This window comes from Bradyrhizobium sp. Ghvi, from assembly GCF_900115265.1.
Lineage (GTDB): Bacteria > Pseudomonadota > Alphaproteobacteria > Rhizobiales > Xanthobacteraceae > Bradyrhizobium.
This window is the reverse complement of sequence record NZ_FOVU01000004.1, coordinates 462,049-518,567: the sequence shown is the minus strand read 5'-3', so window position 1 is coordinate 518,567 and position 56,519 is coordinate 462,049. Positions and strand designations below refer to the sequence as shown.

The window sequence follows — 56,519 nt, the reverse complement described above, 5'->3', positions numbered from 1 at the left end:
TTCGCTCACCTCCGCGATGACAACGCTCCAGTCGCCGGCGGTCGTTTGGCGAAACAACCGCACGCTCGGGTACCAAAACGAGCGACCCCCGGTTGAGGGCCACCGCCAGTCACAATCGGCATGCAGCAGCACCCACGCTTCGCATCCAAGTGCGCCCGCGAGGTGCGCGACCATGGTATCGACGCAAATGACAAGGTCGAGCTCACGGAGCAGATGACCAAGCGTTGCCACGTCCGGCGTATTAATGTCGCGCGCGCCGATCCCCAAGAGGCTTTCGCGCGTCGCATCCCGCTGGAGCGAGTGGAGAGCTACGCCACGAACAGCGAAGTGCCGCAACAATTCAGGCGGAACTGCCCGCCGCTTGTCCCACTGGCCGACCTCCCAAACCAGACCTACGGCCAGACCTTCGCGATCGACCGAAAAGGGCACGCGCCTCGGCGGCAGCGTCAAATATGGCGCTCGCATCTCGATCTGCTCTCGTCCGACCTTGAGCGCGTGCGGAACCTCCATGATCTCGATATCGACCTCGAACTCCACGTCCGGCGTACCGTCATGGAGTGCCAGCGAGCGATCGACACCTGCCGCACGTTCCGCCAGCGACAACAGCTCGCTTTGACACCAAAGCGTCACGCTGCACGCCACATCGCGCAGGGGCCGCATGAAGCGGAGAAACTGGATCGTATCGCCGAGCCCGTGATAGCAGCGGACCAGCACGTGCTTACCTGCGAGCGGCTCTCCCCGCCAAATCCGCTGAAGATGCCGCGGGCCTGTATGCTTGGGCGAAAGCGACGCCACCACGAGATCGCGGTCATTGATGGCCCAGGCGCGCGCAAAATCGCCCGCGCGCATCGCCTCCACCCACCCGTTCGCCACGTCCAGCAGCCCGACTAGCGCCGGACGAACTTGTGGAAGCGGCTCAGCTTGCCGTCCTTGGTCCGATCCTGATGGAGAAAGGCAATCCCGGCCTCGTCGAACTTCTCGAAGAACTCGTCCCAGCCGATGCGGTCGAGCTCTTCATCGGGCGGATCGAAATCGATGCGCAGGATGCCGGCGTGTCCATCCTCTTCGGTCGCCTTGACCGTGGCCGGCCGCCCACCGCGCTCCTCCACCCATTTACGGATCGCGGCATGGTCGGTGGTCTCTTGCGCTTCGCTGTTCTGCGTCTTGGACGTCATGTGGCACCTCGCTTGTTGACCGGGCCGCAACGACACCATCATCGCCTGGACCGTTTGCGGTGAAACGCGGGCAATCGGGATTTGTTCTTCACGGTGCGTTGTGGCCCAAGCGGACAACCAGCATCATCTTCTTCATCTTCACCCAGGAAGATCTTCGTTCCCTTCATGCAGCCGCGGATTCTATCCCAGGTTAAGCCCGCTGCATTTTGTTGGTCGGAATCGATCCGCGATTGCAGCTTGGTGCCTCCAGTGCAGGAACGAACATACCTTCCGATACGTTCGCCGATCTACTTACACTGATGCCAGGCGTCTTTCCGGAGGTTTCCGTCCATGCATTCCCGTCTTCAGGACAGGCGCCGCGTGCGCGTCGGCATCGTCGGCGTCGGCAACTGCGCGAGTTCCTTCGTTCAAGGGCTCACCTATTACCGGAACGCCAAGTCGAACGAGCCCGTGCCCGGCCTGATGAATGTCGATCTCGGCGGGTACCACATCAGCGATATTCAGATCGCATCGGCCTTTGACGTCAACGCCAGCAAGGTCGGGCGCGATGTCGCCGAGGCCGTCTTTGCCAGGCCGAACAACACGCATCGCTTCGCCGACGTCGATCAGACCGGCGTGATTGTCCAGCGCGGCCCGGTGCTGGACGGCATCGGGCACTATCTCGAAGATGACGTCCCGGTCGCGGACGTCCCCGAGGCCGACGTTTCGGAAGTTCTGGCGATGTCGCGAACCGACGTGCTGGTCTCCTACCTGCCGGTCGGCTCGCAACGCGCAAGCGAATGGTATGCGGCGCGCGCCATCGAAGCCGGCTGCGGCTACGTCAATTGCATTCCCGTCTTCATCGCCTCCAATCCAGAATGGCGGCAGCGGTTCGAGGATGCGGGACTTCCGATCATCGGAGACGACATCAAGAGCCAGGTCGGCGCCACCATCCTGCATCGCGTGCTTGTCAATTTGTTTCGCGACCGCGGCGTACGGCTCGATCGTACCTACCAGCTCAATGTCGGCGGCAACACCGATTTCAAGAACATGCTGGAACGGGAACGATTGACCTCCAAGAAGATCTCCAAGACCCAAGCGGTCACCAGCCAGTTCGACGTCCCGATGGACCCCGACAACATTCACGTCGGGCCGAGCGACCATGTGCCCTGGCTGACCGACCGCAAGCTCGCCTTCATCCGGCTCGAAGGCACGACGTTCGGCGGCGTGCCCCTGAGTGCCGAAGTCAAGCTCGAGGTCTGGGACTCACCGAACTCGGCGGGCGTCGTGATCGACGCGGTCCGCTGCGCCAAGCTTGCGATGGATCGCGGTCGGGGCGGCGCCCTCACCGGTCCCTCCAGCTATTTCATGAAGTCGCCGCCGCAGCAGTTCACCGACGAGGAGGCCGGACGGCGAACGCGTGCCTTTATCGACGACAAGGCCTACACCTGATGGCCGCAATCATCCATCTGGTCCGCCATGGCCATCACGCCCTGCTCGGCCGCACACTTTGCGGGCGGATGAATGGTGTCACGCTCGACGACATCGGCTGCGAGGAGATGGCGCGCTGTGCAGCCAATTTGCGTCCGCGGCCGGATTTGATCCAATCGAGCCCGCAACGGCGATGCATGCAGTCAGCCTGCATCCTGGCCGCGCATTTCGGTTTGCCGGTCGAGATCGTTCCCGCTCTCGACGAACTCGATTATGGCGAATGGACCGGCCGATCCTTCGAGGAGCTCGGCCGGGACCCGCAATGGTCGCGCTGGAACAGGCAACGTGGGAGCGCCCGTCCAACGGGCGGCGAGAGCATGCGGTCGCTCCAGAATCGTATCGTCAACCATCTGGAGCAGCTGCGCAACGATCGTTCTGCGGGCACGACCATCGCCGTCAGCCATGCCGAGCCGATCCGTGCCGCGCTGCTGCATTACGCGCGCATGCGGCTTGACGACTTTCTTGCGATCGAGATCGATCCGTCCAGCGTCAGCACTCTCAGCGCAGACAGAGGCGGATACAAGATAACCGGAATCAACAAGCGGGTGCCGGCGTGAAGATCGTCATTTTCGGCCTGACCATCTCCTCCTCCTGGGGCAACGGCCACGCGACGCTCTGGCGCGGTCTCTGCAAGCATCTGGCGCGTCTCGGCCACACCGTCGTCTTCTACGAGCGCGACGTGCCCTACTACGCCGGCGCCCGCGACTTCCATGAGCTGCCGGGTGGCCAGCTGCGGCTGTTTTCGAATTGGGAGGAGACCCGATCCCTCGCCCGCGACGACGTCCGGGATGCCGATGTCGCGATCGTGACGTCGTACTGTCCCGATGCGATCGCGGCGACCGACCTGATCATGTCCGAAGGGCGCGCCATTCCCGTCTTCTATGATCTGGATACGCCCATCACGCTGTCGCGGCTCCTGGCGGGTGAATCCGTTCCTTACATCGGCCCGCGAGGCCTGCGGGATTTCGCGCTCGTCCTCAGCTTTACCGGCGGACCGCGCGTGACCCACGAATTCCGCGACCGGCTCGGCGCAGCTGACATCCGTCCCCTGTACGGCCACGTCGACAGCGACATTCACCGCCCGGTGCCGCCTCAAGCGCACTATCGCGCAGATCTGTCCTATCTCGGCACCTACTCCCAAGACCGCCAGCGTGGACTCGAAGCTCTGTTTGTCGAACCGGCACGCGCGCGGCAGGACCTGCGCTTTCTGATCGGCGGAGCGCAATATCCCGACGACTTTCCGTGGTCGCCCAACATCTACTTCGTGCGGCATCTGCCGCCGTCGGAGCATGCGCCTTTCTTTGCGTCGTCGCGTCTGACCCTCAACGTCACGCGCAAAGCCATGGCGGAGATGGGCTGGTGCCCCTCCGGTCGCCTGTTCGAGGCAGCGGCCTGCGGCGTACCGCTCCTGAGCGACGACTGGCCGGGCATCGAGGCGTTCTTGACGCCCGGCCGGGAGATCCTGATCGCGCGTGACGCGCAGGACACCTTGGCCGCGCTGGCAATGTCGAGCGCCGAGCTGCAATCCATCGCCAGGTGCGCCTATGAGCGGACGATGGATCAGCACACATCCGACAAACGCGCCCGCGAGTTGGTGTCGCTGCTCGAGCAGGCGGACTCCAGCGGCGCACATCAGCAGCAATCCGAGGAGGCCTGACCATGTGGGGCATTGTTCCGGCCGCGGGCCGCGGCAGCCGCATCCAGCCGCTGGCGTTCTCCAAGGAGCTGTTGCCGGTCGGTAGCCGGCGGGACGACGGTACGGAGCGTCCCTGTGCGGTCTCCGAATATCTCCTGGAGCGCTTGATCCTCGGCGGCGCCGACAAGATCTGCTTCGTGATCTCGCCCGGCAAATCCGACATTCTGGAATATTTCGGCGATCACTACGGCAGCGCCCAGCTCGCCTATGTCGTCCAGCCCGACGCATCCGGCCTGTGCGACGCCGTGTTCCGGGCCGGTACCGTGGTCGGCCATGACGAGGACGTCATCGTCGGTCTGCCCGACACGATCTGGTTTCCCAAAGTCGCGTTGCAGGCTCTGCCCGATGCCGACCTCTCCTTCCTGCTCTTCCCTGTTGAGCGACCGGAATTCTTCGACGCCGTCGTTCTCAATGGCGATAACGTACGGGAGATCCAGGTCAAGCAGCCCAACCCGATCTCGCGGTGGATATGGGGTGCTTTCAAAATGTCAGCGACCGGATTTCGCCAATTACATGAACTCTGGCGCGCACGGGAGCGGCGAGACGAGTATTTTGGCACCCTGGTCAATGCCTACATCGAAGCGGGCGGTCTCGGCATCGGAGTCAAGGCCGGCGAGTCCTATGTGGATGTCGGGACCATCGACGGTTATCGCACCGCGATGGCCCTGCTCGCGGAAACCATCGGCGCCGACAGCAGGCCGAGGTTGCGGACCGGCAGCTCGAACGATGGGGCTCGACCGATCGCCGCAATGGAGAATGGAGCAACTGCATGACCGGAGCGCTGCTCACGCGTGACGAAATTCGCCGGCGCGTCGACGCGCTTGGGCCGTGGTTTCACAATCTCGACCTCAACGGCGTGCCGACCGCGCCCACCCACTTCCTCGGCGACTATCCCAACGTGAAATGGCGCCGCTTCGCCGGGATCATTCCGGATCGCCTCGAAGGCAAGACCGTTCTCGATATCGGCTGCAACGCCGGCTTCTACGCCATGGAGATGAAACGGCGGGGCGCCGAGCGCGTGCTCGGTCTCGACACCGACGAAGAATATCTGGCACAGGCTCGTTTCGCCGCCGAGGTGAACGGCCTCAGGATCGAATTCCGCCAGATGTCGGCCTACGACGTCGGACAACTCCGCGAGAAGTTCGACCTCGTGATCTTCATGGGCGTGCTCTATCATCTGCGTCATCCGCTGCTGGCGCTGGATCTCATTCACGAGCATGTCGCTACGGATCTCCTGCTGTTCCAGTCGATGCAGCGCGGCGCCAGCCATATCGACGCGATCGAGAAGAACTACGATTTCTGGACCACCGACCAGTTTGATTCCGCCGGCTATCCCAAGCTGCACTTTATCGAGCACAAATATGCCGACGATCCCACCAATTGGTGGGTGCCGAACCGGGCCTGCGTCGAGGCCATGTTGCGCAGCGCGGGCTTCGCGATCACCGCCCATCCGGAAGAGGAAGTCTATCTCTGCAAGCGCGCCGGGCGGCCACAAGCCGACGGGCCCGTCTATCCATCCCGGAGCACAAGCTGATGATCGAGGCGGCCAAGATCTGGAACGAACCGAACAACAAGTCGCATTGGGACCTGCTGATCGATCCTGATTGGGCGATGTTCGCAGAGCTGGCGATCGCCGCCGGCAGGGCGATCCGCAGCGCGCGGCCCGCATTGCCGATCGTCCTCGGCGGCATCTCGCCGATCGATCCATCCTTCATGCGCAACATGCAGAACCGCAGCGTGCTCGATCACTTCGATGCGGTCGCCGTGCACGGCTTTCCGCTCGACTGGAATCTGTGGCAGATCGGCGAATGGCCGACGAAGCTCGAAGAGATCAAGGCGGTCACAACCTTGCCCGTGTGGGTGACGGAGGTCGGCGTCTCCTCGTTCGGCGCCGAAGAGGTGCAGGCCTGGGGCCTGTCGCGCACCGCAGAGCTCCTGGTCGGCCGTGCGCCGCGCATCCATTGGTACAGCCTCTACGACCTTCCGTCCGCCTGGGAAGCAACGACACGGCACAAGGAAGCCGAAGGCTCGTCCTATTACAGACATTTCCACATGGGCCTGCTGCGTGAGGACGGCACGCCAAAGGCAGCCGCCGATCGGTTTGGGGCCTATGCGCCTGCCATGGGCCTGTGCCAGTGGTTCCACTTCGAGGATCATCGGCTCGAAGAGGCAGTCCGCTGGATGCGTCGTCTCGGCGCGACCCATCTCAGGACAGGCCTGTCCTGGGCCGACAGCTTCCGTCCCAACGCGCTCGATTGGTTCGACCGCCAGATGGAGGCGCTGGCGGAGTTCCAGGTCACTGTGACGTTCTGCTTCACCCCCGAACATCGGGGCATCGAGCCGCATCACACCAGCCCGCCACTCGACGTCAACGAATTCGCCGATTTCTGTGCATCGATGGTCGAGCGCTACTGCACGAGAACCGGAGTCGTATCCTCCGCCGCGTCTGCCAGGGAGCCAACATGCGTGCCCTGATCCTGGTGATGGACTCCGTCGGCATCGGCGGCGCGCCGGATGCCGCACGTTATGGCGACGATGGCGCCGACACTGTCGGTCACATCGCTGATGCCTGCATGGAAGGCCGCGCCGACAGCGACGCCCGCGAGGGACCGCTCCGGCTTCCCAATCTCGTCACGCTGGGTCTCGGCCAAGCCTGCCAGCTGGCTACCGGCCGCGTACCGCCGGGGCTCGAGGGTTCGGTTGAACGCCGGCAGTTCGGCTGCGCTAGCGAGATCTCGAAGGGCAAAGACACCCCGTCAGGTCATTGGGAGATCGCCGGGGTACCTGTCCCGTTCGACTGGGGCTATTTCCCGCGCACGACGCCGTGCTTTCCCGCCCAGTTGACCAAAGACTTCTGCGAGCAAGCTGGATTGCCCGGTATCCTCGGAGATTGTCACGCCTCCGGCACAGAGATCATCGCCAAGTTCGGCGAACGTCACATGCGAACCGGAATGCCGATCTGCTACACCTCAGCCGACAGCGTGTTCCAGATTGCAGCGCATGAGGAGACCTTCGGGCTCGAACGTTTGTATGAGATCTGCGCGATCGCAAGGCGGCTGGTCGATCCTCTCAACATCGGCCGCATCATTGCCCGTCCATTTGTCGGAACAAGCCCGAAAGACTTCAGGCGCACGGCCCACCGGCGCGACTTTTCCGTGCCGCCTCCCGAGAACACCATCCTGGATCACGCCGCAGGCGCCGGCCGCGATGTCGTGACCATCGGCAAGATCGACGATATCTTTGCCCATCGCGCGACGGGGCGAAACATGCGCGGCGACGGCAACATGGCGCTGTTCGATGCCACGCTCAACGGGCTGGCGAGCCTTGCGGACGGCGGATTTCTGTTCGCCAATTTCATCGACTTCGACACGCTCCATGGCCATCGTCGCGACGTCGCCGGCTACGCCGCGGCACTCGAAGCCTTTGACGGCCGCCTTCCCGAGCTGTTGTCCCGGCTGCGGAGCGACGACCTTCTGATCATCACCGCCGATCACGGCTGCGATCCGACCTGGAGCGGCACTGATCACACCCGCGAGCAGGTGCCCATCCTGGCCTGGTCGGCGCAATCATCTTCCCCGATTGGCCGTCGCGCCGGCTTTGCCGATATCGGCGCAACCGCGGCAACCCATCTGGGCCTGCCCGAACTCATGCATGGCACGCGTTTTTAGCCGGCGGCAGCGCCGCCGATTCACCTGGGTTATTGATCCAGGTTAGAGAAATATTCGTTTGTACATTTTCGAGGAACGAACATTCCTTGCATCGCTTCTGACTCCAAACGTGACCAGCGCGCAGGTCGTCCGACCACCCAATAGGTGCGCTTCACCTCACATCATCGAGCGATCCCGAACGGATCGGTCTCACGTTTGTACGGAGCGGTGAATGACGCGAGTATTGATCACAGGGGGCGCGGGCTTCATCGGCTCTCATGCGACGGATGTGTTGCTTGCCGCCGGCTACGAGGTCCGTCTGCTCGACAATCTCTCGCCGCAGGTCCACGGCGGCAACCGCCAGCGTCCGTCCTACCTCGCCGATGAGGCCGAACTCGTCGTCGGCGACGTCACCGACAGCGTTGCCGTCGAGCATGCCCTGCGTGGCGCCGACATGGTCCTGCATCTCGCTTCCGCCGTCGGCGTCGGCCAGAGCATGTATGATATCGAGCCTTACGTGCGGACCAATGAGCTGGGCACCGCCGTTCTGCTCCAGGCGCTATCGAGGCGTCCCGTCGAACGGTTGGTCGTCGCCTCCTCGATGAGCGTCTACGGCGAAGGACTCTATCGGCGGCCCGATCAAAGCGTCGTTGCCTGCGACGAAAGGTCGATCGAACAGCTCCGCCGAGGGGAATGGGAATTGTGCGACACGGCCGGCCATCCGCTCAAGCCCGTCCCCACGCCGGAGACCAAGCCGCCTTCCCTGAGCTCGGTCTACGCGCTGAACAAATTTGCGCAGGAACGCATGTGCCTGATCACGGGCAAGGCATACGGCATTCCCACCGTGGCTCTGCGCTTCTTCAACGTGTTTGGTCCGCGCCAGGCCCTGTCAAATCCGTACACCGGCGTGCTCGCGATCTTTGCCGCGCGGCTGCTCAACGGACGACCGCCGCTCGTGTTCGAGGACGGCGAGCAACGTCGCGACTTCGTCCATGTGCATGACGTCGCCCGCGCTTGCCGCATTGCGCTGGAAGCAGAGCATGCGCAGGACGTCTTCAACATCGGCTCGGGTCAAAGCCGGAGCATCCTGTCTGTGGCCGAGGACCTTGCCGAGGTCATGGGACGGCGCGACATCACGCCCGAGATCACGCGAAAATATCGCACCGGCGATATCAGGCACTGCTTTGCGGATATCGGCAAATCGCGCGACCTGCTCGGCTTCGAGCCCCATATGACTTTCAAGGACGGCCTTGAGGAGCTTGCGGACTATCTCGCGGACCAGATCGCCGATGACCAGGCCGAGCGGGCGACCCAGGAGCTGCTGCAACGAGGATTGGTTGCGTAATGAGTGAGCGAAACAACAAGCCTGTCCTGATCACCGGCGGCTGCGGCTTCATCGGATGCAATCTTGCCGACCGGCTGGCAGGGCGCGGCGAGCGCGTGCTGGTGCTGGACAATTTGGCCCGCGCCGGCGTGCGGGAGAACGCACAATGGTTGAAATCCAGACACGGCGATCTCGTCACCATCACGACAGCCGACATTCGCGAGCCAATTCCGGTCATCGATGCCGTGCGCGAGGCGCGCGCCGTGCTGCATTTGGCGGCTCAGGTCGCCGTCACGGACAGCGTGAGCGATCCGGCCGCCGATTTCGAGATCAACGCCCGCGGCACCCTGAACGTGCTCGAAGCGGTTCGACTGCATAACAGCGCCGCGCCGGTGGTGTTTGCGTCTACCAACAAGGTCTATGGCCGCCTGATCGAGGACAGTGAGATCGCACTCACCGGCCGTCGTTATATGCCTACCAGCGACCTCCTGAGCGGCGGCATCTCCGAGAATGCGCCACTCGACTTCTACAGTCCCTACGGCTGCTCCAAGGGGACCGCGGATCAGTACGTCCATGATTATGCGCGGGTCTACGGTCTCCAGACCGTGGTGATGCGCATGAGTTGCATCTATGGGCCGCGCCAGTTCGGCACCGAGGATCAGGGCTGGATCGCCCATTTCCTGCTGAGCGCGATCCGCGGCAAGCCTCTGACGATCTACGGCGATGGCTATCAGGTCCGCGACGCGCTGCATGTGTCGGATGCAGCATCTGCCTGGCTCGCCGTGCTCGATCGGATCGCCCTCGCGCGCGGACGCGTGTTCAATCTCGGCGGCGGACCGGCCAACGCTATCAGCTTGCGGGAATTGATCGACCGGATTGCCGAACTGACGGGCCGCGAGGTCACCTACGGCTTTGCTGACTGGCGCCCCGGCGATCAGCCCTGGTACGTCACCGACACCCGTGCGCTGTCGACCACCCTCGGATGGGCACCTCAGGTTTCGATCGCCGAGGGTCTTCGCTCGCTGCACGCCTGGCTGGACGACCGTTTCGGAACAGCTCAAGGCAACCACGAGGCTCTCGCATGACGCGTGTCGCCCTGATCAATCCAAATTGGGATTTTGGCGGCAGCATCTATTTCGGCTGCCGATCCCCTCACCTTCCGCTCGAACTCGGAATCTCCGAACATTATCTGAAGGCGGCTGGGCACCCGACGTTGTTGCTCGATGCGCACATGTTCGATTTGTCGTTCCGGGACATCGAGGCCGATTTGCGTGCGTTCGGTCCCGACCTGATCGTCATCACGACGGCCCCGACCTATTTGTTCTGGCGCTGCGCACCGCCGGAGCTGCGCGTTCCGCAGGAGCTGGCGCTCGCGGTGCGGGATCTGGCACCAATCCTGGTCGCCGTCGGTCCGCACGGCTCGACCACGCCGCGCGCGGCCCTCAAGAAGCTCGCCGTCGATATCGTCGTGATGGGCGAATGCGAAGCGTCCCTGCTGCGGCTCGCAAATGGCGAGCGAGACTTTCCGGGCCTGTGCTTTGCGGACGGCACTTCGGTCAGGGTCAATGGCGGGCCGCAGGCCGTCGACTTCAGGGATCAGCCGGCGCTCGATTGGCCGGACGAAATGATCCGGCGACATCGCCACCACCATCACCGTTTCGAGGCGGCGGCGGTAGGCCCCGGCGCGGAGGTCGAGGCGTCGCGCGGATGCCCCTATAACTGCACGTTCTGCGCCAAGGAGAATTTTCGCAACGCCTATCGCAAGCGGCCGCCCTCGGTCATTCTCGATGAGATCGATCGCCTGCGCGAGCAAAGCGTCGAATATGTCTACTTCATCGATGAAATCTTCCTTCCAAACCTCGAGCTGCTCGAAGCGCTGAGCACGCGCGGCCTCAAGTTCGGGGTGCAGACGCGCATCGATCTCTGGAAGCCGGATATGCTCGCGCTGCTCGGCCGCGCCGGGTGCGTCTCGATCGAGGCCGGAATCGAGAGCCTCACCGTCGAGGGACGCGCGGCGCTCGCCAAGAACTGCAGGATGACCACCGACCAGCTCGCCGAGCGCCTGGTCGAAGCCCGCCGCCACGTGCCCTTCGTGCAGGCCAATCTGATCGAGGTACCAGAGGACGACGATCCCGTGGTGCAGCGCTGGCGTCGCAAGATGCAGGATGCCGGCATCTGGGCGAACGATCCGGTCCCGCTGTATCCCTATCCCGGCTCGCCGGATTACCGAAAGCTGTGGGGCGAAGCCGACGATTTCGCCTGGGAGCGCGCGCATCGGCACTATCTCGGGATGTTCGATCAGTTCAGCGATTTGCAGAACGACCGGCCAATTCCGCTCGATGCCCTCGAACATCCGGTGGGGCCATGAACCAATGTTCGGACATCAGGATCCTGATGACGACCGACACTGTCGGCGGTGTGTGGACCTATTCCTGTGCCCTCGCCGCGAGCCTTGCTGCCTCAGGCGCCGAAGTCACCTTGGCGACGCTGGGCCCGCGCGCGCGTGCCGACCAGCACGAGATGCTGCGCGACTCTCGAATCCGTCTAATCGAAACCGACCTCGCTCTTGAATGGCAGGACCCGGAAGGACGTGACTTCGCCAACGCCCGAGGCGTCCTCACCGCGCTCGAAGCGCAACTCCGGCCGGACATCGTCCATCTCAACAGTTTCCGGGAGGCGACCCTGTCGTGGCGCGCGCCGACCGTTCTGGTGGCGCATTCCTGCGTCAACTCGTGGGCACTGGCGTGCCGGGATTCGGCCTGGCTCAGCGAGCCCCGTTGGACGCGCTATACGGAACGGGTAGCCGCGGGGCTCAACAGCACGCAAGCGTGGATTTGCCCCAGCCAGTCTTTTCACGATGACATCGTGGAGATCTATCGCCCCCGCTCACCCGGAGCCGTGATCTGGAACGGGATTGCGGCAAGCGCCTTTCCAAATCGAAAGCGGCAGCTGATCTTCGCGGCGGGGCGGCTCTGGGATCGTGCCAAGAACATCGAGGTATTGGCGGCGGCTGCACCCGGACTGGAATGGCCGGTCCAGATCGCGGGACCTGCTGACGCAGATCCGTCCGCGAGCATCAGTTGGCTCGGGCCATTGCCCCATAACGCCCTGCGCAGACGTCTCCAGCATGCTGCTATCTTTACAAGTCCCGCGCTGTACGAGCCGTTCGGCCTCTCGGTTCTTGAGGCCGCTGCTGCCGGCTGCGCGCTCGTGCTGTCGAATATTGCGACCTTCCGGGAGTTGTGGAGCGGGGCGGCACGGTTCTTTGAGCCTGGTGACAGTCAGGCGCTGCACCGAATACTCGCCGAACTCTGCGCCGATGATTTCGGGAGGACACGCCTGCAGCGCGCCGCCTATGAGCAGTCCCTGAGCTATTCGCTGGCGCGCACGACCAGCGCCTATCTGAAGCTCTACGAAGGGCTGCTCGCCTCCAATCGTCCGTCACCCCAAGCCGGTCAGATCGAGGTGCACGCATGAAATGCGTCCTGTTCTACCACGCATTCACCTCCTGCTGGAACAACGGCAACGCCCATTTCCTGCGCGGCTATGCCCGCGAGTTGCATGCGCTCGGTCACGAGGTCGTCGTGTTCGAGCCGGTCGATGGCTGGAGCCGGTTGAACGCCATCCGCGAGAGCGGCAGTCAGGCGCTGCAAGACATCGGTCGGCTTTTCCCCGGCATCTCAATTCGACGCTACGATGCTTCACTCGATTTCGACGAAGCGCTGGATGGTGCCGATCTCGTCGTCGTGCACGAATGGAATTCGCCAGACGTGATCGAGAAGATCGGATACTCGCGCGCGCACGGAGCTCCATTCACGCTGCTGTTCCACGATACCCATCATCGCGCGATCACTGCGCCGGATGAGCTTGCGCAATTCGACCTCGATGCGTTCGACGGCGTGCTCGCCTTCGGCGAGGTGCTTCGCGAGATCTACATGAAGCTCGGCTGGGCAGATCGTGCCTATACCTGGCACGAGGCCGCCGACATCGCCATGTATCACCCGTTGCCGCACGTCGAACGCACCGACGATCTGGTCTGGATTGGCAATTGGGGCGACGGCGAACGCAGCGCCGAGCTCAATGAGTTCCTCGTCCAGCCCGTCGCCGAACTGGATTTGCGCGCGAACGTCTACGGCGTGCGTTACTCTGATGATGCGCTCCGGACCATCCGGACCGCGGGCATCCGCTATGGTGGATGGCTGCCAGCGCACTGGGCGCCGCTCGCCTTTGCCGGAGCGCGCGCCACCATCCACGTTCCTCGCGGTCCCTATGTACGGTCGCTTCCAGGCATCCCCACCATCCGTGTGTTCGAGGCGCTCGCCTGCGGCATTCCCCTGGTCTCGGCGCCCTGGTCCGACTCGGAAGGCCTGTTTCCGGACGGCGCTTATCTCCAGGTCGCCAACGGCGCAGAGATGACGCGTGCACTCCGTGCAGTTCTCGATGATCGGGAGCTATCCGGCGCCATGACGGCCACCGGGCTGCGGACGATCCGGGAGCGCCACACTTGCCGTCATCGCGCACAACAGCTTGTGGGCATTGTCGAGGCCATTCGTGCCTCCGACACTTCGTCACGGCCCGTGCATTACATCGGAGCTTCCGCATGAAGATCTGCTTCTTCGGATCCAGCCTTGTCTCGTCGTATTGGAACGGCGCCGCCACCTATTACCGCGGCATGCTCAAGCAGATTGCGGCGCTCGGACATGACATCACTTTCTTCGAGCCCGACGCCTTCGAGCGGCAGGCCCATCGCGACATTGCCGATCCCGACTGGGCCAAGGTCGTCGTCTATCCCGCAACAGCCGACGGCTGGCGCAGCTCGCTCGACGCAGCAGCGCGTTCGACCGACATGCTGATCAAGGCCAGCGGCGTCGGTGTGTTCGATCAGGAACTGGAGATCGCGGTTGCGGCCCTGCCCTCGCGAACCATGCGGATCTACTGGGACGTCGACGCCCCCGCTACGCTCGAAGCGATGGCAAACGATCCCGCGCACCATCTGCGGCGTGCGATTCCATCCTACGACATGGTCCTGACCTACGGCGGTGGCGACGGCGTCGTAACGGCTTACCGCGACGTGGGCGCGCGGGATTGCGTGCCTATTTACAACGCGCTCGATCCCGAGACGCATTTTCCGTCCCCGTCCAAACCGGACTTCGCCTGCGATCTCAGCCTGCTGGCAAATCGCCTGCCCGATCGCGAGCAGCGGGTCGAACATTTCTTCCTCGACGCCGCGCGCCAGATGCCGAACCAGACGTTCGTTCTCGGCGGCTCCGGGTGGGAGACGAAAGACACGCCCGGCAACGTCCGCAAGGTCGGGCATGTCGGCACCGGCGAGCACAACGCGTTCTTCGGCTCCGGTCTTGCTACGCTCAACATCAATCGCGACAGCATGGCGCGTTACGGTTTCTCGCCGCCAACGCGGGTATTCGAGGCGATCGGCGCCGGCGCCTGCCTGATCACCGATCAGTGGGACGGCATCGACCATTTCCTCGAGCCGGATCGCGAAGTGCTGGTAGCGGCGAGTGGGGCCGAGGTTGCAGCCCATCTCGACGCGCTCGATCCCGATCGCGCCGCTGCGATCGCCGGCCGGGCCCGCCGGCGCATCCTGGGTCAGCACACCTATCGGCACCGCGCTCGTCAATTCAACGATCTCTTTGTCGGAAGCAGCTCGCGCATCGAGGCAGCAGAATGAACCTCAATATCGTCGTCGTCGGTCTCTCGGTCACATCGTCATGGGGCAATGGTCATGCCACGACCTACCGTGCCCTGATCGAGGCCCTCGCGCGACGAGGCCACCGCATCACGTTCCTTGAACGCGACGTCGCCTGGTATCGCGAGCATCGCGATCTCACGAAGCCGTCGTCCTGGACCGTCGAGCTCTATCAGTCGCCGAATGACGTGCCTCGCCGCTTCGGCAAGCTGATCCGGGACGCCGACCTCGTCATGATCGGGTCTTACGTGCCCGACGGCATCGCCATTTCCGAATGGATCACGAGTCAAGCGCGCGGAATCACCGCGTTCTACGACATCGACACGCCCGTGACGCTGGCGAAGCTCGATCACGGCCTCGACTACCTGTCGGCCGCGATGATCCCGCGCTTCGACCTCTATCTGTCATTTGCCGGCGGTCCGGTGCCCGAGATGATCGAACAGCGGTACGGCAGCCCGATGGCGCGCGTTCTCTATTGCAGTGCCGATACCGAAACTTACGCGCCGCGACGGGCGCAGGCGAAATGGGCCCTTGGCTATCTCGGGACCTATAGCGAAGATCGGCAGCCCGTTCTTGACCAGTTACTGCTATCGCCAGCACGTACGCTGCCGTCGGTGCAATTCGCGGTCGCGGGCGCGCAATATCCATCTGATATCGCCTGGCCCGACAATGTCATGCGGATCGAGCACCTCCCGCCGAAACAGCACCCGGCGTTCTACGCGGAGCAGCGGTTCACCCTGAACGCGACGCGCGCCGACATGCGCGCGCTGGGCTTCTCGCCAAGCGTCCGACTGTTCGAAGCGGCCGCCTGCGGCACGCCGGTGATCTCCGATCGATGGCCGGGCATCGAGACCATTTTCGAGCCGTCGCGGGAAATCCTGCTGGCCTCAAGCCCACGTGACGTCATCGAGATCCTGCGCGACATGCCCGAGGAACGCCGGCGCACTATCGCGGAGAACGCGCGCCGACGTGTTCTCGCCGATCACACCGCGGACCATCGCGCTCTTCAGCTGGAAAGTTATTACGGCGAGGCAACGGCGCGACGCCGCAAATCCACGAGGCTATCCGCCGGGCGTCCGATCCAGGTCGCTGAACTCTAAGAGAGCTTGCCATGACACTCCAGACCCGCATCCCCACATTCCGTCGCTCGCCGACTGTGCTCATCACCGGCGGCGCGGGCTTCATCGGCTCTCATCTCTGCGATTCTCTCCTGCAACGCGGCAACAGGGTGATTTGCCTCGACAATCTGTTCACAGGCAGCGTCGACAATATCAGGCCGCTGCTGAACCATCCGAACTTCCGCTTCATCGAGCACGATGTGCGCGAGCCGATCGAGCTCGGCGGCGAGATCGACCGGATCTACAGCCTCGCATGCCCTGCCTCGCCCCGCCATTATCAAAAGGACCCCATCGGGACGATGAAGACGTGCGTGCTCGGCACCATCAACCTGCTCGAGCTCGCGCGACTGAAAGGCGCGCGGGTTCTGCAGGCCTCCACGAGCGAGGTCTACGGCGATCCGGAAGTGCATCCGCAGCCGGAATCTTATCTTGGCAACGTCAACCCGATCGGGCCGCGCGCCTGCTACGACGAGGGTAAGCGCGCTGCCGAGACGCTGATGTTCGACTATCACCGCACGCATGGCACCGAGATCAAGGTTGCGCGCATCTTCAACACCTATGGCCCGCGCATGCTGGAGAACGACGGCCGCGTCGTCTCCAATTTCATCGTACAGGCGCTCCGCGGCGAGCCGATCACGATCTATGGCGGCGGCACGCAGACGAGAAGTTTCTGTTTCGTTGACGATCTGGTGCGGGGCCTCCAGTTGCTGATGGAAAGCCCCCCATCGGTGACCGGACCCTGCAACCTCGGCAACCCGCATGAGGTCACCATCGAGGCCATCGCCCGCAAGGTCCTGACGTACACGGGTTCGGCTTCTGCGCTCCGCTTCGAGGCACTGCCGAAGGACGATCCAAAGCGCCGCAAGCCGGGCATCGATACCGCCGTGCGACTGCTGGGATGGCGCCCGCGTGTGGCGCTGAACGATGGACTTCAGGCTACGATCGCCTATTTCGCGCTGCAGATCGCGGGCGAGACGCCCTCGTTGGTGCCGACCATTGCGCGGCGCCGGACGGACCGCACGGCACGAAATCAAATGAAGGTTGTCGACCCAAGCCTGTAATGCTCGTTTGCAATGAGGACCGGCGGGACGCCCACGTCAGGATGGTGGCCGCAGCAACCTCTTTCAGCCTTCACTCCACGGGCTCCGTCCCGCCAAGCCGTTGCATCACACAGATCGCATTGTGGCGCATTACGCCGCCTGGCCATGTGTCGCCCCATGCTTTATGCGAAGAGGCACGTTGATCACTGTCAGGTCTTCGTCCCCGAGGCGGAGCAGCCGTGAACGCAGACGGGCCGCCCGATGTGTATGCAGAAGGTGCTGGTACCATCGATCCTTCACCACATCGGGAATCAAGACTGCAATACGCTTGTGCGGATGCCGGGTTTTTATCTCGTTGATCAACTCGACCATGGGGATCTGCAGATTTCGATACTGGGATTGCAGAATGACGAGACGGGGCGGCGACTTCCCTGCTCGGCTCAAAGGCTCTTCCAGTTGGGTCCGCCAGCGCTCCTCCAGCCTCCGCCGCTCTTCTTCCTGATCCGGCCCAGATAGCTTCAGAAGATGGATCGCAGTCACGTTCGGCGAGATGCTCATCGCAAATGTCAGGGCGTTTTCGCTCAGCTTGGTCCAGCTCTCGAATGCGACCACGGCGATCGGTGCGCTCAACGCGCCGATGTCGATGGGCGCTGCAGCGCGAAGCTCATCGAAAAGCTGATCGTAATAGCTACGTATGCCCTTGAGCAAAACCATGACGATCGGAAGCACCAAAATTGTGATCCAGGCCCCTTCAAGAAATTTCGCAGCCACGATCACGATCAGAGCGAGTCCGGTCGTGAGCGCGCCCGCCGTGTTCACGGCAAGATGGGTCTTGTTTTCCCGATTTGAATGTCCGGCTGCTATGGTCCTGCGCCAATGCAGAACCATTCCGGCCTGCGAGATCGTGAACGTCAGGAAAGCACCGATCGCGAAGAGCGGGATCAACCTGTCGGTAATCCCTCCGAATGCAATCAGCAGAACGCCGGACGTTAGGGCCAGATAGAGGATCCCGACATCGAAGACCAGGCGGCGGCCCGCGATGGCGAATGATTTCGGCAGAAAACCATCTTCGGCGACAACCCGGCACAGGCGAGGGAAATCCACGAAACTGGTATTGGCCGAAAAGGCCAGGACGCAGAGCAGCGACCCGATCGTCGTGTAGTAGAGCACGCCTTCGCCCACCACCGCCGCTGAAATCTGGGACAACACGCTGCGATACCCGTCCTGCTCCTGGGACATCGCACCGATCCCGTAGCTACGGGCGAGGAACGCGATCCCAAGCAACAACACGCAGAGAATAACGACGATGGCAGTCAGCGTTCGATGCCCGTATTTCACCGTGGGCTCCCGAAAGGCGGTCATGCCATTGGAGACCGCTTCGACACCCGTCATGGCGGTGCAACCGCTGGCGAACGCGCGCAAGAGAAGCCAGAGGCTCGCCGCCTCCGTAGCCTCCCCTGTTGGTGGCGGCGGCACGACGGCTTGTGGATGACCGCCGGACGAGAGCGCCTGATAGACTCCCAGGCCAAGAACAAGGCCGAAGCTTACGACGAAGAGGTAGGTTGGGAGCGCGAACACGCGACCGGCATCAAGGGTGCCGCGCAGGTTCACTATTGTGAGTATGGCAAGGATCGCCAGACAAAGGGGCACGATGTATGGATGCAGCGCAGGCGCGGCCGATACCAGCGCACCTATGCCCGCTGCGATCCCGACCGAGACATTGAGGACATAATCCACCATCAGCGCGGCGGCCGCCAGGAGACTGGTGTTCGTACCCAGATTGTCTCTCGCGACGATGTATGCACCCCCATTGCTGGGATAGGCGCGGATGGTCTGCCAGTATGAAACGAAAAGAACCGCCAACAGGGCCACGATCGGCACCATGACCCAGCCGAGGTAGGATGACGCGCCTGCTCCGAGAGGGATCAGGATCGAGAGCGCGGCTTCGGGTCCATATGCAGACGAGCCGAGCCCATCCAGTCCCATCGCCGGCAGCCCTTCCAGGGCCCCGATCTTCCGCTCGTTGAACTCGCGATTGGCTAACCGTCTGCCGAAAATAAGGTCGAGTACGCTCACAGAAGGATCCGAAAATGAGAGACGGAAGGACCTTGCATAAATAAAGAGGCTTCTTTCTTCTTTCGCCAATCCCGTCACATCATTTTCCGGATCAGCTTCTTTCTACAGTAGTCACTTCCCTTCCTACCGCTCGCTCATCCGTGAGGTCCGCAGCTTTGCTGTGGTATGACGAAGTCATGCCTGCACTCGCGTCTGCCTCGATGAACGCGTATTTCGTTTGGTGCCTAGGCATTGGACATCGAACGTTCCTCGTTTTGCGCACCGAGCAACTCATGAGATCAGCCGGTTTTGCTTTCAACACGCGCTGCTAACAGCGGTTCCTCGCCTCTTCCCTTCGCGGTGCAAGTCATGGGATGGCCAGAAGGATCGCAAACGCGGCAGCAACAACGGCCCATCTGATTATCCGGATGAGTTCTTAATCGAGGCTTGGCGGCAGCTGACAGACTCAGTTCCCGGGGATGCACATGCTGGTCCGGCTTGTGAGCCGGACTGCCAGCGTCGGGAGAAATAGGCTGCGGCCTCGAAAGCCATCGCGACTCCGGATACGACGCCCAAAATGAAGGATCGCGGCATAGGCGGGGTCGGCGCCCGTATCATCGGAGGATCGGCGTGCATGGACGAACAGGCCGGCCTCCGCCGAAGCCTCGTGCATGACAAGATCGGAGACGCGGCCGGAACGATCACCAAGCACGTCGGTCATGTCATCGATGGTGGCTACTTCGACAATAATGGCACCGTCTCATCTCAAGAAGTTGCAGCCGCAACGATGAATCCTCTTGGAATAGCCAAATTTGAGAACGCGTGCGCGCCGGGCTTCCGAAAGTCGATCTTCCTGGAGATTCTGAATGATACCTCAATGACCGACCTTGATAGCGATAGGGACAATCTCGACAACGATAGTAGCCTTGCCAGCCGAGTGCGCGAGCTTTCAATTCTCGCACCAGAGGTACCATTTCATCCACTGATTGTTGCCGTAAATGGGCTCGAGTCGAGCCGAGCAGCTAGAGCAGTCCATTCGTCGAAAACTTTGGCAAGATACTCCCGATCGCTCTGCGGAAGTCACTACTTCATGATTCCTCTTTGCAGGGGGATCGTGCCCTCACCGGCTTTGGGCTGGATGTTGAGCGAGGACAGCAGAGCCGCTATGGACAGAATGCTCGTCGGTGGCATCGAAACGAGCCTTTATGAGAAGCGCGCGGACAGACTGAATTTCTACGACTGCTACAATCTAGTTCAGAGCAATCTGGTCGAGATTTTTGGTCTTCTGCGCTAGTTTAGTCGACGGGATTCCAGGCTAACAGACGGGCAACGCGGTCGCCGGAAGGCGCGCCATCGTGCACTGGCAAGCCTCGCCTTGAGGCCATACTCACGAAGCGATCGGATGATGTCGGCAGTTCCGACTATTCTGCCGCCCAATTGATGTCGCACCTGATCTGGATCGATCGGAACGTCTTGGAATCGAAGTAGCAGTGTCAGGCAAGCGAGACCTGAATCGATACTCGCTCCATCTCCGAAGCCTTTGCTGCGCTTGGTTATGGCAAGAACCACCCAGCCATTGAGTGGCTTGCAGCGCCACGGGCGAACGGCACGGGAACGGCTAGCCAGAACGGAGTGGTAACATTCCCGGGCAACACCCAGAAAAAACTTAATCATTTCAATTAGAAATGTGGATTTTGGTGCGCTCGGAGGGACTCGAACCCCCACGGTGTTACCCACTGCCACCTCAAGGCAGCGCGTCTACCAGTTCCGCCACGAGCGCTAGGAGATACCGGCCTGAGGTCTAGAGGCTGGCCGGATCAGCGGCCGCCGATCTAACAAATCCATCAGGGGGATACAAGCCTGCAAAGGCCCTGAATTCCACAAGCTTGGCAGGAAAGTCTCACCCGCCCGTATCGGCCCTATCAGGTGGGCCGGCCCTACCGCGTCCCCGGCGTCCGCGGCAGCATCTGCTTGACCTCGACCGCGATTCGGTTGCGGTCGACCAGCACGACGCCGGAGGCCACCGGCAGATTGTTGGCCAGGACCTTGACCTCGTCAGCCTCGGTTGCGTCGAGCTCGATGATGGCGCCGCGGGAAAGACGTAATACCTGATGGATCGGCATGGTGGTCGTCCCGAGCACGACCATGAGATCCACGGTAACTTTATCGAGTGTGGGCACTGTCAGGACCGCCGCAACTGGAGACTTAAGACCTTTGAGACTTAAGACTTGGAACTCAACGCCAAAGGACTTGGCATTTACGCCTGCGATCATCACCACGTTATGGTTAGCCAATGGTTAATTCGCCTCAAAACCTGCGCCAAGAGCTCGATTTGACGTCATTTTCCGCCGCTGGCGGCGAGCCAGTCGAATGGCGGATTTCGGACGCGCCGGTGCCCTATCCGCAAGCCGTGGCCGAAATGGAGGCGCGGGTTGCCGCGATCGCGGCGGGCGAGGTCCCGGAGCTGGTCTGGCTGCTCGAGCATCCCCCGCTCTATACGTCCGGGACGTCAGGCAAGCAGACCGACCTGCTCAATCCACGATTCCCGACCTTCGCGACGGGGCGCGGCGGGCAGCTCACCTATCACGGCCCCGGCCAGCGGGTGGCCTACATCATGCTCGACCTCAAACGCCGTCGGCCTGACGTACGGGCCTATGTCGCGAGTCTTGAGGAGCTGATTCTGAAGACCCTCGCCGCCTTCAACATCCGCGGCGAGCGGCGCGAGGACCGGGTCGGCGTCTGGGTGAAGCGGCCCGATAAAGGACCGGGGCATGAGGACAAGATCGCGGCGATCGGCGTGCGGCTGAAGCGCTGGGTCTCGTTCCACGGCATCGCCATCAATGTCGAGCCGGAGTTGTCGCATTTCGGCGGCATCGTGCCGTGCGGCGTCACCGATGCCCGCTACGGCGTGACCTCGCTGGTCGATCTTGGCCAGCTCGTGACGCTGGCCGACGTCGACGTCGCGCTCCGGCAGGCCTTCGAAGAGCTGTTCGGGCCGACCCGCGCGCTGCTCGCGGAAGCGGCCTCCTGACACTTTTTCTGTTCGAGCCGGCTCGGGCGTGTTCACCGTTCATCGCGGAATCAGCTACGCTTGTTTCAGGCGCCGCCCACGCCTCCCCCCTCCGCCGGGAAAGCAAACCTCATGCCGGGCGACTAAACCATCGGACCGACTGTTCGAGCACTGGGCATAAGGAGGGATTGCGCTTTCTGCTCGCATCAGGAGGTTTGACGATGAAACTGTCTGCACCGATCTATCATCTGAAGCGTAAGGCAAAATGCCTGTCCCGCGACGAGGGCATTCCCCTTCACGACGCGCTCGACCGCATCGCGACGACGGAAGGCTTTTCCGCCTGGAGCATGCTCGCAGCAAAAGCCGCGGCATTGACGCCCGCCAACAAGCTATTTCCGCAGTTCAGGCCCGGCGACCTGGTTCTGATCGGCGCGCGTCCCGGTCAGGGCAAGACCTTGATGAGCCTTGAACTCGCGGTGGAGGCGATGAAATGCGGCCATCGCGCCGCATTCTTCTCGCTCGAATACACCGAGAAAGATGTACTAGACCGGCTGCGGGCGATCGGCGCTGAGCCAGCGCAATTCGACGAGCTGTTCGAGCTCGATTGCTCCGACGCCATCAGCGCCGACTACGTCGTCAAGCAAATGGCAACAGCTCCGCGCGGCACGGTCGTCGTGATCGACTATCTGCAACTGCTCGACCAGAGGCGGGAAAACCCCGATCTCACCGTGCAGGTGCACGCACTGAAATCCTTCGCGCGCGACAAGGGACTGATCGTCGTCTTCATCTCGCAGATCGACCGGTCCTATGATCCAGAGACCAAGCGCTGTCCTGACATCAGCGATGTCAGGCTGCCGAACCCGCTGGACCTGAAGCTGTTCGACAAGACGTGCTTCCTGAGCAACTCCGAAGTCCAGTTCCGGGCCGCCAGCTGACAAACGAGCCGCGGGTGAGATCGCGACCCGCGGCTCAAAGGCCTCACGCCGCCCTCAGCGGCACGTCGAGCTTGCCGGCGATGTAGCGGCGTTCCTGGCTCAGGCCGCCAAAGCCGTAGGCATCGCCCTTGACCTCGTCGACATGCAGGTAGGTCTCGGGGTGCAGCGGGCCCAAAATCTCCGCCATGCGCTTGAACATCTCGGCGAGATAGGCCGCCTTCTCGTCCTTGGTGTTGGTGCCTTCGGTGACGTGGATGTCGATCCAGTAGCTGGCAAGCTTCTGCTCGGCGAGCGACTTGCCGCCCGCGAACCAGTCCCCCGCATCGACCGGCTTCACGATGATGGCGGTGACGTTGGGATCCTTGTGCAGGATCTTTGCCGTCAGCTCGGACACGGCGTTCGCGATGTCGGCCTTCAGCGACGGCGACTGGCGGGAGGTGGTGTAGGACACGGTGATCAGGGGCATGGTCGTTCTCCTCAAGCTGTCCGCGCTGTCGGCGCGGCGTTGGTGAGAAGCTAGACCTTCCGCTGTCATTTTGGTATCTTATCGCTGATGATACCAGTGATAACTAAGATTAATGACAGCTACACTCGACATCGCCACCATCAAGGCCTTCCTGCTGGTCGCCGACCTCCAGAGTTTTACCCGCGCCGCTGAGGCGCTCGGCACGACGCAGGCGGCCGTCAGTCTCAAGCTGCAGCGGCTGGAGGCCGTGCTGGGCAAACGCCTGATCGAGCGCTCGCCGCGTGCAGTCCGGCTCACCGCCGACGGGGCGGCGTTCCTCGATCGCGCCCGCGCGCTGATGGCCGCGCATGACCGTGCGCTGTCGGGCGAGGCACCGGCCGCGCAGTCGCTCTCGCTTGGCATCTCCGATCACGCCGCCGGCCCCGAGCTAGTGCCGCTGCTGGAGCGCCTGCACGCGATGTCGTCGAACCTCACGCTCGCCGTCACCATCGGCTTCTCGCGCGAAATGCAGGACATCTATGATGCGGGCGAGCTCGATGCGGTGATCGTGCGTCAGGAAGGCAGCCGCCGCGGCGGTGAAAAACTGACTGAGGACGAGTTCGGCTGGTTCGCGTCGCGACGCTTCACCCCGCCGAAGGGCGAACCTCTACCACTCGCGACCCTCGCCCCGCCCTGCGGTGTCCGTGCCGTCGCCGTCCGCAAGCTCGACAGGGCGGGCGTCAGCTGGCGCGAACGTTTTGTCGGCGGCGGCGTGACGGCGGTGGTGGCCGCTGCGCTCGCCGGCCTCGCTGTCGCACCGCTGGCGCGGCGGATTGCTCCGCCGGGCCTCATCGACATCGGGCCTGCGCACAAGCTGCCGAAACTCGGCAGCTCGAAAGTGATGCTGCATTCGAAGGTCAGCGATCCCGCCAAGCTCGCGGCGTTGCGGGCGGTGGCCGCGACGTTCCGGAGCTTGGCCACAACCTGAACTCCTCAGAGAATCGCCTCGAATGCACTGCGCAGCGTCTCATGCCGAAAGACGAAGCCGCGGCTCAGCGCCTTGTTCGGCAGCACGCGCTGTCCGCCGAGCAGCAGCTCGTCGGCAAAGCCGCCGCCGATCCAGCGCAACAGACCGCCGGGAATCCGGAACACCGCGGGCCGGTGCAGGCGTCGGCCGAGCTCCTCGGTGAACTTTGCGTTGGTGACGGGGATCGGCGCGGTGGCATTGACCGGCCCGGTCAGATCGGGCGTCGCCATCACATAGGCGATCAGTCTGATCAGGTCGTCGCGCTCGATCCAGGACATCCATTGCCGTCCGGTGCCGAGGGGACCGCCGAGCCCGAACTCGAACGGCGTCAGCATGCGCGTGATGAAGCCGCCTTGCGTGCCGAGCACGAGACCGATGCGCAAGAAGACCACACGGACGCCAAGCTCCTCTGCCGGCCGCGCCGCTTTCTCCCAGGCCGCGCACAGCTCGTGGCTGAAGCAGGCGTGCGACTTGGCGGATTCCGTCAGGACCTGGTCGGCCCACAATCCATACCAGCCGATCGCCGAGCCGCTGATCAGGACCTCCGGCTTGCGGTCAAGCCTTGCGATCAGCTTGATGACCTCGCCGGTCATATCGACGCGCGAGCCGATGATCTTTGCGCGCTTCGCTTCAGTCCACAGGCCGTTGCCGATCGGCTCACCGGCGAGATTAACGATGGCGTCGATCTGCGTGTCGGCTGCGAGCTGATCGAGGCTGGTGATCAGCGTCGCCGGCGGCGGCAACATCTCGGCCTTCGCGGGGTTGCGGATCAGCGCGATGACATGATGCCCTGCCCCGCTGAAGCTCGCTGCGAGGCGGCTGCCGATGAAGCCTGTGGCGCCCGTGATCAGCACGGTTTTGCGGCCAGGCAGCTTCTCGACGAGACCATTGGCAGGAACGCTGCGCGTGCGGCCAAGCCGGCGCATCGCGGCAAAATCCCTGATGCCGCAGAGTGCCGCGCCGACGGCGCAAGCGGTCGCGGCGATGCTGAGCAGGCCCTCATACACGACCGCTACCCCAAAGGGCTGCATCGCCCAGGCGATCAGCACGGGCAATAGCAGCACCAGGATGGCGCCGTAGTTGATCGCGAGCAGCGTGTGATTGATCCGTTCGCTCGGCGGCAACTTTCGGCTCAGATCCTCCTCGACGAAGTCCATCAGCGTGATGACGATCTCGGCGATCAGCACGGCGACGATCAGCAGCGCCAGCACGCCATAGACCAAAAGCCAACCGAGCAGCAGGAACAGCAGCGCATAGAGCATATTGCGGATGCCGTGCAGCTTCAGCTCGAAACGCTGCGACGGACGCCAGGCCAGGCGTTCGGTGAATTCGTGGTGATAGAAGGTGTCGAACACACCCATCACGATCTGGATGGCGATGAGCGTCCACAACAGCGGCGTCATGATACGGCCTCCCTGAACAATGCAGACTGGTGGATCAGCGCGCCGTAGCGCGGATGAACGACATCGAGGGTGAAGCGGAACGCACCCTCACCGAGATCGCTGTGCGTCACGGTGAGATCGCCCGGCGTGAGCCATTGCGGCAGCGGAATCCACAAGCGTCCGAGCTGCAGGCCGTATCCGGCGCTGCGGAAGGTCAGCGTCTGGCCTTCCACCGCGATGCGCAGCGCCATCGAGATGCCGAAGCCGACATATTCCTCGAGCCCGGTCGGGCCGGCGAAACGCTTGGCGGAATGGATCACCTGCGGAAAGCCGCGCTTGCGCGCACAGATCCGGGTCCAGGTCTGACCGCCGGTCGCGCCGTCCTCGGTGACCGTCACGATCATCGGCACGCCCGTGTCGCGCCCCGTGGGGAGCGGCCCGCCGATCAGGCGCGCGGCCTGCGCCAAGCACCAGCCGATGTCGCTGAAGGCGACCTCCTCGACCACACCGACATAGACCACGCTGTCGCCGTCGGCGACGCGCTTGGAGAAGCGCCGCCAGGTCGCGAGCGGCAGCCGGCCCCAATCCTGGTCCGACAGCAGCGCGCGGAAGCGGCGATCGTCGAGCAGTTTGATGTGAGCGGAGGTTGGTGCGTTCGAGCCTGATATTCTCGCCGACGTCATCGCAACCTCCACAAGCTTATTTGGCTTTGCCCAGCGGCAGCAGGTTGGCGATCTTCTCGCCAAGGCGCATCAAGGCGACCAGCCGCGGCCGCGGCACTTTCAGCATCTGCATGAACCAGTGGTCGGCGAGCTCGGTGAAGTCGAGCATCTCCTTCAAGCGTTTGCTCGCGACCGGATTGATGGTCGGATCCTCGGTGGCGTCGGATACGCAGGCCCTGAGCGCCGCGATCGCCGGATCGAGCTCCCGCTCCTTGCGCCGTGCCGCGATGCGGGCTGCGACCTCCCAGATGTCGGTCTCGGCCTCGTAATGATCGCGACGGTCGCCGAGGATCGGCACCCTCCGGATCAGGTTCCAGGCGAGCAGCTCCTTCAGCGAGTTGGAGACGTTGGAGCGCGCCATGCCAAGCGTCTCGGCGATATCTTCGGCCGTCATCGGTGTCTCGGCGAGATAGAGCAGCCCGTGGATTTGGCTGACTGAGCGGTTGACGCCCCACTGATCCCCCATGTCGCCCCAGTGCAGGATGAAGCGTTCGACGGCGGCCGGGAGTTTCTTCTTTCCGGTTATTTCTGTCATGACAGAAATATCTGTCCGATGTGAGCGCATGTCAAGTGCTCGTCGGCGCCTTGCGCCTTGCATACCCATCCGCTCCATTTGCCCAAAAAGGTCTCAGAGGAACGGGAACCAAACCCATTCTGCAGCGTTTGCTCCGGTCGAGGTGGGGTCGGGAATGATCAGAAAGTCCAGTCAACAGAGAGACTTGTTCGAAAGCGAACGGAGTTTCCGGCTGTTGGTGGAGGGGGTCGCGGACTACGCCCTCTACATGCTCGATCCCACCGGCATCATCACCAGCTGGAACATCGGCGGGGAACGGATCAAAGGCTATTCGCCCCAGGAGATCCTCGGCCAGCACTTCTCGCGCTTTTACACCGAGACTGACCGCGCCAACGGCAAGCCTGCCCGCGCGCTCGGCATCGCGCGGGACCAGGGCCGCTATGAGGAGGAAGGCTGGCGTGTCCGCAAGGACGGCACCTTCTTCTGGGCCAGCGTCGTGATCGACCCGATCTACGAGGACGGCACTCTCGTCGGATTCGCCAAGATCACCCGCGACATTACCGAGCGCCGCAACACTCAGCTCAAGCTCGAGGCGATGCAGAGACAGCTTGCAGAGTCGCAGAAGTTCGATGCGCTCGGCCAGCTCACTGGCGGCGTCGCGCACGACTTCAATAATTTGCTGATGATCATCAGCGGCAGCCTTCACATTCTCAAGAAAGGCGCCATCGACGATCCCAGGCTCGAGCGCGCGATCTCAGCGGTCGAGACTGCGACGAAACGCGGCGCGGCGCTGACCAACCAGCTCCTCACCTTCGCCCGCCGCCAGAGCGTCAACCCGCAGTCGATCGACTTCGCCAGCCGTCTCGAGGCGATCCGCGACGTGCTCTACGCCGGCGTCGGCAGCGCGGTGCGTCTTGCCTTCGACGTCAACCGCGAGATCTGGCCGGTCAAGGCCGACGTTTCCGAGCTCGAGACGGCGCTGCTCAACCTTGTCATCAATGCGCGCGATGCGATGCCGGACGGGGGCACGGTGACAATCAGCGCACACAACGTCGTGGAGGACGAGCCACCGCATGCCGGCGAATTCGTCGCGATCGGCGTCGCCGATACCGGGCTCGGCATTCCCTCGGACGTGCTCGACAAGATCTTCGAGCCGTTCTTCACCACGAAGCCGATCGGGAAAGGCACCGGCCTCGGCCTCTCCCAGGTGCACGGCTTTGCCCACCAGGCCGGCGGCACCGTGAAGGTGACCAGCGAGCTCGGCAAGGGCACGACCTTCACCATCCTGCTGCCGCGGGAGACCGCGACTGCACCGCGTGAAACGCCTGGGGCTGCGCTGCTGCGAGGCAGCGGCACAGTGCTGTTGGTCGAAGACAATCCCGACGTTGCCCTGGTCAGCACCGGCCTTCTAGAGCAGCTCGGCTACAACGTACATCGCGTCGCCGATGCCGAAGCCGCCTTGCATGAGGTCGAGAAGAATAGCATCGACTTCGTCTTCTCCGACATCGTGATGCCTGGAAAGATGGATGGGCTCACCCTCGCCCATCGTCTCCGCCAGCTTCGCCCCGGCCTGCCAATCCTGCTCGCCACCGGTTACAGCGACGTCGCAGCTGGCGTGCGCGGCGATTTCCCGATCCTGCGCAAGCCGTACGAAATCCACGAGCTGAGCGAAGCGATTTCGAAACTGCCAAGGTACCTCTCCCGAAGGGAGAGGTAAACACTGCGAGAGCCGATCATTCCCCTCACACCGTCGGCAGTACCGAGAACGCTTCCCCTGCCCTGCGCAGGTTCAGCTCATCCGCACTTGCCGTCTCACTCGTCACGCTATCCACGCGCGAGGACGGCGGACCATGCCGGCAGAGCGCGACCATGTCGGCGACATGCTTGGGCGCGCCGGCGAACAGCGCCTCCACGCTGCCGTCGCGGCGGTTGCGGACCCAGCCTTCGAGGCCGCTCGCGGTCGCCTGGTATTCAACCCAGGCGCGATAGCCGACGCCCTGGACTTGCCCTCGGATCATGACCTGGAGGATCGCCCGGCTCATGGCTTGAGCCCGAGAAGAGCCGCACTGCGCGCCTTGACTTCGGCGTCCCGCGTGATGCGACTGGTCAGCTCCGCCGACGCCAATCCCTTCAGCGCTTTGGGCGACCTGCCCTCGCGCAGCGCTTTCTGGACATCGTAGACCGCCTGCGTCGCCGCCGCGATCGGCGCATGGCCCTGAAGCGCGATCCGTACGCGCAGGCCCTGTAGATAATCGATGTCATTCAGTTCGTCGGGCGCACCGCCGAGCACAATCGGCAGACGCGTGGCGGACGAGATCGCCTCGATTTCGGCGCGCGACTTGATGCCGGTGAAGAACAGCGCATCGACACCGGTCGCTTCATAAGCCTTGGCGCGGCGGATCGCGTCATCGATCGAGGTGATGGAGGCAGCGCCGGTGCGGCCCATGATGACGAGCGAGGGATCGCCGCGGCCGTCGAGCGCGGCCTTCATCTTGCCGACGCCCTCCTCCAGCGAGATCAGCTGCGCCTTCGCCTCGCCGAAAGCTGCGGGAAGCAGCGTGTCCTCGATGGTCAGGCCGGCAGCGCCCGCGGTCTCCAACTCCTGCACCGTACGGCGCACGTTGAGGGCATTGCCGTAGCCGTGGTCGGCATCGACCAGCACCGGCAAACCCGCGGCGCGCGACATCCGCCGCATCTGCTCGGCAAGCTCCGTCAGGGTGATCAGGGTGACGTCGGGATCGCCAAGCACCGCAAGCGATGCGACCGAGCCGCCGAACATGCCGAGCGGAAAGCCGAGATCCTCGGCAATACGGATCGAAATCGCGTCATAGACCGACCCGGGATGGACGCAAGCCGAACCCGAGAGGATGAAGCGCAGTTTCTCGCGACGGGAACGAAAGGCCATGATGCTGTCTCGGTCGAGTTATGGAGGCCGCGCGAGCCCCACTCACACGTTTACGCAAACTCCAGAATCAGCGCGTCCACCGCGAGCGTCGCGCCGGCGCTGGCGTGGATCTTCTTCACGGTACCGTCCCGCTCGGCGCGAAGCACGTTCTGCATCTTCATGGCTTCGACCACGGCCAGCGTCTCGCCGGCCTTGACCTCCTGACCTTCGGTTACCGCGATCGAGACGATGAGGCCGGGCATCGGACATAGCAGCTTTTTGCCGGTATCGGACGCCGCGGCGACCGGCATCAGGCGTGCGGACGTCGCTTCCGTTTCGGTCCAGACATAGACCGGCACCTCGACGCCTTGATGTGCGAGACGGATGCCGTTGGCGATCGGGCGCGCCTGCACCGCGACGAAGTGGCCGTCGATGGTGCCCTGCCAGACCGGATCGCCCGGCTTCCATGCGGACTGCAGCAGATGCGCGTTGCCGGCGTTGCCGTCGGAATCGAGGAAGCGGATCGCGATCGCCTCGCCCTCGCGTCCGACCTCGAGCTGGATCTCCTGGCGATCGAGCCAGACGGCGCGACGGCGCTCGCGCTGCACGATCCGGCCGCCCATCTGCCCGGAGATCTGCCGCTTGCGTTCGCCGAGCACATGATCGATGGCGGCGCCGACTGCGGCGATGCGACGCGCAACCTCGCCTTCGGGCACGCGCACCGCAAAGCCCTTGGGAAATTCCTCGGCGATGAAGCCGGTCGACAGGCGCCCCTCGCGCCAGCGTGGATGATGCATCAGCGCCGAGAGGAACGGGATGTTGTGCCTGATGCCGTCGACATAGAACGAATCGAGCGCAGTCGCCTGCGCCTCGATCGCGGCTGCGCGCGACGGCGCGTGCGTGACGAGCTTTGCGATCATCGGATCGTAATGGATCGAGATCTCGCCGCCCTCCTGCACGCCGGTGTCGTTGCGGATCGTGATGCCGTCCTGGCTCGCTTCCGCCGGCGGACGATATTTCACCAGACGCCCGATCGACGGCAGGAAATTGCGGAACGGATCTTCCGCATAGAGGCGCGACTCCACGGCCCAGCCGGTGAGCGTGACGTCCTTTTGCGCGATGGCGAGCTTCTCACCGGCGGCGACGCGGATCATCTGCTCGACGAGATCGACTCCGGTGACGAGCTCGGTGACGGGATGCTCGACCTGGAGGCGCGTGTTCATCTCCAGGAAGTAGAAGCTCTTGTCCTGTCCGGCGACGAACTCGACGGTGCCGGCGGAATCATAGTTCACGGCCTTGGCCAGCGCGACCGCCTGCTCGCCCATCTTGCGGCGGGTGGCCTCGTCAAGCAGCGGCGACGGCGCCTCCTCGATGACCTTCTGGTTGCGACGCTGGATCGAGCATTCGCGCTCGCCGAGATAGATCACGTTGCCATGCTTGTCGCCCAGCACCTGGATCTCGATGTGGCGGGGATCGACGATGAATTTTTCAATGAAGACGCGGTCGTCGCCGAACGAGGCCTTGGCCTCGGCCTTGGCGAGGTTGAAGCCCTCGGCGACTTCAGACTTGGAATGCGCGATACGCATGCCCTTGCCACCACCGCCGGCAGAGGCCTTGATCATCACGGGATAGCCGATCTCGTCGGCGATCCTCACCGCGTGCTTGTCGTCCTCGATCACGCCGAGATAGCCCGGCACGGTCGAGACCTTGGCTTTCGCGGCCGCCTTCTTGGATTCGATCTTGTCGCCCATCGCGGCGATCGCGCCCGGGTTCGGGCCGATGAAGACGATGCCGCCGGCCTCCAGCGCCCGCGGAAATGCTTCGCGTTCGGACAAGAAGCCATAACCGGGATGCACGGCCTCGGCGCCCGTCTTCCGGCAGGCCTCGACGATCTTCTCGATCACCAGATAGCTCTCGGCCGCGGCGGGCGGGCCGATCAGGACGGCCTCGTCGGCCATCTCGACATGGAGGGCGTCGCGGTCGGCCTCGGAATAGACGGCAACCGTCTGAATTCCCATCTTGCGGGCGGTCTTGATGACCCGGCAGGCGATTTCGCCGCGATTGGCGATCAGGATGCGTTTGAACATGATTTTCTTGAGCTTCGTCCCTTGGGCGGGACCCCTCCCGGGCCGTTGGCGGGCCGACCGGACGGGGCCGTATCCCGTCGTGGTACAGCAAAATGGGCCGGAGGCAACGGTCTAAATCCGCCCCGCTGGCGTACCAGCGCAAGACCTGAGGGGGCCGATCAAGCGCCTCTGACGGCCTAAGGCTTCCCGGCCTCGGTCTTATCCTTGGCGACGCCCCGGACCAGGCTGTGGATGAAGCCCAGTTTGGCGACCACGGCCGGAGACAGGATGAAGGGATAGAGATCGCGCAGGCCCATGGCGCGGTTGACGCTGTTCATGGCGAAGGTGAAGGGCAGCCATGCGTTGACAAGCGCCTCGACGCCCTTCGCCTCGTAGGGGTTGAAGCGGATCCGCGCCGTCAATTCGCCGTCGCGATCCACCTTGGGGCGCACCTCCATGCCAAACTCGCCGGCCATCTCCAGTGTATCGACGATGTGGAGGTAGTGCGCCCAGGTCTCGGCGAAATCTTCCCAAGGGTGCATGGTGGCGTAGGCCGACACGAAGTTCTGTTGCCAGTCCGGCGGCGCGCCTTCGACATAGTGCCGCTGCAGGGCCTGCCCGTAATCAAGAGTATCGTCGCCGAACACGGCGCGGCATTCCTCCAGTTTCCCCCCATCACGCACCAGCACGTCCCAGAAATAGTGCCCGACCTCGTGGCGGAAATGCCCGAGCAGCGTCCGATACGGCTCGCCCATCTCCAGCCTGCGCCGCTCGCGCTCGATGGTGTCGGTCTCGGTGAGAGCTATCGTGATCCGGCCATTGTCATGGCCGGTCATGATCTTTTGCCCGGTGCTCGGGTCATCGGCGAGGAAATTGAAGATCAAGCCATGCTCGGGATCGTGCTGCCGGGTTTGAAGCGGCAGCTTCCAACGGATCAGGGAATAGAATAGCCGGTGCTTCGCGACCTCCAGCTCGCGCCAGCCCGCGAGCTGCGCGGGATCGGAGAGGTCGGGCACGATGCCGTTGTGGCGGCAAGCGCGGCAAAAGCCCGTGGTATCGCTAACATCGGTCAGCCAGTTGCAGGCGTCGTATTCGGCGTTGCGGCAGAGCATGCGGCTCTCGCTCTTGTCCGCAAGCGTCTTCCAGCCTCCCCCGTCCGGCTCGACCGCCGACATGGTTTCCCTCTCCGGCAGGAACGCGACCCGATGACCGCAACGTTCACAGCCGCGGTTCTCGAAATAGAGAACATTGCCGCAGTCCTGGCAGACAAAGAGCTTCAAGCTTTAGCCTCTTGGGAAAGGGAGCTTTGCGAATTCGGCTGTGGCACCCCGCAACATACGCGCGCTGAGGCTCATCGTTCCACTATCAGGAACAAATACGGGAATCCGGCGTTCGTTCATACCCACCACACGCCTTTCCGCGGGGCGTTTCCCGATCTATTCCCGTTTGAGTCCATTCCGTTTGAAACAATGGCTATCAGGCCTGGTCTGTGTGAATATCGGCCCGGCACGTGCGCCCTCGCATCACAACGGCCGACGCCTTGAACGATCCTTTGCCCGAGACCATCGCCGCCGAACGGCTGCACCAGCACCTCGAAGAGATCGCGCGCGAGCGCGACAATGCCTATCGCGCGCTCCAAGAGCGCGAGGCGGAGCTCGCGCGCATCCAGCGCATCGGCAAGGTCGGAGGGCTCGAGATCGACTTCCGCGACGGCTTCAAGAACCGCCGCTCGCCGGAATATCTGCTGGTACACGGCCTGCCCCCCGAAGCAACGGCCGAAACCTACGAGGATTGGGTCGCCAGAATACACCCCGAGGATCGCCAGCGGACGATCAAGCATCTGTTCGACACTCTCAAGAGTGCGTGCGACGACTATTCCGACGAGTACCGCATCATACGATCGAACGACCGCGAGACTCGCTGGATCCGCGTCGTCGCCAAAATCGAACGTGACAAGAGCGGCCGCGCCCTCCGGCTCGTGGGCGCCGACTTCGACATCACCGACCAGATGCTCGCGCGCGAGACGCTGCGTGAGAGCGAAGAACGTTTTCGGCTGATCGCCGACAGCGCGCCGGTGCCGATCTGGGTGACGAAGCTCGACCGCACGCGCTCCTTCGCCAACCAGGCCTATGTCGACTTCGTCGGCCTGCCCTACGAGCAGGCCATCGCCTTCGACTGGCGCAAGGTGCTGCATCCCGACGACCTGCCGCATGTGTTGCAGCAATCCGTACAGGGCGAAGCTTCGCTCAAACCGTTCGTGCTGGAAGCACGCTACAAGAATGCCTCCGGCGAATGGCGCTGGCTGCGCTCGGAATCGCAGCCGCGCTGGGATCCGACCGGCAAGCATATCGGCTTCATCGGCGTCGCTCACGACATCACCGTCGCCAAGCAGGCCGAGATCGAGCTGCGGAAGCTCAACGAGACGCTCGAAGAGCGCATCGCCGAGCGTACCGCCGAGCTCGAATTCAACGAGGCAAGGCTGCGCGCGATCCTGGAGACCAGTAACCAGTATCAGGGCCTCGTCAACCTCAAGGGCGAGCTGCTCTATGCCAACAAGACCGCCCTCGACGGAATCAAGGCGCGCCCGGAGGACATCGTCGGCAAGCTGCTGTGGGAGACACCCTGGTTCACCGCCACCCACGGCATGAGCGCGACAGTGCGCGAGGCGTTCGACACCGTGCTGAAAGGCGAAGCGGTACGGATGGAGATGCGGCTAAGGCTGCCGATCGGCGAGCGCGATTTCGAGTTCGGCATGCGCCCGGTGCTCGATCGCCACGGCAACATCACCGGCGCGGTGCCTGAGGCCGTCGACATCACCGAGCGTCGCCGCGGCGAGGAAGCGCTGCGGCAATCGCAGAAGATGGAGGCGATCGGCCAGCTCACCGGTGGCGTCGCGCACGATTTCAACAACCTCCTCACCATCATCCGCTCCGCGACCGACTTCCTGCGCCGCCGCGAGCTGCCGGAAGAGCGCCGCCGCCGCTATGTCGACGCCATCTCCGACACGGTCGAGCGCGCTTCGAAGCTGACCGCGCAGCTTCTGGCGTTCGCACGCCGGCAGCCCCTGAAGCCGCAGATCTTCAACGTCGGGAGCCAGGTCGAAAGCGTGGCGCAGCTGGTACGGCCGCTGGTCGGCGCCCGCATCGAGATCGTGGTCGAAATCGACGATGCCGACTGCTTCACCGTCGCTGATATCGCGCAGTTCGAGGCTGCGCTGATCAACCTCGCCATCAATGCCCGCGACGCCATGGACGGCGAAGGCCGCCTCACCATTTCAGTTCGCAAGGTCCGGGGCATCCCGAACCTGCGCGCGCAATCGGCGCGCAGCGGCGACTACGTCGCGATCTCGGTCGCAGATACCGGCTGCGGCATCGCGGCCGAAAACATCGATGCCATCTTCGAGCCGTTCTTCACCACCAAGGAAGTCGGCAAAGGCACCGGCCTCGGGCTCAGCCAGGCCTTCGGCTTCGCCAAGCAGTCGGAAGGCGACATCGCAGTGACGAGCACAGAAGGCCAAGGGGCGACCTTCACCATCTACCTGCCGCAAGCGCACAGTCCGGTGGCCGAGAAGGAAGCCGCAGCGCTCACCGGCGAAGCCACCACCGGGCGCGGCTATCGCGTGCTCGTGGTCGAGGACAATGATGATGTCGGCCAGTTCTCGACCGAGCTTCTGGAAGACCTCGGCTATGTCACCCGCCGCGTCGCCAACGCCAATGCGGCGCTCGCCATCCTCGGCGAGAACGAATTTGCGGTCGACCTCGTGTTCTCCGACGTCATCATGCCCGGTATGAACGGCGTCGAGCTCGCCGGAATCATCCGCGAGCGCTATCCGGGCCTCCCGGTCGTCCTCACCTCCGGCTACAGCAACGTGCTCGCGGAAAACGCCCACCGCGGCTTTGAGCTGATCCAGAAGCCATATTCCGTCGAATCGCTTTCGCGCATCCTGCGCAAGGCAATCACGGAGAGGCTTTCGGTGGCGAGGTGAATGCGAGCCAAGCAAGCCGGTATCGTCCCGGACAAGCGCGCCCCGATCCGGGACGACGGCAGCGCAGTTCGGCTGGCCGTGAAGTTTTGAGGCTGGCGGATCCGTCCGGGGCGCGATAGTCAGGACGGAATTTGGAGATCGAGTTGCCGACCCTGCCGTCTGACGCCATCTGGGCCTGGAGCATCATTGCCGCCGCGACTGCCGGCGTCATCATTCGCCCTTTTCGCCTGCCCGAGGCGATCTGGGCCGTGCTCGGCGCGGCGGCGCTGGTGCTGCTCGGCTTCCTGCCCTGGCAGGATGCGCTTCTCGGCATCGCGAAAGGTGTCGACGTCTATCTCTTCCTGATCGGCATGATGCTGATCGCCGAGCTGGCGCGGCTCGAGGGCCTGTTCGATTATCTGGCCGCATTCGCGGTCGAGCATGCACGCGGTTCGCCCCAACGGCTGTTCCTGCTGATCTATCTCGTCGGCACGCTTGTCACCGTGCTGCTCTCCAACGATGCCACCGCGATCGTGCTGACGCCGGCCGTCTATGCCGCCACCCGCGCGGCCGGTGCAAAACCGCTGCCCTATCTGTTCGTCTGCGCATTCATCGCCAATGCCGCCAGTTTCGTGCTGCCGATCTCCAATCCGGCCAATCTCGTGGTGTTCGGCGAGCACATGCCGCACCTCGGCGCGTGGCTGCGCCAGTTTACGCTACCGTCGCTTGCCTCGATCGGACTCACCTACGTCGCGTTGCGCCTTGCCCTGCACCGCGAGCTGAAGGAAGAAGCGATCGAAAAGCGCGTCCCTCACCCGAAGCTCGGCCGCGGCGGCCGATTGACGGCCTACGGGATCGGCGCCATCGGCATCGTGCTGATCTGGGCTTCCGCGCTCGACAAGCAGCTGGGCTTGCCGACCTTCATCTGCGGCGTGGTGACCGCCGCCATCGTGCTGCTACTCAGCCGGCAATCGCCTTTACCGGTGCTGCGGGGCGTATCATGGAGCGTATTGCCGCTGGTTGGCGGCCTTTTCGTGATGGTGGAAACGTTGATCAAGACCGGCGTGATCGGGCAACTCAGCGCGTTGCTCCATCAGGCGATCGGGCAATCCGTGACGCAGGCTGCCTGGAGCGTCGGCATTGCCACCGCGATCGCCGACAACATCGCCAACAACCTTCCGGTCGGCCTCGTCGCCGGCTCCGTTGCCGCGAGCGATCATCTGCCGGCGTCCGTCGTCAGCGGCATCCTGATCGGCGTCGATCTCGGGCCCAACCTGTCGGTCACAGGCTCGCTTGCGACCATTCTCTGGCTGGTCGCGCTGCGGCGGGAGAAGATCGAGGTCGGCGCCTGGCCGTTTCTCAAGCTCGGCCTCTTGGTGACGCCGCCTGCCCTCATCGCCGCGCTCGCGGCCGCCATCCGGTAATCGCGCGCAGTTTGCGGCGCATCAATGTGGCCGGCAACCCCAGACCTATACTTCCTTTCGTCGCGCCGCCTCATAGGGCGCGGCGAGGAGGTCCATCATGCAGATCCAGTCACGGGCATTGCCACAGAGTGTTTCCCTGCGTCGCTCCATTCAGGGCTTCGCCCCCGCAAGTGACGACTCTCACCCGATGCTCGTCTTTGCGGTCGTGGTGCTGCTGGCGCTATTCGCCATCGTGCAGATCGACCTGCACAGCGCCCAGCTTCAAGCCATCGGCCTGCTCGGCCAGGCATCGACGGGGCTTGATCCCGTGTTCGTGAGCCCATAGCGGTAGAAGCCCGATCGCGGTCCCAAGACCACGACCGGGCAACACGTCAGTCGTTCTCGTAACCGTAGACCTCAGGAAGGATGAAGATTGCGGCGAGCAATCCAATCAGCGGGAAGATCGCGACGAACAGCGTAGCATTGGCCTGCCCGATCGCCGCGAACAGCGACGGGAACAGGAAGATCGCCAGGAACGACGGCAGCTTCACGAACATGTAGGCGAAGCCGCTGGCGGTGCCGCGGTACTTGGGCTTGGCGACCATGGTCGGGATCGTCATGCAGTTCGATGCGTCCCAATAATGCCCCCACAGCATGGCGGCCGCCGCGAACGGCAGCAGCACCTTGTTGTCGGTGTAGAGCGCGAAGGCCGCGACGAGCAGCGACACCAGCACGATCGAGAAGCCTGCGATCGAGATGCCGCGATGGCCGATCTTCGGCGTCAGCAAGGGTCCGACCCAGCCCGACAGCCCGGCGAAGGCAAACAGCGCCATCGTCACCAGATTGTTGCCGAGAATTGACGAGACGCCGACCATCGCGAACAGCACCGGCAGGTAGAACGCGAAGGTCGAGAACTCGCTCGCTTGCATGAAACAGGCGATCCAGCCATAGACCGTCGCGCGCCAGCGGATCGGATCCTTCTTGAGGTCGGCGAGGAACGCGCGGGTGCTCACCTTCGGCATCACCACGTCCTGGTCCGGCAGCATGTCGAGATTGTCGTTGAACATTTCGCGCGCGACCTGTTTGGCCTCGCGGAACCGGCCCTTCTGCACCAGCCACACCGCGGTCTCCGGCACGTCGTGACGCATGATCAGGATGATCAGCGCCGGCAGCGCACCGAGGCCGAGCGTCACGCGCCACAGCGTCTCGTGATGGATGTCGAGCAGCAGGAAGATGACGATGACGCCGATCGTCAGGACCTCGCCGACGGCGAACATGAACTGCCAGCGGTTGCCCATGACCTCGCGCTCGCCCTTGGCCATGGATTCCATGATGTAGGTGTAGCCGGTCGAGATGTCGGATCCGAGCGGTATGCCGAGGAAAAATCGGACTACAACGAGCCAGAAGACGTTGGGCACGAAGGCCTGCGCCAGCGCCAGCACAATGAACATCACCATCGTGACCAGGAACATGACGCGGCGGCCGATCTTGTCCGACAGCCAGCCGCCGAGCAGCGCACCGATCAGCGCGCCGCCCTGCGTGCCCGCTGCGGCAAGGCCGAGCATCAGGGGATCGGGATTGTACTGCTCCTTGATGAAGATCAGGACGAAGGCGATCGAATAGAGGTCCCAGGCCTCGACCAAGATCGAGGCCATCATCAGCCAGCCAACCTTGTTGCCCTTGGGACTGTAATTGGTAATGAGGTAGCGGACCGCGGCTTCGCTCGCGGTCGGTTGTGGCACGGCCATCGTCGACATGTTTGGTCCTCTCTTTAAAAATCATTAAGCGTCGAGCAGCGGCTCGATGCTGCAATCGAGCAGGCGCGGGTCGATTCCCGCCTCCATCCCCGTGAACATCTCGCCCATGTAGTCGATCAGGGCGTCGCTCGCCTTCACGGCATCCTCGACGCGGCGGTTCGCGACCGCGTTGAGAATACCGAGATGATGATTGATCGTTCCTGACAGATCGGCCTGCCCAGGCATGAAGCGGTGGTGGATGTAGCCGATGCGGCGATACAGCGTGTGCAGCGGCCGCAGCGTATGCACCAGGAACGGCTCGCCCGCGGCCTCCAGCACCAGCGCGTCGATCCGGCGGTCGATGCTGTTGAATTCGTCGAGGCTCAGCGTGGCGCGGCGCTCGCGCAGCACCCGCTCGATGTGCAGCGCCTGATTACGATGGGAAAGACTGGCGCGATCCGCCGCGAGGCGAATGACAAAACGTTCCATGTCGCGCCGCAGGCCGAGCAGCATGCGCTCCCGCGCCAGATCGATCGGCGCGATATGCAGGCCGTGGCGCGGCCGGATGATGATGAGCGTGTCGGCGGAGAGCCTGTTAACGGCGTGATGCACCGGCGTGCGCCCGAAGCCCGTGATCTGCTGCAGCTCCAGCATGGTCATGAACTGACCGGGCTTGAGCTCGCAATGAACGAGCAGCTCCTCGATCTTCTGATAGGCCAGTTCGAAGAAGTTGAGACGATTGCGCCGCGAGGGCCTGCCCTCACCGTCCGATCTCACCACCTCGAGCGCGCGCTTGCGGCGTGCCATGTCGTCCTCCCGTCCGCGCCATGCTTTCGTTGCAGGGCGGCGCCTTGTTTGTGGCAGCCTTAAAACATGTTGTGATATATTACAAGCAGGCGTAAGACTGCCGCCGACAGGCCGCGGCTTATTGCGGTGCAAAATGACAACAAGAATGGCGCAGCGCGCCCGGTGACGGAGGACAACAGCCGTGAAGATCACGTCGATCGAGACGCTGCGTACCGAGGAGTTCTCCAACGTCATCTGGGTGCGCGTTCACACCGACGCGGGCGTGATCGGCCTCGGTGAAACCTTCTATGGTGCCGGCGCAGTCGAAGCACAAATCCACGACACCTTTGCCGGCCGCCTGCTCGGCCGTAATCCCCTGCACATCGAAGCCATCCATCGCGACATGCTGAACCTGCCGATGGCGCAGTCCTCGACCGGCGTCGAATATCGCGCGGCGTCAGCCATCGACATCGCGCTGTGGGACCTGTTCGGCAAGGTCTGCAATCAGCCAGTGCACCAGATGCTCGGCGGCCTGTGCCGCGACAAGCAGCGCATCTACAACACCTGCGCCGGTACGCAATATGTCCGGTCCACCAATATCAGCCCGGTCTCGAACTGGAATCTCGGGGCGTCCAAAGGGCCTTACGAAGACCTCGACGGCTTCATGAACCGCGCCGACGCGCTGGCCGAAAGCCTGCTGGAGAGTGGCATCAGCGCGATGAAGATCTGGCCGTTCGATCCCGCGGCCCAGGAAAACAAAGGTCTCTACATCACCGCTGCTCAAATGAAGCAGGCGATCGAGCCGTTCGAGAAAATCCGCAAAGCGGTCGGCGACAAGATGGAGATCATGGTCGAACTCCATTCATTGTGGAATCTGCCGACCGCGAAGCAGATCGCCCGCGCGCTCGAGCCCTACAAGCCGACCTGGTACGAAGACCCGATCCGCATGAATTCGCCGCAGGCGCTGGCCGAATATGCCCGTTCGACCGACGTCTGGGTCTGCGCCAGCGAGACGCTGGGCTCGCGCTTCCCCTACAAGGACATGCTCGACCGCGACGCCATGCACGTAGTGATGGCGGATCTGTGCTGGACCGGCGGCCTCACCGAAGGCCGCAAGATCGCGGCGATGGCCGAGACCTATCACCGGCCCTTCGCACCGCACGATTGCATCGGTCCGATCGGCTTCATCGCGGCCATCCACATGTCGTTCAGCCAGCCCAACACGCTGATCCAGGAATCAGTGCGCGCCTTCTACAAGGGCTGGTACAATGAGCTCGTCACCACGATGCCCGTGATCAGGGACGGTTATGTCTTCCCGATGGAAGGTCCCGGCCTTGGTGTCGATCTTCTCCCCGCCGTATTCGAGCGCTCCGATCTGATCGTGCGCCGCTCCAACGCTTGAGGATTTTCTGAGATGAGCACTGCCCTCTTCGACCTTTCCGGCCGCACCGCGCTCGTGACCGGCTCTTCGCGTGGGCTTGGCCGCGCCATTGCCGAAGGCATGGCCAAGGCCGGCGCCAGGATCATCATCAACGGCGTCGATCCCAAGCGCGTCGAGCAGGCCGTCGCCGAATTTCGTGCCGCCGGCCACCAGGCGGAGGGCGCCGCGTTCAACGTCACCGACGAGCCCGCGATCGTCGCCGCTTTCAACGACTTCGACAAAAAGGGCATCGCCGTCGACATCGTCGTCAACAATGCCGGCATTCAGCATCGCAAGCCGCTGGTTGAGTTCACCACCGACGAATGGCGCAAGGTGATCGAGACCAACCTCACCAGCGCCTTCGTGATCGGCCGCGAAGCCGCCAAGCGCATGATCCCGCGCAAGCACGGCAAGATCATCAATATCGGCTCGCTCGGCAGCGAGCTGGCACGCCCCACCATCGCGCCCTACACCGCCGCCAAGGGTGGCATCAAGAATCTGACGCGCTCGATGGCGGTGGAATGGGCCCAGCACGGCATCCAGGCCAATGCGATCGGCCCCGGCTACATGCTCACCGACATGAACGAGGCGCTGGTCAACAACACCGACTTCAACACCTGGCTGATGGGCCGCATCCCCTCCAAGCGCTGGGGCAAGCCGGACGAGCTGGTGGGCGCCGCGATCTTCCTGGCTTCGGACGCTTCCACCTATGTCAACGGCCAGATCATCTATGTCGATGGCGGCATGATTGCCGCGATGTAATCGCAAACACCAGGGAACGAGACCATGCGCGCCGTCGTCATTCACGCCCCCAAGGATCTGCGGATCGACACTTATCCTGATCCGGCACCTGGCCCGGGCGAGGTCCGCGTCAAGATCGCCAATGGCGGCATCTGCGGCTCGGATCTGCACTACTACCATCACGGCGGTTTCGGCGTGGTCCGCATCCAACAGCCGATGGCGCTGGGACACGAAATCGCGGGCGTGGTCGCGGCCGTCGGTGACGGCGTCACCGCCGTCAAGGCCGGCACGCGCGTCGCCGTCAATCCGAGCAGGCCCTGCGGCCAGTGCCTGCATTGCCAGGAGGGAATGCGCAACCAGTGCCTCGACATGCGCTTTCTCGGCAGCGCGATGCGCTTTCCCCATGTGCAGGGTGGTTTCCGCGAGTACATCACGGTCGATGCCACGCAGGCCGTGCCGATTGCCGACAGGCTGTCGCTGGCGGAAGCCGCGGTCGCCGAGCCGCTCGCGGTTTGCCTGCATGCGGGCAAGCAGGCCGGTCCTCTGCTCGGCAAGCGCGTGCTGATCACCGGCTGCGGACCGATCGGTGCGCTGATGATCCTGGTCTCGCGTTTCGGCGGCGCGTCGGAGATCGTCGTGACTGATGTCGCCGAGACACCGCTCGCGGTCGCCAAGAAGCTCGGCGCAAGCCACGCCATCAATGTCGCGACCAATGCTGCCGCGCTCGATCCCTGGCGCGCAGGCAAGGGCGTCTTCGACACGCTGTTCGAAGCCTCCGGCAACCAGGCCGCACTGCGCGCCGCGCTCGACGTGCTCAGGCCCGGCGCGACGCTGGTGCAGCTCGGCCTCGGCGGCGAGATGACGCTGCCGATCAACTCCATCGTCGCCAAGGAACTGCAGCTCCGCGGCACCTTCCGCTTCGATCCAGAATTCGAGCTGGCGGTGCGGCTGATGGGCGAAGGCCTGATCGACGTCAAACCGTTGATTACGGCGACCATGCCGTTCGAGAACGCAGTCGCCGCGTTCGAATTGGCCAGCGACCGCTCGCAGTCGATGAAGGTGCAGCTGACGTTCTAGGGCTGCGCCAGCGCGGCCATCCCGGCCGACACCGGGAAAATTTCACGACGTTGCACTGCGGCAAGCGTGCCGCTTTGCGCGGCCGGCGTTCTGCCCTTTAATGCGAGGAGCGACATTCCGTTCGCGTCAGGTGCCCGCCGATGTGGAACCGCGAAAGATTCGATCTCAAGGTCCGCCTGACCTTGCGCGTGGCCGCCATATCGGCCACCTGCTTCGCCGCGATATCAGCCTATTTCCTTATCACGACCGACCGCGCGGCGCACACGCGCATCGACGGCATCGCCGCCATCGTGGCGAAGACGCTGGAGCTGCAGCAGGGCAAGGTGCTGTGGACGGCGAGCCCCCGCTCGGACTTTCCCAATCTCGATCCTGTGTCGGCCTATGTGATGACCCCCGGCCTGTGCCTCGCCTTCCGCGGGCCGAGTGGCGAGCTGCTCCAGCGCTTCTGTAGCGGTGCACCTGTCGCGGACGACCCGCCGCCGCAGATCTTCACGGCGTTCTACCGTGGCCTGTTCGACCTAGGCCGCGAGGCCGCGCGGCCCCTGGTCGTGCGCGGAACGAAACTGGGCGACGTCGTGGTCTCGGTCGATCCGGCCGTGCAGACGGCGGAGGCCTGGCACGAGGCCGGTCGTCTGATACTGGCGCTGGCCATCGCCCTGCCGCTGTTGTGCGTCCTGGTCTATGCCGCGCTGGCACGCGCGCTGCGTCCGACACGCATGATCCGCGCGGGCCTCGAACGAATTGCCGCTGGCGACCTCACCACTCGCCTGCCGCCGTTCGATCTCGCCGAGCTCACCGCGGTTCGCGATGTCTTCAACCATCTCGCCGAGAGCCTCGATACCGCGCTGGCCGAGCGCGCTGAGCTGACGCGGAAGCTGATCGCGCTCCAGGACGAGGAGCGCCGCCATCTCGCCCGCGAGCTGCACGACGAATTCGGCCAATCGCTGGCCGCGATCCGCGCACTCGCCTCCTCCGCCCGTCAGACCGCCGCGCAAGATTGCCCCTCCCTGCTCGGCGAATGTGACGGCATCGCGCGGACCGCGACAGGCATGATGGAGACGCTGCGCGGCGCACTTTTCCGACTGCGCCCGCCTGATGTCGAGGAGCTCGGCCTCGTTGCCAGTCTCGAAGGTCTCGTTTCGGGGTGGAACGGACGCCGTCGCGGCGTGACCAGCTTTTCGATCCGCTTCGACGGCACGTTCGAGACCTTGCCGGCCACGATCAGCGCCAACCTCTACCGCATCGTGCAGGAAGCGCTCACCAACGCCGCCAAGCACGCCGACGCCACGAAGGTCAACCTCGAGCTGACGATGCATGGGGACGAGATCGCCCTCGCCGTCGACGATGATGGTCGCTCGCACGATCCCGCCGCGAAGTCCGGCATGGGCCTGCTCGGCATGCGCGAGCGCGTCGCGGCGCTGCGCGGCCGGCTGAGCTTTGAGGCCGGGCCCAACGGCGGCTCTGCCCTCCGCGTGGTCATTCCGCTCGCAGCCGTGGGTCCGCAGGCGCTGGAGCACGCGGCATGACCGCGACCATCTTGCTGGTCGACGACCATTCCGTGGTCCGCGAAGGCTATCGCTCCGTGCTCCAGAAGCAGCCGGGCCTGCGCGTCATCGCCGAAGCCGGCGATGGCGCGGAAGCTTACCGTCTCTACAAATCCGAGCCGCCCGACCTCGTCATCATGGATCTCAGCATGCCCGGCATCGGCGGCGTCGAGGCTGTCAGGCGTATCCGGCAATGGGACAAGGCGGCAAAGATTCTCGTCTTCACCATGCATGAGAATGCCGGTTTCGCCATGCAGGCGATCCGTGCCGGCGCACGAGGCTATGTCACCAAGACCAGCCCGCCCGAGACCCTGGTGCGCGCGGTGATGGACGTGCTCGCCGGCAAGATCGCGATCAGCCCCGACATCGACCACGAGCTGGCGCTGAGCCGGATCAGCGGCGAGAGCTCGGCCGCCGACGTGCTCACGCCGCGCGAATTCGAGGTGCTGCGGCTGCTGCTCGCCGAGAACACGACAGAGGAGATCGCCGAGACCCTGCACGTCAGCCCGAAGACGGTGGCGAATTTGCACTCGCTGATCAAGGACAAGCTCGGCGTCGGCTCCGACATCGAGCTGGTCCGGCTGGCGCTGCGTCAGGGCATCCTGACGCAACCCGATCTCGGCGAGACCTGATCGTGACCAGCGGCGCTCATTCGCGCGCGATCACCTGATCCAGCCACGCGCAGTTCAGCGGCGGCACGCGCGGATCGGCGACGCGAACGCCGCGGGCCGCAGCATCGAGCCGCATGTCGCGCAGGCGCTTGCGCTGCTCTTCGGGCATCGAGAAACGCTCGTGCCCCCACAATGAAGGGCCATCGAACGTCTCGTGCGGCTGCCATGTCTCGGGATCGATCACGCGCCCGCCCCAACCATATTCGATGAAGAAGCCGGAAGGCGTGTTCACGTAGAATGAGGTCATGTGGTCGTTGGTGTGCCGGCCCAGCGTGTAGGCAATTCGGCCATCTTCGAGCTGCGCGAGGTCATAACCCTGCCCGACATCATCGAGGCTGCCGAGCTCGACCATGAAATGATGCATCGCCTTGCGGCCCGAACCCACCATCGCAAAGGAATGGTGGCGGCCGTTGACGTGGAAGAAATAAAGCCCGTAGGGCTTGAGGCCGAAATCGGACACGTGGAAGCCGAGCACGTCGCGATAGAACGGCAACAGCGGCTCCACATCTTCCACATTGAGCACGACATGGCCCATGCCGAGCGCGCCGGTGCGAAATCCCGAGATCGGCCGGCCCGGTTTGAACGGCTCGCTTGCGAGCTCCGGCTTGCAGAAGGCCTCCAGCCGGTTGCCGGCGGGGTCCGCGAAAATGATCAGCTCGGCGACGTGCCGCTCGTCAGCCAGTGCGCGCGAGCCGCGCGTCACCTTCACACCATGCCCCTCCAGCCGGCCGGCGAGCTGGTCAAGCTCGATGGACGAAGGAACTTCCCAACCCATCACCGCAAGGCCGGCATCGCTGCTGCCATTGACGATCAGACGCTGCTTGCGATCGTCCATGCGGAAGGCGCGCATCTTGCCGCCGCGATCGACCTGCTGCATACCGAGCAGCCCGGTCGCCATCTGGCCCCATTGATCGAGCTGCGACGAATTAATCCCGATATAGCCGAGCGCAGTGATTTCCATCGATGTCCTCCCGAGGCCATCTTCGCCCTATCGCGGCGAACTTGATACCGGCGGCGCGCGATCCTACGGTGACATCCCGCAATCGCTTCGCGTTCGCAATGACGATACCCGCGAGGCCAGCGGCCACAAGGGAGGAAATGCGAAGTGTCCAAGGAGCGGACGCGGAACGGGAAGCCGCGGCAGTCGGAAGGCGTCCGCGCCTTCAAGCGCGGGCTGGACGTGCTGCAGGAGGTCAACCGCTCCGGCGGCATCCGCGCCGGCGACGTCGCCCGCGCGCTCGACCTGCCCCGCCCGACCGTCTATCGCCTGCTCGAGACGCTGGAGGAGCTCGGCTATGTCGCCCGCAGCGCCAGCGACGACCGGTTTCGTGTCACCCGGCTCGCCCTGAGCCTTGGCGATGGCTACGATCCCGGCGTGGTGATCTGCCAGGCGGCCGCGCCTTATCTTGCCGAGCTGAGCAAGACCCTGGTCTGGCCGGTCGATCTCTCCACCTACGAGAACGCCGCGATGGTGGTGCAGGAGACCACCCATTCGCGCAGCCCGCTCTCGATCGACCGCGGCATGATCGGCAAGCGTTTGCCGATGCTCCGAACCTCCGCGGGCCGCGCCTATCTCGCCGCCTGCCCCGCGCGCGAGCGCGAGCTGATTGTCAGCCATCTCCGCCGCATCGACGAGGCCGACGACCGCCCTTTCCTCGACCAGGGCCGCCTCGATCGGATGATCGCGGAAACGCAGGCGCGCGGTTATGCGATCCGCAGCGAGGGCGAATTCAATCCAAAGACGGCATCAATTGCCGTTCCGATCGTGCGCAGCGGCGCCGTGTTCGGCTGCATCTCGATCATCTGGATCCGGTCGGCGCTGCGGATCGAGGAAGCAGTGGCAGAGTTCGTCAGGCAGCTTCGGGAGACGGCTGACACCATTCCGGTTGAAGTTTAGGGCCGTCCGCTGGGCGGACACTTCGGCTGACGCCATTGAAGCGATGGCATGGCTTGGGGAAGAGATAGCCCCATGCAAGATAAATCCACCACCGAAGACTGTGACGTCGTGATTGTCGGCCGAGGCCCCGTCGGCGCCACGCTCGCAAATCTGCTCGGCCTGTGCGGCGTGCGGACGCTGGTGCTGGAGCGCGAGGCGCGGAGCTATCATCTGCCGCGCGCGGTGCATTTCGACGACGAATGCATGCGCGTGTTCCAGACCATCGGACTTGCCGATGCGATCCTGCCGCATGTCATCCTCAGCCCCGGCATGCTGTTCCTCGACGCAAGCGGCAAAATGCTGCTGGACTGGTCACGGCCGCAGACGCTGACGCCGATGGGCTGGAATCTCAGCTACCGCTTCCATCAACCCGATCTGGAGGACGTGCTGATCGGTGGTCTTGCGCGCTGGCCGCACGTCACCTTGCGCAGCCGCTGCGACGTGTTCGCGCTGGATCAGGACGAGACCGGCGTGCGCGTCCGCTACGAGGATCTCTCCAACGGCAAGCTCAGCGAGGTCCGCGCCTCCTATGTGATCGGCTGCGATGGCGCACGGTCTCTGGTTCGCCGCTTCATCGGTTCCGGGATGGACGATCTCGGCTTCCACGAGCGCTGGCTGGTGATCGATGTACTGCTCAAGCGCGCGCGTGACGATCTCGGCGACTATAGCCTCCAGCATTGCGATCCGCGCCGGCCAGCGACCTACGTGCGTGGCACCGGGTCGCGGCGGCGCTGGGAGATCACGGTGCTACCAGCGGAGGATTCGAACGAGGTCGCGCAACCGGCAAAGGTCTGGGAGCTGCTGTCGCGCTGGATCGCGCCCGAGGATGCCGAGCTCGAGCGTGCGGCGGTCTACACATTTCATTCCGTGATCGCACAGCAATGGCGCAACGGCCGGCTGCTGCTCGCTGGCGATTCAGCTCATCAGACCCCGCCCTTCCTCGGCCAGGGCATGTGCGCCGGCATCCGCGATGCCGCCAATCTCGCCTGGAAGCTGGCCGCAATCATTGGTGACGGCGCCTCTGCTGACCTGCTCGACACCTATCAGAGCGAGCGCCAACCGCATGTGCGCGAGTTCATCGAACTCGCCATTCGCCTCGGCGGTGTCATCAACACCAAGGCGATCGAAGCCGGCCTTGCCGCCGGGCAGGTACGCGAGAATGCGCCCGTGAAGCTCCAGGTAAAGAAACCCCTGCTTGGACCCGGGCTCGCGCTTCGCGACCTTCCTCTCACCGGACATCTCGCGCCGCAGTTCATGCTGAAGAACGGTAGCCGCGGCGACGACCGGATCGGTTACAGCCATGTACTCCTCGTCGAGAGCCTGCCGCGTCCAGCGCTTCCGAAAGCGGGGATGAAAATCCTGACCAGCGATGACTCCGAAGGCATCGGGCCCTGGCTGCGCGAGCACGGCATCATCGCCGCGTGGGTTCGTCCCGACCGCTACATCCACGGCACCGCCCGCAACGATGCCGAGCTCGACCGGCTCATCGCTGCCATCACGCCTCCAACCCACGTGCCGTCAGCGGCCTGACCGAACACACTCCAAGGACATCTCATGAAGCTGCTCTCTTTCGTCGCCAACGGTCGCGCCTCCTTCGGCGCCGTCAAGGACAATGGCGTCGTTGATCTCGGCAGCCGCATGGCGCCCTGCACCACGCTGCGGCAGTTGCTCGAAGCGGGCCGCGTGGCCGAGGCGGCAAAGCTGGTTGCATCGACCATGCCCGATCATCCGCTCGATGCGATTAGCTTCGCGCCCGTGATCCCTGATCCCGGCAAGATCATCTGCGTCGGTCTCAACTATCGCGACCATGTCGCCGAAACGGGGCGCACCGTCACCGAGAAGCCGGCACTGTTCGTCCGCTTTCCCTGCAGCCAGGTCGGCCATCTCCAGCCGATCGTGAAGCCCAGAGTCAGCGACGATTTCGACTACGAGGGCGAGCTCGCGCTCGTTATCGGCAAGCAAGGCCGCCATATTCCCGCAAACCGCGCGCACGACCACATCGCCGGCTATGCCTGTTACAACGAAGGCAGCATTCGCGATTGGCAGCGCCACACCAGCCAGTTCCTCTCCGGCAAGACTTTTGCGGAGAGCGGCAGCTTTGGCCCGTGGCTGGTGACATCAGATGAGATCCCCGATCCGTCGAAGCTGACCTTGCAGACGCGCCTCAACGGCACGGTCGTGCAGGACACCACGACGGATCTCCTGATCACAGGTATCCCCGACTTGATCGCCTACATCTCGACGATCTGTCCGCTTGTTCCTGGCGACGTCGTCGTCACGGGCACGCCCGGCGGCGTCGGCGCCAAGCGCACACCGCCTCTGTGGATGCGCCCCGGCGACACCGTCGAGGTCGAAATCTCCGGCATCGGAACGCTTCGCAACAAGGTCATCGCGGAGGCGGCCTGACCGCTGCGACCGATCAACCAACGATGAAACCAGGAAACGCCATGGCCATCAGCCGCACCACATCCACCGCCATCGTGCTGACCACGCTGGCGCTTGCAGGCTCCCCTGCCCGCGCCGAGATCAAGGGCGACGCCGTCAGAGTCGGCGTGCTCACCGACATGAATGGCATTTTCGCAACGGCGATGGGGCCGGGTTCGGTCGAAGCGGCGCGGATGGCGGCAGAGGAGTTCGGCGGCAAGATCAACGGCAAGCCGATCGAGATCCTGCAGGCCGACCACCAGAACAAGCCGGATTTAGCGGCTTCTCTCGCGCGAAAATGGTTCAGCGACGGCGTACAGGCGATCGCGGATGGCGGCAGCTCCGGCGCGGCACTCGCGGTGCAAGAGCTGGTGCGCGGCAACGGCAAGATCTTCCTGGTTTCCGGCGCCGGCGCCAACCAGCTCACCGATGAGGCCTGCGCGCCCTCGAGCGTGCAGTGGACGCAGGACGCCTATTCGACCGCGACGGCGGTGGTCTCCGGCGTGATGCAGACCAGCAAGGAGCCGTGGTTCTTCATCACCGGCGACTATGCTTTCGGCCATTCGATCGAGGCGACGGCGCGCGAGCGCATCGCCGCGCTCGGCGGCAAGGTTGCCGGCAGCGTCAAGGCCCAGCTCGGCACGCCCGATTACTCGTCGTTCCTGCTCCAGGCGCAGTCGTCGGGCGCCAATATCCTGGCGATCAACGTTGCCGGCGACAACGCCACCGCGATCAAGCAGGCGGAGGAGTTCGGCCTCGCCGAGCAGGGCATGAAGATCGTGCCGATGTCGTTCCAGAACGTCGACATCGAGGCGGTCGGCCTGAAGGCGACGCGCGGCGATCTCATCGTCACCTCGTTCTTCGAAGACGTCTCGCCGGCCGCGCGAAAGTTCTCCGATGCATTCTATGCGCGCCGCAAGGCGATGCCGTCGCAGATCCAGGCCGGCGTCTACTCCGCCGTTCGCCATTATCTGCAGGCGGTCAAGGACAGCGACTCCGACGACAGCGCGATCGTGATGGCGAAGATGAAGGCGACACCTGTCTCGGACGCCTACACGACGAGCGGCCGCATCCGCGAGGACCAGCGCATGGTGCACGACCTCTATCTGGTGCAGGTCAAGACACCGCAGGAATCCAAGGGCCCGTGGGACTTCGTCAAGCTGATCGCGACCATCCCGCCCGACCAGGCCTTTCGCCCGCTCGACCGCAGCAAGTGCAGCCTGGTCGGTAAATGACAAAGCGTTTTCAAGCGAAGTGGATACCGGTTCGCGTCAAGAAAACGCGTCAAAAGAAGCTCAGGCGAGATAGCGCGTGAGATAGCCTTCCATGGCGTAGAGCGCGCAGAGCGCGAGGCTCGACCAGACGGCGGCGCTGAAATACAGGAACATCCAGGTCAGCTCGCCCTTCCAATGCGCGATGTCGTGGGTCACCACCCATCGCGTCGAGACATCATGCAGGCCTTCGAGGAAGCCGAGCAGCCTGTTGCCTTCTTCATGCCCTGCTCGCCAGCGGCTGAGATACATCGGCACATCGACGGTGACGAGGAAAGCGAGGAAGCAGGCGATGCCGACGATGCCTGACATCAGTGCCCAGCGCACCACGCCCTGGAATTCCGGCATCAACCGGCACAGCGCTATGCCGGCAAGGGAGAAGGTCACGGCCCACAGAGAGTTCTCGATCGCGTTGTAGAGGAAGTTGGTCGTCACCACCGCATACCAGGAGAAGCACTCGGCGATGATGATAACAGGCACGATCACGAGCGCGATATTCACCGCGGTCTCCGCGCCGGTCATCTTGCCCAGCTGATGCAGGATGATCGCCCATTGCGCGGCGAAGCAGACCTCGGCGATGGTCGCAACCGTGCGGCCGACGAACACGCTCGACAGCCAGGTGTCGAACAGGCAGATGCGCTGCACGTCGGCGCGCGGCAGCACCGAGCGGAAGGCGCAGCCGAACACGTAGGCCGCGCAGAGCAGGAACATCAGGCCGATATCCGAGCCGCCGCCGACGCTGCCGGCCACGCTCGGATAGAACTCGCGGTAGAGCATGAACCAGACGAGAATGTTGGCAGCGCTGACCAGCGTCAGGGACCCCCACCACCATGCGAGGGGATTTGACCGTGCCTGCCACTGCAACATGATGAACTCCGCTGTAGTCATCTTGACATCCAACGGTAGTAATTCTGTCATAATTCAGCAGCACGACGCGATAAAAATCTGCGTGACGGCACTGTCATAATTCGCAGACGGCGCCGCAACCGGGCGCCTCCGGTCTGCGCTCACTGCCCTCCAGCGCGGCGGCCGCCGCTCCGGATGAGATCGTCGGACTCGTCCACATGTCGCTGATATTCGGAGATGGCCCGATTGGCCATCCGGATGCGGTGGCTCTGGCCTTCTTCCACCATCATCGTGATGCGTTGCGCCAGGAACACGCAGGCCTCGAATTCATCGCGAATGGCGCCGGTCCGCGCGAGAAAGTCCCAGGCGATCTCGTAGGCCTGCTCCGCGGCGGGGTTGCGATAGTCGCTGAAGATAATGTGCGTCATGATGGCCAAAGCCGGAGCGATCCTATCGTTCCTGTCGGACGTGGGCGCGTCGCCACGCCGTGGGCATGAAGGACCACCGGCGCTTCTGCGCACCGGTGGTCGGTTGCCGCAACCGCCTCCTCCCGATGATCGTTCCTAATTTGACCAGTCCGATTTGCGGCGGGAGTTGCGACCAACCGCACGTGTTCCGGCGTTATCCTGCGATAGCAGAAGCTCAAACAGCTCCTCGGCAGCAGGAACGCAGGGCGGGAGCCGCGGTTCTCCGCATGTCGAGCGCGGCGGACACCGCGCCTCAAGTGCTCCCGGCATGCGCAATGAGATGACGCCACCGTCCAGCGGCAACGTGCGCCGTTAGCGAAGACCGGTCGGCGCTCCCTGCAGGGATGCGCGCGAGGGTGGCGCCGGCGAGATCCTCCTCCCGCCGGCGCCGCCTCCGCGACGAGCTGTCGACGCTCACCTCACCTCTTCATCGCCGTCACATAGGCCGCGAGCTTGTCCAGCGTCTGGTAGCCGTATTCGACGGCGCCGAAGCCGATCATGCCGTCGCGCTGCTCGGTGCTGGATGCGAGCTGCCGCATCATCAGCACGGTCTTGCCGTTGCTCTGCTCGGCAAAAGTGATGGTGAAGCGGAACATGCCGGGGTCCTCGTCCTGGTCGGCGCCATGGTCCATCTCCATCAGGTGCGGCCGCTCGATGCGGCGGAAGCGCATGCGATTCGGATATACCGTGCCGTCGGGGCCGATCATGTTGAAGCGCCAGACGCCGCCGACGCGCACGTCGATCTCGAAGGTCTCGATCTTGAATCCCTTCGGACCGAACCATTGCGGCAGGTGCTTCGGATCGGACCATGCTTCGAAAACCAGATCGCGCGGCGCGTCGATCACGCGCGACATTACTATCTCGCGGTCCATCGACCATTGCGACAGGGCAGCATTTGTCATCACTCAGTACCTTTCCGTTTGCTTGGCTTGTTGGTGGTCTTCTCTGCCGATTTGGACGGTCGCTTGGCAGCGGCCCTCTCCTTCTTGAGCTTCATCACATAAGCCTCGAAGCGGTCGAGCCGCGCCTCCCAGATCGCGCGCTGGTGCTGGAACCAGTCTTCTGCGCTGAGGAGCGCGTCCGGGCTCAGGCGACAGGTGCGCACGCGGCCCGATTTCTCCGATTGCAAGAGCCCGCTCTGCTCCAGCACGTGAATGTGCTTCATGAAGCTCGGCAGAGCCATGTCGAAGGGATCTGCGAGCTCGCCGACCGAGGCCTCGCCGGCGCACAGCCGCATCACGATCGCCCGCCGCGTCGGATCGGCAAGCGCTGCGAAAACCTGGTCGAGCTGGGACAATTGGTTAGCCATGAAGCTAACTATAGAGCGGATCACGATCCGGCGTCAACAATTGTTAGCTTATGAGCTAAGTATTTTTCGGGGACCGTCCGCACGCGCAATCGTGAATTTGACGCCCGCCCATCCCCGCTAGAATGCCACCGGGGGCGCATCGCATGATCAGTCAGAGCCCGTGCCGCCTGTTGTCTTCTCACCGCAAATCACCCGGCGAGCCCTCGCCCGCGCCGCTCTTGTTCCCTTTGCGGCAGCACTTGCCAGGCCGAGACCCGCCTCGGCGGACTCCGACATGATCGCACAGGTTCGCGACATCGTCGCCGCCGAGCTCGCACCTACAGTGACACCGGACCAGCCGGGCGGCCTCGCTGCCGCACTCTATGCCGGTCGCCATGTCGAATTCTTCAGCTACGGTTTTGCGGACAGCGCCACCAAACGGCGGGTGACGCCGGACACCCTGTTCAATCTCGCCTCGTTGAGGAAACCGTTCGAGGCGACGTTGGTGGCACTTGGCGCGCTCCGCGGCGAGCTGCGGCACGACGATCCCCTGCCGAAATATCTGCCGGGGCTGAACGGTGACTATATTCGCAAGGTCACCGTCGGCGAGCTCGCCACGCACACCTCGGGACTGCTGCTGCCGACGGATCACCCGCCCTGGCCGAACGAGTCCTACTCGCAGGCGCAATTCATCGACATGCTCAACGCCTTCGCGCCGCCCGCCGGCGTCGCGCCCGGCAGGCAGCGCATCTACAGTCATGCCGGTTACGTGCTGCTTCAGCTCGTGCTCGAGCGCTGCTATCGCACGCCGATTTCAAGACTGATCAATAGCCGTATTCTCGCGCCACTCGGCATGCATGCCACATCGATTCCGGAACGCGGGCCGGACAGCCGCGCGATCATGGACCAGGCCGTGCTGCGGCGCGTCGCCCAGGGCTATTCCGACCAGGGTCGTGCGATCGGCCCTGTTGGCAACCAGCAGAGCTATTTCGACTTCCCCGGCACCGGCCAGATGTTCTCGTCCGTGCGCGACCTCTCGACATTCGCGGCCGCCTGCGTCGACGGCCGCACAATCGACCCGCAATTGCGCGAGGCGCTGCGGATGACACAACGCGAGAGCTTTCGCACCGACCTGAATTTCGGTCAGGCCACATTTGGACAAGCCATGGCTTGGGAGACCGTTCACCTGCCCGATGTCACCGTCGTCGACAAGCCCGGCGGCCTCAACAACGTCTCCGGCTATATCGGCCTGGTGCCATCGCGCCGGATCGGCATCGTGCTGCTCGCCAATCGCGGCGACTATCCGCATGAGATCGCCCGCTACAAGATCTTGCCGGCGCTGGCGCATCTCATGACGGCCCGCAGCTGAGTTACAGAAAGCCCCGGCCGAGCCTGGGGCTTTCCACGCGAGGATGGCGATCAGTATCGGGCGACGACCGGTCCGCCGAACTTGTAGTTCACGCCGACCCGCACGATGTTCGACTTGATGTCGACCGAGTGGGTGTACACGTTGGAGGGGAATGCGACGGCCGGCACGAACGCGGCCAGATTGGTGCTGGTCGCGCTAGCACGGCCGAGATCAACATAGAGATACTCGGCCTTGAACGACCAGCCGCCGCCGAATGCGTATTCGGTGCCGACGCCGGCCGTCCAGCCGACGCGGGTATCGCGAATTGCCGCGGATTCCGTCGCCGCTGCGAACGTATCCGTGAAATTGAAATTGCCCTTCACCTCGGCAATTGCCGCACCGCCGGTGGCATAGAGCAGCCAGGTCGGAGCCGCCAGGAATCCGATGCGACCGCGGATGGTGGCGAGCCAATCGGCCGAGGCCGATGACGACACCGTAAAGCTGGTCGGCGCGCAACAGGGATAGAGCGCCGAACCGGTCGCGCTGCCCTTGAAGCCGAAATAGTTGATGTCGCCTTCGAGGCCGAACACTGCCTGGTTGACCTGCCAGTTGTAGCCGGCGGTGAATCCACCTGTCAGGCTGGAGCTGTTGACGTGCTGGGCACCGACCGCGGCGATCGCCGGAACGCTGCTGGCCGCGAAGTAGCCGGTCGGACTGAACACGGTCGATGTCGTCGGGTTCGCACTGCCCCATTGCCCGCCGATATTTCCGCCGACGTAAAAGCCTGTCCAGTTATAGGCCGCCGCCATCATCGGCGCCTTGGTGTAATGCGCCGCGAGGTCGGCTGCCTGCACCGACGCGGTGCCCAAAACGACCATTGCGGCCGCCAGCAACAACTTTCTCATTCTGGTCTCCTTTGCCCCAAGCGTTCGAGCCGCGCGTTTCCGAACGCGCCGACGGCCAAGTGGTATTCGGCACGAACCAGCCATAGGCGACACACCGCTCGGCGTCTTGGGTTGCGGCGAAGTTCGCAGGGACTGTGACGCAATGTGCGGCCCCCGTCGTGCGAACGAATGACTGGTGTGACCAATGGGCAACGCAGCATGCCGGATCAGCGACGCGCCATGCAGGATCGTGTCGCATCACAACAAGGCAATGAGACAACGAGAACGCGTCGCAGATCGCGACGCCTCAGACCGAGCGCGTCAGCCCGCCGTCGACGCGGATGTTCTGGCCGGTGATGTAGGCCGCGCCGTCGGATGCCAGGAACGAGATCGTCGCGGCGATCTCCTCGACCTTGCCATAGCGCTTCAGCGGCACGCTATCGCGCCGCGCGTCCGTCTGCGGCAGGCTGTCGATCCAGCCCGGCAGCACATTGTT

Annotated in this window: 54 protein-coding genes and 1 tRNA gene (2 of these 55 only partly in view); 33 read left to right on the top strand and 22 right to left on the bottom strand. The window is 63.7% G+C overall.

Going from position 1 to position 56,519, the window contains the following annotated elements:
• A protein-coding gene (locus BM374_RS17995) for a glycosyltransferase family protein (RefSeq protein ID WP_244552621.1) crosses the window boundary here: on the bottom strand, nt 1-795 show its 5' portion. Its footprint begins 42 nt before the window's first position; 795 of the gene's 837 nt are visible here — the first part of the coding sequence; the start codon lies at nt 793-795; its stop codon lies beyond the left edge, outside the window.
• 92 nt (nt 796-887) lie between these two features.
• Nucleotides 888-1,175 (bottom strand): hypothetical protein, encoded by a 288-nt coding sequence (locus BM374_RS17990; protein ID WP_092294426.1) that lies wholly within the window; start codon nt 1,173-1,175, stop codon nt 888-890.
• 330 nt (nt 1,176-1,505) lie between these two features.
• On the opposite strand from BM374_RS17990, the gene BM374_RS17985 reads away from it, so the two are divergent.
• From BM374_RS17985 to BM374_RS17915, 15 genes are all read left to right on the top strand, one after another.
• The gene (locus BM374_RS17985; protein ID WP_092294424.1) at nt 1,506-2,606 is read left to right on the top strand and encodes an inositol-3-phosphate synthase; all 1,101 of its coding nucleotides are present in this window, start codon (nt 1,506-1,508) and stop codon (nt 2,604-2,606) included.
• Nucleotides 2,606-3,202: a histidine phosphatase family protein gene (locus BM374_RS17980; protein WP_092294422.1), complete on the top strand. Its 597-nt coding sequence runs from the start codon at nt 2,606-2,608 to the stop codon at nt 3,200-3,202. Before BM374_RS17985 ends, BM374_RS17980 begins: the two co-directional genes overlap by 1 nt.
• Nucleotides 3,199-4,302, top strand: a complete 1,104-nt coding sequence (locus BM374_RS17975) for a CgeB family protein (protein ID WP_092294420.1) — start codon at nt 3,199-3,201, stop codon at nt 4,300-4,302. Before BM374_RS17980 ends, BM374_RS17975 begins: the two co-directional genes overlap by 4 nt.
• Before the next feature lie 2 nt (nt 4,303-4,304).
• Complete coding sequence (locus BM374_RS17970) at nt 4,305-5,114, top strand: sugar phosphate nucleotidyltransferase (protein WP_092294418.1); 810 nt, start codon at nt 4,305-4,307, stop codon at nt 5,112-5,114.
• Nucleotides 5,111-5,875 carry a TIGR04290 family methyltransferase gene (locus BM374_RS17965; protein ID WP_092294416.1) on the top strand — a complete coding sequence of 255 codons (765 nt, stop codon included), beginning with the start codon at nt 5,111-5,113 and terminating at the stop codon, nt 5,873-5,875. Before BM374_RS17970 ends, BM374_RS17965 begins: the two co-directional genes overlap by 4 nt.
• Nucleotides 5,875-6,816 (top strand): glycoside hydrolase 5 family protein, encoded by a 942-nt coding sequence (locus BM374_RS17960; protein WP_092294414.1) that lies wholly within the window; start codon nt 5,875-5,877, stop codon nt 6,814-6,816. The genes BM374_RS17965 and BM374_RS17960 overlap by 1 nt, the downstream gene beginning before the upstream one ends.
• Complete coding sequence (locus BM374_RS17955; RefSeq protein ID WP_092294412.1) at nt 6,804-8,009, top strand: phosphopentomutase; 1,206 nt, start codon at nt 6,804-6,806, stop codon at nt 8,007-8,009. The genes BM374_RS17960 and BM374_RS17955 overlap by 13 nt, the downstream gene beginning before the upstream one ends.
• A 211-nt stretch (nt 8,010-8,220) precedes the next feature.
• Nucleotides 8,221-9,333 (top strand): NAD-dependent epimerase/dehydratase family protein, encoded by a 1,113-nt coding sequence (locus BM374_RS17950; protein WP_092294410.1) that lies wholly within the window; start codon nt 8,221-8,223, stop codon nt 9,331-9,333.
• Nucleotides 9,333-10,397: an NAD-dependent epimerase/dehydratase family protein gene (locus tag BM374_RS17945; RefSeq protein WP_092294408.1), complete on the top strand. Its 1,065-nt coding sequence runs from the start codon at nt 9,333-9,335 to the stop codon at nt 10,395-10,397. Before BM374_RS17950 ends, BM374_RS17945 begins: the two co-directional genes overlap by 1 nt.
• Nucleotides 10,394-11,680: a TIGR04295 family B12-binding domain-containing radical SAM protein gene (locus BM374_RS17940; RefSeq protein ID WP_092294406.1), complete on the top strand. Its 1,287-nt coding sequence runs from the start codon at nt 10,394-10,396 to the stop codon at nt 11,678-11,680. Before BM374_RS17945 ends, BM374_RS17940 begins: the two co-directional genes overlap by 4 nt.
• On the top strand, nt 11,677-12,789 hold the full coding sequence (locus BM374_RS17935) for a glycosyltransferase family 4 protein (protein ID WP_092294405.1): 1,113 nt from the start codon (nt 11,677-11,679) through the stop codon (nt 12,787-12,789). The genes BM374_RS17940 and BM374_RS17935 overlap by 4 nt, the downstream gene beginning before the upstream one ends.
• Nucleotides 12,786-13,916: a CgeB family protein gene (locus tag BM374_RS17930; RefSeq protein ID WP_092294404.1), complete on the top strand. Its 1,131-nt coding sequence runs from the start codon at nt 12,786-12,788 to the stop codon at nt 13,914-13,916. Before BM374_RS17935 ends, BM374_RS17930 begins: the two co-directional genes overlap by 4 nt.
• The gene (locus tag BM374_RS17925; protein WP_092294403.1) at nt 13,913-15,001 is read left to right on the top strand and encodes a CgeB family protein; all 1,089 of its coding nucleotides are present in this window, start codon (nt 13,913-13,915) and stop codon (nt 14,999-15,001) included. Before BM374_RS17930 ends, BM374_RS17925 begins: the two co-directional genes overlap by 4 nt.
• On the top strand, nt 14,998-16,119 hold the full coding sequence (locus BM374_RS17920) for a CgeB family protein (RefSeq protein ID WP_092294402.1): 1,122 nt from the start codon (nt 14,998-15,000) through the stop codon (nt 16,117-16,119). Before BM374_RS17925 ends, BM374_RS17920 begins: the two co-directional genes overlap by 4 nt.
• A gap of 11 nt (nt 16,120-16,130) precedes the next feature.
• Nucleotides 16,131-17,198: a UDP-glucuronic acid decarboxylase family protein gene (locus tag BM374_RS17915; RefSeq protein WP_092294400.1), complete on the top strand. Its 1,068-nt coding sequence runs from the start codon at nt 16,131-16,133 to the stop codon at nt 17,196-17,198.
• A gap of 129 nt (nt 17,199-17,327) precedes the next feature.
• On the opposite strand, the gene BM374_RS17910 is transcribed toward BM374_RS17915, so the two are convergent.
• Entirely contained in the window at nt 17,328-19,331 is a 2,004-nt protein-coding gene (locus tag BM374_RS17910; protein ID WP_244552619.1) for an APC family permease, read from the bottom strand.
• Between the two features lie 535 nt (nt 19,332-19,866).
• Here BM374_RS17910 and BM374_RS17905 point away from each other — a divergent pair.
• Nucleotides 19,867-20,526 (top strand): hypothetical protein, encoded by a 660-nt coding sequence (locus BM374_RS17905; protein ID WP_143270213.1) that lies wholly within the window; start codon nt 19,867-19,869, stop codon nt 20,524-20,526.
• Nucleotides 20,527-20,927: 401 nt separating this feature from the next.
• On the opposite strand, the gene BM374_RS17900 is transcribed toward BM374_RS17905, so the two are convergent.
• Nucleotides 20,928-21,012: transfer RNA gene (locus tag BM374_RS17900), tRNA-Leu, on the bottom strand.
• A gap of 157 nt (nt 21,013-21,169) precedes the next feature.
• On the bottom strand, nt 21,170-21,412 hold the full coding sequence (locus BM374_RS17895) for a FliM/FliN family flagellar motor switch protein (protein WP_011088012.1): 243 nt from the start codon (nt 21,410-21,412) through the stop codon (nt 21,170-21,172).
• 113 nt (nt 21,413-21,525) lie between these two features.
• On the opposite strand from BM374_RS17895, the gene lipB reads away from it, so the two are divergent.
• The gene (gene lipB / locus BM374_RS17890; RefSeq protein ID WP_092294393.1) at nt 21,526-22,263 is read left to right on the top strand and encodes a lipoyl(octanoyl) transferase LipB; all 738 of its coding nucleotides are present in this window, start codon (nt 21,526-21,528) and stop codon (nt 22,261-22,263) included.
• Nucleotides 22,264-22,463: 200 nt separating this feature from the next.
• Nucleotides 22,464-23,177, top strand: a complete 714-nt coding sequence (locus BM374_RS17885; protein WP_177248378.1) for a DNA helicase — start codon at nt 22,464-22,466, stop codon at nt 23,175-23,177.
• Between the two features lie 43 nt (nt 23,178-23,220).
• Here the strand turns inward: BM374_RS17885 and BM374_RS17880 are convergent, their stop codons facing one another.
• Nucleotides 23,221-23,643 (bottom strand): tautomerase family protein, encoded by a 423-nt coding sequence (locus BM374_RS17880; RefSeq protein ID WP_092294391.1) that lies wholly within the window; start codon nt 23,641-23,643, stop codon nt 23,221-23,223.
• Nucleotides 23,644-23,755: 112 nt separating this feature from the next.
• On the opposite strand from BM374_RS17880, the gene BM374_RS17875 reads away from it, so the two are divergent.
• Nucleotides 23,756-24,610 carry a LysR family transcriptional regulator gene (locus BM374_RS17875; RefSeq protein ID WP_092294388.1) on the top strand — a complete coding sequence of 285 codons (855 nt, stop codon included), beginning with the start codon at nt 23,756-23,758 and terminating at the stop codon, nt 24,608-24,610.
• Between the two features lie 5 nt (nt 24,611-24,615).
• Here BM374_RS17875 and BM374_RS17870 read toward each other — a convergent pair whose 3' ends face one another.
• From BM374_RS17870 to BM374_RS17860, 3 genes are read right to left on the bottom strand one after another with little or no spacing between them, the layout of a single operon-like run.
• The gene (locus BM374_RS17870) at nt 24,616-26,052 is read right to left on the bottom strand and encodes a TIGR01777 family oxidoreductase (RefSeq protein WP_092294386.1); all 1,437 of its coding nucleotides are present in this window, start codon (nt 26,050-26,052) and stop codon (nt 24,616-24,618) included.
• On the bottom strand, nt 26,049-26,714 hold the full coding sequence (locus BM374_RS17865; RefSeq protein WP_092294384.1) for a DUF4166 domain-containing protein: 666 nt from the start codon (nt 26,712-26,714) through the stop codon (nt 26,049-26,051). Before BM374_RS17865 ends, BM374_RS17870 begins: the two co-directional genes overlap by 4 nt.
• Nucleotides 26,715-26,730: 16 nt before the next feature.
• Nucleotides 26,731-27,288, bottom strand: coding sequence for a GbsR/MarR family transcriptional regulator (locus tag BM374_RS17860; protein ID WP_177248377.1), 558 nt, complete (start codon nt 27,286-27,288; stop codon nt 26,731-26,733).
• Nucleotides 27,289-27,442: 154 nt separating this feature from the next.
• Here BM374_RS17860 and BM374_RS17855 point away from each other — a divergent pair, with 154 nt between their 5' ends.
• Complete coding sequence (locus BM374_RS17855) at nt 27,443-28,984, top strand: PAS domain-containing hybrid sensor histidine kinase/response regulator family protein (protein WP_092294379.1); 1,542 nt, start codon at nt 27,443-27,445, stop codon at nt 28,982-28,984.
• Nucleotides 28,985-29,009: 25 nt separating this feature from the next.
• On the opposite strand, the gene BM374_RS17850 is transcribed toward BM374_RS17855, so the two are convergent.
• The 4 genes from BM374_RS17850 to BM374_RS17835 all read right to left on the bottom strand — a co-directional run bounded on the left by BM374_RS17850 (nt 29,010) and on the right by BM374_RS17835 (nt 33,497).
• A complete protein-coding gene (locus tag BM374_RS17850) occupies nt 29,010-29,309 on the bottom strand; it encodes an acylphosphatase (protein ID WP_092294377.1) in 300 nt (99 codons plus the stop codon).
• Nucleotides 29,306-30,172: an isocitrate lyase/PEP mutase family protein gene (locus tag BM374_RS17845; RefSeq protein WP_092294375.1), complete on the bottom strand. Its 867-nt coding sequence runs from the start codon at nt 30,170-30,172 to the stop codon at nt 29,306-29,308. Before BM374_RS17845 ends, BM374_RS17850 begins: the two co-directional genes overlap by 4 nt.
• Nucleotides 30,173-30,222: 50 nt before the next feature.
• Nucleotides 30,223-32,238, bottom strand: a complete 2,016-nt coding sequence (locus tag BM374_RS17840; protein ID WP_092294373.1) for an acetyl-CoA carboxylase biotin carboxylase subunit — start codon at nt 32,236-32,238, stop codon at nt 30,223-30,225.
• A gap of 176 nt (nt 32,239-32,414) precedes the next feature.
• Nucleotides 32,415-33,497, bottom strand: coding sequence for a zinc-binding metallopeptidase family protein (locus tag BM374_RS17835; protein WP_092294371.1), 1,083 nt, complete (start codon nt 33,495-33,497; stop codon nt 32,415-32,417).
• Nucleotides 33,498-33,727: 230 nt separating this feature from the next.
• On the opposite strand from BM374_RS17835, the gene BM374_RS17830 reads away from it, so the two are divergent.
• The 3 genes from BM374_RS17830 to BM374_RS17820 all read left to right on the top strand — a co-directional run bounded on the left by BM374_RS17830 (nt 33,728) and on the right by BM374_RS17820 (nt 37,930).
• On the top strand, nt 33,728-36,202 hold the full coding sequence (locus BM374_RS17830) for a PAS domain-containing protein (protein WP_092294369.1): 2,475 nt from the start codon (nt 33,728-33,730) through the stop codon (nt 36,200-36,202).
• A gap of 152 nt (nt 36,203-36,354) precedes the next feature.
• Nucleotides 36,355-37,605 carry an arsenic transporter gene (locus tag BM374_RS17825; RefSeq protein WP_092294996.1) on the top strand — a complete coding sequence of 417 codons (1,251 nt, stop codon included), beginning with the start codon at nt 36,355-36,357 and terminating at the stop codon, nt 37,603-37,605.
• A gap of 97 nt (nt 37,606-37,702) precedes the next feature.
• Nucleotides 37,703-37,930, top strand: a complete 228-nt coding sequence (locus BM374_RS17820; protein WP_092294367.1) for a hypothetical protein — start codon at nt 37,703-37,705, stop codon at nt 37,928-37,930.
• Between the two features lie 46 nt (nt 37,931-37,976).
• Here the strand turns inward: BM374_RS17820 and BM374_RS17815 are convergent, their stop codons facing one another.
• Both BM374_RS17815 and BM374_RS17810 read right to left on the bottom strand, forming a co-directional pair.
• Complete coding sequence (locus BM374_RS17815) at nt 37,977-39,341, bottom strand: MFS transporter (RefSeq protein ID WP_092294365.1); 1,365 nt, start codon at nt 39,339-39,341, stop codon at nt 37,977-37,979.
• Between the two features lie 24 nt (nt 39,342-39,365).
• Nucleotides 39,366-40,127, bottom strand: coding sequence for a GntR family transcriptional regulator (locus tag BM374_RS17810; protein WP_092294364.1), 762 nt, complete (start codon nt 40,125-40,127; stop codon nt 39,366-39,368).
• Between the two features lie 181 nt (nt 40,128-40,308).
• On the opposite strand from BM374_RS17810, the gene BM374_RS17805 reads away from it, so the two are divergent.
• The 5 genes from BM374_RS17805 (at nt 40,309) to BM374_RS17785 (ending at nt 45,520) form a co-directional block, all read left to right on the top strand.
• Nucleotides 40,309-41,508 (top strand): mandelate racemase/muconate lactonizing enzyme family protein, encoded by a 1,200-nt coding sequence (locus BM374_RS17805; RefSeq protein ID WP_092294362.1) that lies wholly within the window; start codon nt 40,309-40,311, stop codon nt 41,506-41,508.
• Between the two features lie 12 nt (nt 41,509-41,520).
• Nucleotides 41,521-42,288: a glucose 1-dehydrogenase gene (locus BM374_RS17800; protein WP_092294360.1), complete on the top strand. Its 768-nt coding sequence runs from the start codon at nt 41,521-41,523 to the stop codon at nt 42,286-42,288.
• Nucleotides 42,289-42,312: 24 nt separating this feature from the next.
• On the top strand, nt 42,313-43,344 hold the full coding sequence (locus BM374_RS17795) for an L-idonate 5-dehydrogenase (RefSeq protein ID WP_092294358.1): 1,032 nt from the start codon (nt 42,313-42,315) through the stop codon (nt 43,342-43,344).
• Nucleotides 43,345-43,484: 140 nt separating this feature from the next.
• Nucleotides 43,485-44,870 carry a HAMP domain-containing sensor histidine kinase gene (locus tag BM374_RS17790; protein ID WP_092294356.1) on the top strand — a complete coding sequence of 462 codons (1,386 nt, stop codon included), beginning with the start codon at nt 43,485-43,487 and terminating at the stop codon, nt 44,868-44,870.
• Nucleotides 44,867-45,520 (top strand): response regulator, encoded by a 654-nt coding sequence (locus BM374_RS17785; RefSeq protein ID WP_092294354.1) that lies wholly within the window; start codon nt 44,867-44,869, stop codon nt 45,518-45,520. Before BM374_RS17790 ends, BM374_RS17785 begins: the two co-directional genes overlap by 4 nt.
• A 16-nt stretch (nt 45,521-45,536) precedes the next feature.
• Here the strand turns inward: BM374_RS17785 and BM374_RS17780 are convergent, their stop codons facing one another.
• Nucleotides 45,537-46,520 carry a VOC family protein gene (locus BM374_RS17780; protein ID WP_177248376.1) on the bottom strand — a complete coding sequence of 328 codons (984 nt, stop codon included), beginning with the start codon at nt 46,518-46,520 and terminating at the stop codon, nt 45,537-45,539.
• A gap of 144 nt (nt 46,521-46,664) precedes the next feature.
• Between BM374_RS17780 and BM374_RS17775 the strand changes: the two genes are divergently transcribed.
• The 4 genes from BM374_RS17775 (at nt 46,665) to BM374_RS17760 (ending at nt 51,154) form a co-directional block, all read left to right on the top strand.
• Nucleotides 46,665-47,456 carry a DNA-binding transcriptional regulator gene (locus tag BM374_RS17775; RefSeq protein ID WP_092294352.1) on the top strand — a complete coding sequence of 264 codons (792 nt, stop codon included), beginning with the start codon at nt 46,665-46,667 and terminating at the stop codon, nt 47,454-47,456.
• A 72-nt stretch (nt 47,457-47,528) separates the two neighbouring features.
• Complete coding sequence (gene mhpA, locus BM374_RS17770) at nt 47,529-49,025, top strand: bifunctional 3-(3-hydroxy-phenyl)propionate/3-hydroxycinnamic acid hydroxylase MhpA (RefSeq protein WP_092294350.1); 1,497 nt, start codon at nt 47,529-47,531, stop codon at nt 49,023-49,025.
• A 24-nt stretch (nt 49,026-49,049) separates the two neighbouring features.
• Nucleotides 49,050-49,901 (top strand): fumarylacetoacetate hydrolase family protein, encoded by an 852-nt coding sequence (locus BM374_RS17765; RefSeq protein WP_092294348.1) that lies wholly within the window; start codon nt 49,050-49,052, stop codon nt 49,899-49,901.
• 41 nt (nt 49,902-49,942) lie between these two features.
• Nucleotides 49,943-51,154: an ABC transporter substrate-binding protein gene (locus BM374_RS17760; protein ID WP_092294347.1), complete on the top strand. Its 1,212-nt coding sequence runs from the start codon at nt 49,943-49,945 to the stop codon at nt 51,152-51,154.
• A gap of 60 nt (nt 51,155-51,214) precedes the next feature.
• Here the strand turns inward: BM374_RS17760 and BM374_RS17755 are convergent, their stop codons facing one another.
• From BM374_RS17755 to BM374_RS17740, 4 genes are all read right to left on the bottom strand, one after another.
• Complete coding sequence (locus BM374_RS17755) at nt 51,215-52,057, bottom strand: hypothetical protein (protein ID WP_092294991.1); 843 nt, start codon at nt 52,055-52,057, stop codon at nt 51,215-51,217.
• Nucleotides 52,058-52,197: 140 nt separating this feature from the next.
• Entirely contained in the window at nt 52,198-52,464 is a 267-nt protein-coding gene (locus BM374_RS17750; protein ID WP_092294988.1) for a hypothetical protein, read from the bottom strand.
• Nucleotides 52,465-52,922: 458 nt separating this feature from the next.
• On the bottom strand, nt 52,923-53,405 hold the full coding sequence (locus BM374_RS17745) for an SRPBCC family protein (RefSeq protein WP_177248375.1): 483 nt from the start codon (nt 53,403-53,405) through the stop codon (nt 52,923-52,925).
• The gene (locus BM374_RS17740) at nt 53,405-53,812 is read right to left on the bottom strand and encodes an ArsR/SmtB family transcription factor (RefSeq protein ID WP_092294344.1); all 408 of its coding nucleotides are present in this window, start codon (nt 53,810-53,812) and stop codon (nt 53,405-53,407) included. Before BM374_RS17740 ends, BM374_RS17745 begins: the two co-directional genes overlap by 1 nt.
• A gap of 274 nt (nt 53,813-54,086) precedes the next feature.
• Between BM374_RS17740 and BM374_RS17735 the strand changes: the two genes are divergently transcribed.
• Entirely contained in the window at nt 54,087-55,160 is a 1,074-nt protein-coding gene (locus tag BM374_RS17735; protein ID WP_092294342.1) for a serine hydrolase, read from the top strand.
• A 50-nt stretch (nt 55,161-55,210) separates the two neighbouring features.
• Here the strand turns inward: BM374_RS17735 and BM374_RS17730 are convergent, their stop codons facing one another.
• Both BM374_RS17730 and BM374_RS17725 read right to left on the bottom strand, forming a co-directional pair.
• Nucleotides 55,211-56,044: an outer membrane protein gene (locus BM374_RS17730; protein WP_092294340.1), complete on the bottom strand. Its 834-nt coding sequence runs from the start codon at nt 56,042-56,044 to the stop codon at nt 55,211-55,213.
• Between the two features lie 286 nt (nt 56,045-56,330).
• Nucleotides 56,331-56,519: the 3' portion of an SDR family oxidoreductase gene (locus BM374_RS17725; protein WP_092294338.1), read on the bottom strand. Its footprint extends 516 nt past the window's final position; only the last 189 of its 705 coding nucleotides appear in the window; its start codon lies beyond the right edge, outside the window — the gene reads right to left on this strand; it ends in the stop codon at nt 56,331-56,333.

Excerpts from the sequence above, each read along its gene's own strand:
- BM374_RS17970 (WP_092294418.1), top strand. The coding sequence starts at position 4,305 with ATGTGGGGCATTGTTCCGGCCGCGGGCCGCGGCAGCCGCATCCAGCCG.
- BM374_RS17925 (WP_092294403.1), top strand. The coding sequence starts at position 13,913 with ATGAAGATCTGCTTCTTCGGATCCAGCCTTGTCTCGTCGTATTGGAAC.
- BM374_RS17745 (WP_177248375.1), bottom strand. The coding sequence starts at position 53,405 with ATGACAAATGCTGCCCTGTCGCAATGGTCGATGGACCGCGAGATAGTA.
- BM374_RS17940 (WP_092294406.1), top strand. The coding sequence starts at position 10,394 with ATGACGCGTGTCGCCCTGATCAATCCAAATTGGGATTTTGGCGGCAGC.
- BM374_RS17880 (WP_092294391.1), bottom strand. The coding sequence starts at position 23,643 with ATGCCCCTGATCACCGTGTCCTACACCACCTCCCGCCAGTCGCCGTCG.
- BM374_RS17850 (WP_092294377.1), bottom strand. The coding sequence starts at position 29,309 with ATGAGCCGGGCGATCCTCCAGGTCATGATCCGAGGGCAAGTCCAGGGC.
- BM374_RS17760 (WP_092294347.1), top strand. The coding sequence starts at position 49,943 with ATGGCCATCAGCCGCACCACATCCACCGCCATCGTGCTGACCACGCTG.
- BM374_RS17960 (WP_092294414.1), top strand. The coding sequence starts at position 5,875 with ATGATCGAGGCGGCCAAGATCTGGAACGAACCGAACAACAAGTCGCAT.
- BM374_RS17815 (WP_092294365.1), bottom strand. The coding sequence starts at position 39,341 with ATGTCGACGATGGCCGTGCCACAACCGACCGCGAGCGAAGCCGCGGTC.
- BM374_RS17955 (WP_092294412.1), top strand. The coding sequence starts at position 6,804 with ATGCGTGCCCTGATCCTGGTGATGGACTCCGTCGGCATCGGCGGCGCG.
- BM374_RS17845 (WP_092294375.1), bottom strand. The coding sequence starts at position 30,172 with ATGGCCTTTCGTTCCCGTCGCGAGAAACTGCGCTTCATCCTCTCGGGT.
- BM374_RS17950 (WP_092294410.1), top strand. The coding sequence starts at position 8,221 with ATGACGCGAGTATTGATCACAGGGGGCGCGGGCTTCATCGGCTCTCAT.
- BM374_RS17865 (WP_092294384.1), bottom strand. The coding sequence starts at position 26,714 with ATGACGTCGGCGAGAATATCAGGCTCGAACGCACCAACCTCCGCTCAC.
- mhpA (WP_092294350.1), top strand. The coding sequence starts at position 47,529 with ATGCAAGATAAATCCACCACCGAAGACTGTGACGTCGTGATTGTCGGC.
- BM374_RS17905 (WP_143270213.1), top strand. The coding sequence starts at position 19,867 with ATGGACGAACAGGCCGGCCTCCGCCGAAGCCTCGTGCATGACAAGATC.
- BM374_RS17860 (WP_177248377.1), bottom strand. The coding sequence starts at position 27,288 with ATGACAGAAATAACCGGAAAGAAGAAACTCCCGGCCGCCGTCGAACGC.
- BM374_RS17990 (WP_092294426.1), bottom strand. The coding sequence starts at position 1,175 with ATGACGTCCAAGACGCAGAACAGCGAAGCGCAAGAGACCACCGACCAT.
- BM374_RS17920 (WP_092294402.1), top strand. The coding sequence starts at position 14,998 with ATGAACCTCAATATCGTCGTCGTCGGTCTCTCGGTCACATCGTCATGG.
- BM374_RS17870 (WP_092294386.1), bottom strand. The coding sequence starts at position 26,052 with ATGACGCCGCTGTTGTGGACGCTCATCGCCATCCAGATCGTGATGGGT.
- BM374_RS17750 (WP_092294988.1), bottom strand. The coding sequence starts at position 52,464 with ATGACGCACATTATCTTCAGCGACTATCGCAACCCCGCCGCGGAGCAG.
- BM374_RS17935 (WP_092294405.1), top strand. The coding sequence starts at position 11,677 with ATGAACCAATGTTCGGACATCAGGATCCTGATGACGACCGACACTGTC.
- BM374_RS17840 (WP_092294373.1), bottom strand. The coding sequence starts at position 32,238 with ATGTTCAAACGCATCCTGATCGCCAATCGCGGCGAAATCGCCTGCCGG.
- BM374_RS17765 (WP_092294348.1), top strand. The coding sequence starts at position 49,050 with ATGAAGCTGCTCTCTTTCGTCGCCAACGGTCGCGCCTCCTTCGGCGCC.
- BM374_RS17985 (WP_092294424.1), top strand. The coding sequence starts at position 1,506 with ATGCATTCCCGTCTTCAGGACAGGCGCCGCGTGCGCGTCGGCATCGTC.
- BM374_RS17875 (WP_092294388.1), top strand. The coding sequence starts at position 23,756 with ATGACAGCTACACTCGACATCGCCACCATCAAGGCCTTCCTGCTGGTC.
- BM374_RS17735 (WP_092294342.1), top strand. The coding sequence starts at position 54,087 with ATGATCGCACAGGTTCGCGACATCGTCGCCGCCGAGCTCGCACCTACA.
- BM374_RS17965 (WP_092294416.1), top strand. The coding sequence starts at position 5,111 with ATGACCGGAGCGCTGCTCACGCGTGACGAAATTCGCCGGCGCGTCGAC.
- BM374_RS17930 (WP_092294404.1), top strand. The coding sequence starts at position 12,786 with ATGAAATGCGTCCTGTTCTACCACGCATTCACCTCCTGCTGGAACAAC.
- BM374_RS17945 (WP_092294408.1), top strand. The coding sequence starts at position 9,333 with ATGAGTGAGCGAAACAACAAGCCTGTCCTGATCACCGGCGGCTGCGGC.
- BM374_RS17810 (WP_092294364.1), bottom strand. The coding sequence starts at position 40,127 with ATGGCACGCCGCAAGCGCGCGCTCGAGGTGGTGAGATCGGACGGTGAG.
- BM374_RS17980 (WP_092294422.1), top strand. The coding sequence starts at position 2,606 with ATGGCCGCAATCATCCATCTGGTCCGCCATGGCCATCACGCCCTGCTC.
- BM374_RS17800 (WP_092294360.1), top strand. The coding sequence starts at position 41,521 with ATGAGCACTGCCCTCTTCGACCTTTCCGGCCGCACCGCGCTCGTGACC.
- BM374_RS17885 (WP_177248378.1), top strand. The coding sequence starts at position 22,464 with ATGAAACTGTCTGCACCGATCTATCATCTGAAGCGTAAGGCAAAATGC.
- BM374_RS17740 (WP_092294344.1), bottom strand. The coding sequence starts at position 53,812 with ATGGCTAACCAATTGTCCCAGCTCGACCAGGTTTTCGCAGCGCTTGCC.
- lipB (WP_092294393.1), top strand. The coding sequence starts at position 21,526 with ATGGTTAATTCGCCTCAAAACCTGCGCCAAGAGCTCGATTTGACGTCA.
- BM374_RS17755 (WP_092294991.1), bottom strand. The coding sequence starts at position 52,057 with ATGTTGCAGTGGCAGGCACGGTCAAATCCCCTCGCATGGTGGTGGGGG.
- BM374_RS17780 (WP_177248376.1), bottom strand. The coding sequence starts at position 46,520 with ATGGAAATCACTGCGCTCGGCTATATCGGGATTAATTCGTCGCAGCTC.
- BM374_RS17915 (WP_092294400.1), top strand. The coding sequence starts at position 16,131 with ATGACACTCCAGACCCGCATCCCCACATTCCGTCGCTCGCCGACTGTG.
- BM374_RS17795 (WP_092294358.1), top strand. The coding sequence starts at position 42,313 with ATGCGCGCCGTCGTCATTCACGCCCCCAAGGATCTGCGGATCGACACT.
- BM374_RS17855 (WP_092294379.1), top strand. The coding sequence starts at position 27,443 with ATGATCAGAAAGTCCAGTCAACAGAGAGACTTGTTCGAAAGCGAACGG.
- BM374_RS17785 (WP_092294354.1), top strand. The coding sequence starts at position 44,867 with ATGACCGCGACCATCTTGCTGGTCGACGACCATTCCGTGGTCCGCGAA.
- BM374_RS17730 (WP_092294340.1), bottom strand. The coding sequence starts at position 56,044 with ATGAGAAAGTTGTTGCTGGCGGCCGCAATGGTCGTTTTGGGCACCGCG.
- BM374_RS17820 (WP_092294367.1), top strand. The coding sequence starts at position 37,703 with ATGCAGATCCAGTCACGGGCATTGCCACAGAGTGTTTCCCTGCGTCGC.
- BM374_RS17790 (WP_092294356.1), top strand. The coding sequence starts at position 43,485 with ATGTGGAACCGCGAAAGATTCGATCTCAAGGTCCGCCTGACCTTGCGC.